This window comes from Shigella sp. FJ200513 (assembly GCF_040495915.1).
Taxonomy (GTDB): domain Bacteria; phylum Pseudomonadota; class Gammaproteobacteria; order Enterobacterales; family Enterobacteriaceae; genus ECMA0423.
Genome location: NZ_JBDYCV010000005.1, coordinates 1 through 56,585, shown reverse-complemented (window position 1 = coordinate 56,585; position 56,585 = coordinate 1). Strand labels below are relative to the sequence as shown.

The window sequence follows — 56,585 nt, the reverse complement described above, 5'->3', positions numbered from 1 at the left end:
AGTATTTATGACGTCTGTTCTCTCGGTGGCGCGGAAATTATTCGTTTCCGCCATAACGATGCTAAAGATCTGGAACGGCGCATGGTTCGCCTCGGTGAACGGGCGAAAGAGGCGATTATCATCGTTGAGGGCATCTACAGCATGCTCGGTGACGTTGCGCCGCTGGCGGAAATTGTTGATATCAAACGTCGTCTCGGTGGTTATTTGATTGTCGATGAAGCGCATTCGTTTGGCGTGTTAGGCGCAACGGGGCGCGGACTGGCTGAAGCTGTCGGCGTTGAAGATGATGTGGATATTATCGTTGGTACTTTCAGTAAAAGTCTGGCCTCGATTGGCGGTTTTGCTGTCGTTTCGGAAGCGATGGAAGTGCTGCGCTACGGCAGCCGCCCGTATATTTTTACCGCCTCTCCTTCTCCGTCCTGCATTGCGACCGTGCGCTCGTCGTTAAGAACTATTGCCACACAACCAGAGCTGCGGCAAAAGCTGATGGATAACGCCAACCATCTGTATGACGGTCTGCAAAAACTGGGTTATGAGTTAAGTTCACATATTAGCCCGGTAGTGCCAGTAATAATCGGTTCGAAAGAGGAAGGTTTACGCATCTGGCGCGAGCTTATCTCGCCGGGCGTGTATGTGAATCTTATCCTGCCGCCTGCCGCGCCTGCAGGCATCACGCTGCTGCGCTGTAGCGTAAATGCTGCCCACAGTCGTGAGCAAATCGATGCCATCATTCAGGCATTTGCTACTCTGAAGCAGTAATGTGAGCCCGCCGTGGTGTTTGCGCCACGGCGGGTTTAATGTTGTCTGTCATACCAATACACCAGGCTCAACGCCACCAACACAAACGCTACCGGTAAACCGAGCGCGGTAACAGGTGCGCTTAACGCAAATAGCAATCCCAGATTAACCATGATTTGATAGCTGATCCAGGTGAGTAAGCCCACGATGACGCCTACAGCGAGACGGCTACCCATCCCAGGCGAACGCGGGGCACTAAAGGTAAACGGCACAGCCAGCAAAATCATCGCCAGGGTCAGGATGGGTTGCCCCAGTTTTTCCCACAGTGCAAGGTGGTATTCGCTGCTGGGTTGCCCGGTTTCCTGCAAATAATGGATGTAATGATTAAGCTGACGGACAGAAAAAGTATTCCCCGGCATTGATAACTCTTCAAGATTCATACTGGTGAAGGCCGATTGCCAGGCAAGATTATCTAATGTTTCCAGCGTTTCTTTGCCATTCAGCCATTTTTTATGATTCACACCATGCAGGACCCACGTTTTGTCGTCTTCAATGGTGGCACTGCGTGCATAAATGTAGGATTCAAGCGAGAGATCGTCGCGATAATGAAATATCTCCACGCCCACCGGCTGGCCCTGCTCGTTCAGCGATTTCACCGTCACAAATTCATTACCACGCCTGGCCCACAGCATATTGCCGGTAATGTCATCGTCCTCCCCCAACGCGGTGGCGGTCGATTTGATTTGCAACGCCTGTTGCTGCAATGGCGACGCCACCCACTCATCTATCGCGCCTAACGAAACAGTCCACAATATCCCGGCAACCAGCGCCACCAGTGCAATACGGAAGATAGAAAACCCCGTGCTGCGAATGGCGGTAAGCTCACTGTTTTTCGATAACTGCCCCAGTCCAACAATACCACCCAATAACGCGATAAACGGCGAAAGTTCGACCAGTGTGCGCGGTAAGGTCATTAGCACCACCAGCACCGCCTGAGTCCAGCGATAACCGCCCGGGCTGACACCATCCAGTTCGTTAATCAGGTTGAAGGTGGTAAAAAGCGGCAGCAATAGCCCTGCAGCGGCGGCAAAACCGAGAAAGAGATGACGGATTAAATAGCGACTGAAAACATTCATCGGGAAAATTTCTGCAGCAAAGAGAAGTCACGTGCGACCAGTATCAGCAGGCCCATTAGCATGAGTCCGGGCACTAACCACAAACCAGGAATGAGGGGAATCGCGCCGTTAGCCACCAGTGTACGGCAGACGTCGCCGCCATAAAAAATGGCAATAAACAGCAACGTCAGTGGCAATAACGTTGAAAATCGCCCTTGCCGCGGTTTTACCCGACTTAATGAAATGGCCAGCAGCGCCATCAACAATGCGGTCAGGCCACGGCTTTGTCGCCATTGCAGTTCGGCATGATCGGCAGGAAAGGCGGAGCGCGCCAGCTCCGTGACCGATTTCGCTTTGCGTTTGACGTTCGGGCTTTGATCCAGCGGATTCAGATGTAATTGCAGATTACGGTAGATCTGTTCGTTGTCGTCACGCCCCTGATGATCGAGAAGATAGGCAGTGCCGTTGTGCAACATAACGGTCGGTTTCTCGGGTGATGGGTCAACCACATCAACCGAACCGGCGCGGAAAATACGGGTTCGATTGGCAGTAGAAGTATAAATCAGCGCGTCAGTCAGGCGATTATTATCCTGATCAACCGTCTGCGAAAGGATCATTCGTCCGTTATCGTTAGTGTTAAATTTCTTTGCCCGCAACTGGCGAACATCCAGCTCCGACTGCGACTGCTGCTCCAGTTGATAAATCTGCGCATAAGCCCACGGACGACCATACATCGACAGAAGGGTGACAAAAATACTTAGCGGTATCGCCAGATAAAGAACGGCTTTGTACAAGCGTCCCGGACTGCCCCCCGCCGCAGAGATAGCGGTAATTTCCGAGTCGGTATACATCTGCCCTAGCGTCACGCCAACTGACACATACAGACCAACAGGTAACAACATCTCCAGTGCAATCAGTACTTTGTAGAAAACGATATCCAGCACAACATCAAGAGCTAATGTCCCATTTGCCGCTTCGGTCAGATAACGCTGTGCGGAGTAGCTGGCGAAAATAAAGATCAGAAAACCGACGATAATCAGCACCAGACGGCGCGTACCACGCATGATGTAGTGTTCAACCAGCTTCATCTCACTAACGCCCTCAATCCTTTGAGTTTTTTATTCATTGATCAGTTTCTGCGCCAACGCAATGACATGATCTACCTCTTCCGGCGTCAGGCTGCCGTCCTTTGCCCACTGAATTTGCCCGGCTTTATTCAGCACCAGAATGGTTGAACTCTGCTCCGGCAAGCGCCAGGCAACGCGTCCCTGTCCATTGCCGTCAATAACGAATTGCGCCCACGGATAGCGGCGTTTATTTTTTTCGATTTTGCCAACAACAAAATAGCCAGTACCAAAGATGGCATCATCGGTGTTCACAATGGTGGTGGGCTGAAAACGATCCTGCGGAAAGTTTGCCGCTTCAACCGCTTTAATTAACAGTGAGTTCTTTTTCTTCGCCGACTTACGCCCGGCGATATACTGAATAATGCGGACTTTTCCCGCTAATTGTGTGCTGTTCCACTTTTGGTAGTGAATTTCGTCGTCGCTATTCAGAAGCAGCTCGCCGCCTTCCTGGATATAAACAGGGGTAACCGTTTTGCCAGTGACGAAATTGTGTGCCTGCACACCCGGGGCTAAGAGCATGATAATCAACGCAATAATCAAACGAGATGACATCATTGCTCCGGCTATAGCGGAAAACGCGAAATCAGCAGCTCTAAGCGCTGACAAATATCGCTATCCAGCGCCAACGGTGCATAATACGACTGGCGGTTTTCCATATCATCCGCCACCATGTCGTCGTGTTTATCTCCCATCAGGCCATTAATGGCGGCGAGGAAACGGGAAATCTGTAACGCCTCTTTATTTTCAGGATCAAGCGATCTTAAGGTGTCGTAATAAGAAACCTGCTGGCTGATGATTTTTCGCACATCATGAAATTCCCTGCCGGTTAGTCGCGGTTTGGCAATAATCTCTTTCAGGGTATGCATTTGCTTTTGCCGATAGGCAATAAAACTGCTTACGCTTTCTAACTGGCTATGGCGTAATGAATAGTTCACCAACGACCAGACCGGAGAGCTTAAATAAATCCGTAACAGGTTGCCGTAATACGACACAATATTTTTCTTACCGTTACGAAAGCCGTCCTGAAAACGCCCCAGAAAAACGGTCGTTTTGCCGAATAAAAATCCGGCCTGATGCTTCTTTAAATACAGCCGTTGCGCAAAACGCAGGTGCTTGTAGCGCGCTCGCATGTATTTAAATTGTTTGCGCTCATCAGCAGTCAGCTCATCGCCTTTGGCTTGTTTGCGAACTAAACGCAGTAATTCCTGACGATCAACGCCATTGAGCCAGAATTGCAGGCATAACGCGTAATTATCATGAATGATTTCGGTGGTACAACTTAGTGCAATAGTCGGCGGCAAACTAACCTGTGCATCAACGACATCATCTTCTTCAATCGCAACAAATAGACGCTCGCTCGCCTCAAGCGGGAAATATTTTCTCATCATCAGGATTTCTCTCCGGCTGCGTTATAAAGCAAGGAATGGCGCTGAAAAAATGCCTTTAAGGTTGGAATTAACGAGAGCGCCACGTCCAGACATTGCCCACCGAAGTAAGCAAACGCTGCTCCCAGCACACCAAACAGATGACAGAACATGAACAGCAATACGATGTAGCCGATTGAGGCGATGGTTTGCGCCACGAGAAAAGCGCGCTGTTTTCCCGCCATCAATAGCAATGACTCCTGCGGGAAGCCCAGCATCGAAATCACAATTGCGCCCAGCATCACCTGAATCAGGTCATACGCTTCGAGATACTTAACGCCAAACACCAGCGAAATGAGCGGCTTGCCGACGATCAACACCGCGAGCGCCACCAGAATACCGATTCCGCCCGCCAGTAAACCGGACTTCACACCTAACAACCACGGTCTGGTGGTGCGCGGATCTAAACGCATCACCTCTGGGTAAAAACTTTTACCCAGCAAACCCGCTGGCGTTCCGGCGGCGTCGAAGAATGTCATGGCGATTTTAAATAACCCGGCGGCAGCGGGTCCTAACACGATCCCCACCAACACTGTGCTGCACGAGTTACGCGCCGACCAGATGGAGTGGGCAATGTTGGTTGACCAGACAAAACTCCACGCGCCTTTAATGTGTCGGGCAGACTCAAACAGATTCAATTTGAAGGCGTTATGGATATTTCTACGGCGTAATTCGCGCGCGGCAAACCACCAGTACATGGTGCCGCCAACCAGATTCGACACGTACCAGGCAATAACAAAACCCACAAAACCAAAGTCAAAATACCAGGCTGCGACGCTCCCCGCTGCGCGCAGAAAAGGTTTCGTCGCCTGCTGTACAGCAATCAAATCAAAGCGATCTACCGCACGCAGAATGCCGGTCGGCGTGGAGGAAGCCATTGAAGGAATGAGCGTGCAATACAGCGCCGCCAGCCAAAAGCTTTGGTCATCCAGACCTAATGAATGGGAAAGGAATGGCAGTAAGGCAATGCCGCCGACAATCGCCACCGCGCCGCTGACGATATCCAGCGAGAAGGAAAATGAGACGACATTGCGAAATTGCTGCGGATTATTGTTGGTCAAGGCTGGCGTTCCGTACTGAACCACCAGCTGCCATGTCTGAAACTTAATAAAATCGCTGATCGACTTGGCGTACGATTGCACAATCACCAGTACACCAAACATGGCGGGCGTCATCCCTTTACCGGCACACGAGAGCGCCAACAGCCCCAGCAAGGCGCTCTCGACATTACTGGAGCCTAACCAGGCGCTATTGCGAATAATGGTGCGAAACGCGCCATCTGCAAACCAATGTTTGATGTTAAAACCCGCCAATTCAGCCTGACCTTATCGTTGATAGTAAAAAATATCCCGCCAGCCTTAAGTTAAACTTCGGCGGTCAGAAACGATGGCAACCAGAGAAACCGCCTTCTGTACCTGTTCCAGCACTTCGCTGTAGGGCGCTCTGGAATCAATCTCAAGAATTTTTGTGCCGTTATAGCCAATCGTCGACATGACGCCGATTTTGTCCTGCAGCTCGGCATACTCATGGTCAGGCTTGCGGGAGATGGCAGTATCAATATCAATCCCCAAACGAATGATTAATTCAGGACGGTATTGCGCCATTTTTTGGTATAAACTCCGTTCGCGCTGCGCCAGAAACATGCTGATTTTCCCGGTCGCACGTTCGACGCCGATCCCCGGTCCGTCATAATAAAAGCCCGAAATTTCAGCCTGCGGGAAGCGATCGCTGACCACCAGAACGCCACTTTGCGCCAGTCGCTGAACCTTGCGTAGATTCGCCATTCTTCGCAGCGAGAAGCAGTACATAATCACCGCCGCCCATAGCGCCGGAGATTTGGTTTTCATGCTTTGGGTTTTCGAGGATTTGGCCGCCAATCGCCGTTCCAGCCAGACGCCAACCAACGGCAATCGTTTGATTTTGTCGCCGTCTTCGCCGGAGAGCAGCCCCAGATAGCGGCGCTCGGTTTGCCAGTGTTGTTGCAGCGATTTCACCAGGTCGGTGGTCAGCGTGGATTTACCGGTGCCATCACACCCGACCACCGCAATCAGCCCCGGAATGTAGTTGGGCTGCGGCGCGGTTGTACTATTAACAGTTTGTGTTTGTAGTGCATCCATTCGTTAAATCATCCCCTATCCATTTTGGTGATCAGGAAAGCGCGGCGTGAATTGCGCGTAGTGACGCTTGCATAATTTCATCGGCTGGTTGCCGACCATCCAGTTCAAGGATCTTGGCGCCATTGAATGTCAGTTGCGGCGTAACGGCGATTTTTTCCTGTAACGCTGCCAGTTGGTGGTCAGGTTTACGCGCAAACGCGGTTTGTTCATCAATGCCAAGACGAATCAACAATACGGGTAAATAAGACGCCATCCATTGGTACAGCTTCAACTCGCGCTGCCTTAACATTTTTATCCAACCGTTACCGCCCGTGGTTTTTGCCAATTGCGGGCCATCAAAGCGAAAACCCGGCACTTCAACCTGCGGGTAGCGGTCGGTGATGAGCAGATAGCCTTGCTGGCTTTTACACAACATTTTGCGAAACTTGTACGCCCGCCAGCAGGAAAGCAGATAGATAACCAGCGCAGTAATATTGCCAGGCGGAGTTAAGGGCTTTTCGTGTACATGTGCCGCTTTACTTCGCAGATAACACCCACAAGGTGCGCCAATAACAGGGAGCTGTGAAATCCATTCGCCAATTCGCCCGGACGATTGCCCGAGATAAATGTGTTCTGTTGGCATTCTTGCTGCCAGTTCATTTACCAGGCTTGCCGTGAGGGTCGATTTACCTGAACCATCACATCCTACAATGGCAATAACACGCACTGGCGTGGAATTAATTATTGACATATTACGTTGATTCACGAAAAACCCGGCAGTAAATAATGTATTGAATATTACGTGGTCCGTGCTCAGAATATCCGTTCAACCTTATTGTGACAATGACTAATTGTGACATTGACCTGAATTACGCTTTCATAAAAACATATTAACCAAATAAATATTTTTAATGGATATTTAAATTAAAGGATATATTCATGCAGTCAATAACACCTCCATTAATTGCCGTTATTGGTAGCGATGCTTCAGGCAAGTCAACGGTGTGTGAACATCTTATTACCGTTGTCGAAAAATATGGTGCTGCCGAAAGAGTTCATTTAGGAAAACAGGCCGGAAATGTCGGTCGTGCAGTGACAAAATTACCTTTGATGGGAAAATCCTTACATAAAACAATTGAACGAAATCAGGTGAAAACAGCAAAAAAATTGCCTGGACCAGTTCCGGCGCTGGTAATTACAGCGTTTGTCGCCCGTCGCTTACTGCGCTTTCGTCATATGCTTGCCTGTCGTCGTCGCGGGTTAATTGTTCTAACCGACCGTTATCCTCAGGACCAAATTCCTGGCGCTTACGATGGTACGGTGTTCCCACCTAACGTTGAAGGTGGTCGTTTTGTCTCATGGCTGGCAAGCCAGGAACGTAAAGCGTTTCACTGGATGGCGAGCCATAAGCCTGATCTGGTCATCAAACTCAATGTTGACCTTGAAGTTGCCTGTGCACGTAAACCCGACCATAAACGGGAATCGCTGGCGAGGAAGATTGCCATAACGCCACAGTTAACCTTTGGTGGTGCACAACTGGTTGATATCGATGCCAATCAGCCACTGGAACAGGTGTTGGTTGATGCAGAAAAAGCGATTACGGATTTTATGACCGCGCGTGGTTATCACTAGTCAAAAATGGAAATGCCCGATCGCCAGGACCGGGCATTTTCAGGAAGGTTAAATCAACTGCAATGCTATCCAGTACAGCCCACCAGAAAGAAAAATTGCCGCCGGTAAAGTAAACACCCACGCCATCAGGATGCTGGTTACCGTTTTACGCTGTAACCCACCGCCGTCCACCACCATCGTCCCTGCTACCGCAGACGAGAGGACGTGTGTTGTGGAGACAGGCATCCCAATATAACTGGCAAGGCCGATAGACACTGCCGCCGTCATTTGTGCCGCCATGCCTTGCGCATACGTCATGCCGCGCTTACCAATCTTCTCACCGATGGTCATCGCTACACGACGCCAGCCAATCATGGTGCCAATGCCGAGCGCCAGTGCTACCGCCATGATGATCCACACCGGAGCGTACTCAATGGTGCTTAACATATCGCTGCGCAGTTTTTTCAGCAGGTTCTGGTCTTCTTTACTGACGCCTGGCAGTTTCGCCAGCTTCGCGGAGGTATCGGAGATGCACAGCATAATGCGGCGCAGCTGGCTGCGCTGACTCACGCTTAACGGCTCGTAACTTTCCATATTGCCTGGCAGCATCGTTTTAACGCGCGCAATCGCATCAAAGGTATTTGCCGGATGACAGTGAAACTCTGTTACTTGCGTGCCATCAGTCGATGCTGCAGGCAATGGAGGTTCCATCGCAATCAACTTCTGCGGCAGTTCAGGATGCTGTTGCAGGTAGTGTTCGAAGTTGGTAACGGCATCGCGGGTACGGGTAATTTCATAGCCGGACGCATTCATATTGACGACGAAGCCAGCAGGGGCAATCCCCACCAGTACCAGCATTACCAGGCCGATCCCTTTCTGCCCGTCGTTCGCGCCGTGCGAAAACGCCACGCCCGCAGCGGAAACAATCAGCGCAATACGCGTCCAGAATGGCGGTTTACGTTTGCCCTTTTTCTTTTTGCGATCTTCCGGAATGCGGTGAATACGGTCACGCTTTTTCGTCCCACTCCAGAAACGGCGCAGCAGGAAAATCAGACCACCCGCAATGACCAGGCCGACGATAGGGGAAACAATCAGCGAGGAGAAAATTTTGGTTACTTCACGCAGGTTTAACGCATCCATCACCGATGAGCCGGTTAACAGCGCGTTGGTTAAACCGATGCCGATAATCGCACCAATCAAGGTGTGCGAACTGGAGGCCGGTAAACCAAAGAACCACGTTCCCAGGTTCCAGATAATCGCCGCCAGCAGCATGGAAAAGACCATCGCCAAACCGTGAGTTGACCCCATATTCAGCAACAAATCGATTGGTAACATATGGACAATGGCATAGGCAACGCTAAGTCCGCCCAATAACACGCCAAAAAAGTTAAAAAATGCCGCCATCACCACAGCAAGTTGTGGCTGCATGGCACGAGTATAAATAACGGTTGCCACCGCATTCGCCGTGTCATGAAAACCATTGATTGCTTCGTAGAACAACACAAATGCCAGAGCAAGTAATAACAAAAGCCCCGTATATATATCAAGGCCAACAAATAAATTTAGCATATATTAGATTACGCCATTTTGAATTTACGAACGGACGCATTATCAGTGACTTTAACGGCATGGGCAAAGTGAAATATCATTTTTTAACGATAAAAAGAGTGTTATTTCTTGTGTATCAGACAATAAGCATTCATTCAAAACCTTTAGAAATAATCAAAACACAGGTATTCCACTGGTTAATATATTCACATATGAAATGAATAAATATTGGAATATATAAATATTGAATATTTTGATTAATCCCCGTACTAATTATTCTTCATAATCAGTACGGGGTTGCTACAACATGTATTACTTTTTCACCACAATTAACGGTTCAATATCACTCTCTTTTTTGATGACCAGTGATTCATCACCGCGCAAACACGTCCCACCGTAGTTGCCGCCAACGGTGAAGGTACATACCTGAATGTATTTACCGTCCACTTTCGGCAAACACCACAGTTGCTGATAGATGTTTTTCTGCTCGGCAAATTTACCGCTGGTTTTGTCCAGCACCTCTTCATGATGGCTGACCAGGTCGATATTGCTACCACAGCGACCGGCGATCGGTTTCACTGCGTAACCTGTTTTCACCAATTCATCATTAACAGTGAAATCGGTATCCAGCAGGTAACGATGGTGCGGGAACAGCGACCAGAGGATCGGCAGAATCGCTTTGTTGCCGGGGATCACCGTCCACAGCGGCTCAAAGACCAGCACTTCCGGGCGCAGCAATACGTCGATAAGACGCACTTCGTTTTGCGGATGACCGGTACGGATTGGCACCGCAGCAAACTCACGGTCGCTAACTTCACGAATCTGATCAAACGCGGTTTCCCACGCCCAGGTTTTCCACACGCAGTTAACCAGTCGCCCTTCCCCATCAATCAGTTGCCCGGCAGCATCCCAGCCCAGTTCATCCAGCCCGCGCAAGATACGCGTTTCAAAGCCCGCCTGGTGCAGCGCCTGCTCCATAAACTGCGCGTGATAGTTTTCCTCGATATCTTTGTCCTGCATGATATGGACAAACGGACGTGCACGACTGTGTTTCCAGGCACCAGCCAGTTCGTTAATCAGCCCTTCCGCCGGATTGAAGCCGTTGCCTTTATAGCCCTGCTCCGCCCAACGTTCGAGGATCAAGCCCGCTTCGGTATGACAGGAGGCGGAGTCGGCGTTGTATTCGTAAACCTTCAGGCCACGCTCATCCATGCAGAAATCCATACGACCAGTGATCATATGGTGACGGCGACGCTGCCAGGAGAGACGCAAACGTGGCCAGAGGATTTTCGGAATGTCGAACAGCGCCAGCAGGTTGTCATCTTTCAGCACCTTGTCGGTTGCGTGAAGATACATCAGATGCAGCTCGTTGGTGGCTTTAATTAGCTCCTGCTCGGCACTCTCGGTAATGGTGTAGTAATGATACGGATCCTGATTGATCACCTGACCGTTGGCCTGCACATAGGCGTTTTGTAGCGGATCTTTTTCATCCAGCCATTTACCGTCAAACTGGCCTTTGTTTTCCAGACGCGCTCCACTGATTTTCAGCAGCTCGCCTGCAATTTCCGGCTGCGGTAAGCTGTATTCAGTATCTTCCGTCTGGATCATCCAGCCCAGAATGGTGGTGTCATCAAAAGTGTCTTTAAGGGTATAGCAGCCGTTTTCGACCACCATCTCCAGCTCGCGCGTCCACTGTTGCCCTTGCGGCAACGGGGAATGAATCACGTTCTGTTCCGCAATACGGACTTTGTTGCCATGCAATTGGGTAATGATGGCGACATGGCCAGTGTCTTTAAATTCACCGCCTTTATCCCAGATAAGAAGCGCACCCGCGACCGGCGCACGCGGCGAGCCGTTAGGAAATGCCTGCAATGGCAGGATGTTGTCATTAACCACTTCTCGCAGGAAGCGCAGCGAGAAAATCTCCCACGCCATACCCACGTCAGTAAAGACCACACCGTAATTCAGAAAGAGAAAACGGCGAGCAAATTCAACGCATTGCCACTTGTGGCCCATATATTCGTCGTCGATATAGCTACGGAATACGGCGTCATCTTCGTATTCCTGCGGATCGAGAGAACTGTAATCTGAAGAGTAGATTGCTACCCCACCTGGGGCGTAGCCCAATAATGTCCCGAACGGGGCATCCTGGCTGGTCGTTCCTTTGCTCATCACTTTACCTTTAACAATACAACCTAAGCAGTTGGCGTAATTGTTGTGCTCTGATTACCTGCTCAGCGACATTAACCGGACAGAGGTCAGACTAATCATACACCTCATCGCAGCGGCTGGCGCAAAGGGTTAAAAAATTCACATTCTGTACAGCAAGTGACCTGCTACACTGCTTCAACACTACCACTCAGAAGGCAACTCACTATGACAGACAATACTTATCAGCCCGCGAAAGTCTGGACGTGGGATAAATCCGCTGGCGGCGCGTTCGCCAATATCAATCGCCCGTTTTCTGGTCCGACGCATGAAAAAACGCTGCCCGTTGGCAAACATCCATTGCAACTTTATTCGCTGGGAACGCCGAACGGTCAGAAAGTAACGATTATGCTTGAGGAGCTACTGGCGCTGGGCGTTACTGGTGCAGAGTACGACGCCTGGCTGATTCGTATTGGCGATGGCGATCAATTCTCCAGCGGCTTTGTCGAAGTGAACCCAAACTCGAAGATCCCGGCGCTGCGCGATCATACGCATAATCCGCCGATCCGCGTGTTTGAATCTGGTTCGATCCTGCTTTATCTGGCGGAGAAATTTGGCTACTTCCTGCCGCAGGATCTGGCAAAACGGACTGAAACGTTGAACTGGCTGTTCTGGTTACAGGGTGCCGCGCCGTTCCTCGGCGGTGGTTTTGGTCACTTTTACCATTACGCGCCGGTGAAAATTGAGTACGCCATCAACCGCTTTACCATGGAAGCCAAGCGCCTGCTCGACGTGCTGGATAAGCAACTGGCGCAGCATAAGTTTGTTGCGGGCGATGAGTACACCATTGCGGATATGGCGATTTGGCCGTGGTTTGGCAACGTGGTGCTCGGCGGCGTGTATGATGCCGCAGAGTTTCTGGATGCGGGAAGTTATAAACATGTGCAACGCTGGGCGAAAGAAGTGGGCGAACGTCCGGCAGTGAAACGTGGGCGTATTGTTAACCGCACCAACGGGCCGCTGAACGAGCAGTTGCATGAGCGCCATGACGCCAGTGATTTTGAGACAAATACAGAAGATAAGCGTCAGGGGTAAGGGTTGGTGTTCGTCGCAGCAAGCCATCCAGGCCGGATAAGGCGTTCACGCCGCATCCGGCAATCGTGCACAATGCCTGATGCGACGCTGCCGCGTCTTATCAGGCCTACAAAAGCTAATCATCACGCGCTGGTAATGTCGTAATCCATTTGGCGCAGTGCGTCTAATGTGGCTTTGGCTTCATCTTCGTCGATGATGCTCATGGCAAATCCGACGTGTACCAGCACCCACTGGCCCAGCAGATCGGCAGGGTTACCTTCGCAAATCAGGGCGATATTCACGTCGCGCTTGATACCACATACTTCAACCTGCGCAAGCTGGTGAATATCTTCACCGACAGCCAGCACCTGGCCTGGAACGCCAATACACATTGTTAACTCCGGTTATTTCGATTGCCGGACAAACGCGAAAAAGAACCTTTAGCGGGTGTTCCCTCTCACCCTAACCCTCTCCCCGGAGGGGCGAGGGGACCGTCCGTGCGCTTTTTAGGCGTTGTCCTCAGTCTTATTCAACTTCAATACTTTTGACGATCAGCGAATCGCCGGTATCGACACGCAACCGCTCGCCGTGACAGAGCGGACACTGCGCATCGTGCTGATGAATCTCCACCACCTGGCTGCAATCCCAGCACCAGGCCTGGGCGGGTTTATAGACGATATGTAAATCGCACCCTTGCGCCACCGTTCCGTGGCAGACAATTTCAAAACTAAAACGGACGGCGCTCTCCTCAACGCAGGAGAGCGCGCCAATTTCCAGCCACACGGCGGTGACGCGCTTAACATCGTGCTGCTCCGCCTGCCGTTGGATAATTTCAACGGCGCTCTGGCAAAGCGACAACTCATGCATTTTCGCCCCTCCTGCGGCCAAACAGCAGGGCGCGACGCCCTGCGTGTGGTACATCCGGATTGGTGACTGGCAACGAAAGGATCATTCGTGCGCAGTCATCCGTCAGGCGTTGGCCTTCTTCAATCGACATGCTGTGCGAAAGCGGCGACATCAGCGAACAGGAGAGGTATTGCGAAACACCGTCCAGTTCGCCAACGGTAAAGGTCATGGTGCCATACGGCAGTTGCAGACCAATTTTTTCACTCACTTTGCGCAGCGGCCAGAGTTGATCCGGGCCGGGGAAGATAACTGCACTCAGCATCCACGGGGTGATCACACACCCCGTCCACTGACCTTCGAACAGCGTAAAATCAGAAACATACACCGGCATTGAAGGATGCAGAAAAGAGAGATCGTGCATCGAACGCCGGGCAATTTCTTCAAACGCTGCCTGTACTTGCGCCTTCGGGGAGGTCTGGAAACCTGCTATCTCTTCAGTCATGAATCGCCTCCCGTGGGATGGCTTCCACGCCTGATTCGCGCAGCGCAGCCAGAACCTGCTCAAGCGCAGGTTCAATCATTGCTTCAACCGTCGGCGTTAAGCCGATGTGTGGCTCCAGCGATTCCGGGATCACGCCGACCAGGGTCAGCTTTTTCGGAAACTCACCGGTGAAGCGCAGGGCCGACAATACGTCGGCCAGGCCAAGCTGATGCGGAGAGATTTTGTTGGTAAACAACGCCGGAACTTCTTCATCCCGCAGGATCATCATCGTTCCCGGAGTGTTCTTTTTCGACACAATGGCATCCGCAATAATCAGATGATCGCGATTTGCCATGTCGCCAAGCAGCTCCATTCCCGCCGTGCCGCCATCGAGGATCTCAACATAATCCGGCAGAATGTATCGTTGCTCTAACGCTTCGACAATCCGCACGCCGATGGCTTCATCGGTCAGCAAAATATTGCCGACCCCTAAGACTAAAATACGCATTACAGAACCTTCACTGAAACCACTTCGTTGCCGTCGGCATCCACTACGTGTACCGCACAGGCCATGCACGGGTCGAAGGAGTGAATGGTACGCACCACTTCCAGCGGTTTATTCGGATCGGCAACCGGTGTACCCACCAGCGACTGCTCGTAAGGACCGACGTCATCATTGAAGTTACGCGGACCAGAGTTCCAGGTTGATGGAACAACCGCCTGGTAGTTGCTGATGATACCGTCTTTAATAACCATCCAGTGAGAGAGCATACCGCGCGGCGCTTCGAGGAAGCCAACACCTTTGAACTCACCCGTTGCCGGAATGTTCGGCTTCACAAAGGTGGTGTGATCGCCTTTGCCGATATTGGTGATCAGTGCACTGTATTGGTTTTGCAGGATATCCTGCAATTCACAGCAGTGAACGGTACGACCAATAATACGGCCCAGCGTGGAGTGCAGCTGTGCCACTTCCAGCGTGTTGCCAGTCAGTTTCTGATAAATCGCAACGATTTCATTCAGTTTGTTCTGGGTAGATTCGCGACCTGCCGCCAGTTTCACCAGCATATTAGCCAGCGGACCCACTTCTACCGTTTTGCCGTAGAAAGTCGGTGATTTCACCCAGGAATATTTCCCGTCGTCAGACCAACCATCATAAGCCGGAATGGTGGTACCTTCCCACGGCGCCTGTGGCGCTTCGTCTTTATACCAGGAGTGCTTCGCGCTTTCCTGAATGCCTTTGATCAGGTATTCATCGGAATGAGAAGTGATCGGACGATACGAGGACAGATCCGCATTCTCAATGTAGCCTCCCGGGAACAGGAAGCTGCCGTTTTTGCTGTCGGTCGGGAATTCCGGCACGCTCAGGTAGTTCACCGCACCTTTACCGCGCGTCAGCCATTCCGGGTAGAACGCGGCGATAACCGCGGTATCAACCTTATAAACCTGCTCAACAAAGTCGCTCAGTTTGTCGATGAAAGACTTGATGTACATCAGGCGCTCAAGGTTCAACACGCCCAACCCGTCGAGGTTGATTGGGTTCGCGACACCACCCACAGCCAGGTTCTGAATGTGCGGCGTTTTACCGCCCAGCAGCGCCACGACGCGGTTAGCGTCACGCTGGCACTCCAGCGCCTGCAGGTAGTGCGCTACCGCAATCAGGTTCACTTCCGGCGGCAGTTTCATCGCCGGGTGACCCCAGTAGCCATTGGCGAAAATACCCAACTGACCGCTGGCAACCAGATCTTTGATCTTGTTCTGAACTTTAGTGAACTCTTCCGGACTGTTCAGATGCCAGGTCGAAACGCCTTTCAGCATTTCGGAGGCTTTGGTTGGGTCAGCTTGCAGTGCAGAAGTGATGTCCACCCAGTCCAGCGCCGAAAGCTGATAGAAATGAACGATATGGTCATGCGTGGTGTGCGCAGCCAGAATGATGTTACGGATGTATTGCGCGTTAACCGGAACGTCGATATTCAGCGCACTTTCTGCCGCACGAACGGAAGACAGCGCGTGAGTGGTAGTACATACGCCACAGATACGTTGCACAATCATCCATGCATCGCGCGGATCGCGGTTTTTCACGATCTCTTCCATGCCGCGCCACATGGTACCGGAAGCCCATGCTTTCGAAACGACGCCATTTTCGATTTCGCAATCGATGCGTAAATGCCCCTCAATACGGGTTACCGGATCAATAGTAATTCTCTGGCTCATGCTTTGCTCGCCTCATGACGATTATGATCGTTTTGTTTTAAAGGAGGAAGTATCGGCAGTAGACGAATGAGTACGATGTAAGCGCAAATCTCAATAGCCACAAAACCAATAGAAATCAACAGTTCTTCCCAGGTCGGGAAGTAGGCGTAACCGCCGCCCGGGTTGAATGCCACCAACGAATAGGTCAGACGCCAGGTTGCACAACCTAACAGTGCGCTCAGTGCTGACAGGAACAGCATACGGGAATCATTACGCAGCTTCGCCACACGCAGAACGACCAGCGGGAAGAGCATCAGCAGGACTTCAATCCAGAACATCACGGAGTAGAAGTCACCGGCAAACGCTAACGACAGCTTGTCGCGATAGATAAGCTCGCCAAAGCGCAGCCCGATGAAAATCGCCAGCAACACACTGATGGTGTTGGTCAGCTTGACGAACAGGCTCTTTTCATCCGGACCGTTGCCACGCAGACCCGCCTGCACCAGTGAACCTTCAAAGATGACAATCGAGAAGCCCATGATGAACGCCGTCAGCAGCGAGAACAGCGGCAACATTTCATAGCTCTGCCAGAGCGGATGCACCTTGTAGCCCGCCGAGATCATCAGCGACCCCATTGAAGACTGGTGCATGGTCGGCAGCAGCGCACCGAGCGCGATGATGAAGAACATCACCTTGTTCAGACGTTGTAGCGACACCTTCCAGCCCAGACGTTCAAACAGTGCCGGAGCAAACTCCAGAGCCATCACGCCGATGTAGATGGTCATACAGACCGCCGTCTCGAACAGTACCGAGTTCACGTTGAAGTGACCCGGAATGTAGAAGTACGGCAGGTTCCAGTAGCGACCCACGTCGATAGTGATCGACAAGCCACCCAGTGAGTAACCAAACAGACTCGCCAACAGCGCCGGACGCACCAGCGGATGGTATTGCCCACGGTTAAAGACGTATACCGCCCACGCCAGCGCCCAGCCGCCACAGGCAAAGCCGGTGCCAATCAGCAGGTCAAACGCGATCCACACGCCCCACGGGAAGCCGCCGTTCAGGTCAGAGACAGAGCCCAGACCGAACACCAGACGCTTCACAATCAGGAGCATACAGATGACGATTAACGGTCCAAAAATCATGACCGGTTTACTGATGATTTTGCCGCCCAGCGGTTGTGGATCATGACTCATGATCGTCTCCTCCGTCGTGATGGTCGTTTTTGGTGTTGCGACGAACCAGCACGGTTAAGCCCGCCAGCACAGCCAGTGGTAGCATCATGCCTTTATACAGGGTGTGTTGAATATTTTCGGAACGCGCACCGGTAGAAAGATCGTCCAGTTTCGGCAGGTCGAGATTTTCATAAGGCACACCCGTCAGTACCAGAACCTGAGTACCGCCGCCCTCTTTCTCGCCGTACAGATGCGGATAATATTTCGGCACCGTATGCAGGTAAGTGTCGCCAGATTTCAGCGTCTGACGCGGATAGTGGTATTCGCTGCCAGGCTTCAGCGCCAGACGTTTTTTCGCCTCCGCCATCAGCTCTTCACGCGTACCGAAAATCACCGCGCCCGCCGGGCACACTTCTACGCAGCCAGGCAGACCGCCTTTATCGAGACGTTCCACACCTTTCTGGTTGCACAGCTCGCACTTATGCAGCGCACCAAACGGGTTGTTGTAGTCGTACTTCGGCACGTTGTACGGACAGGCGACCATGCAGTAACGGCAACCGGTGCACACGTCTTTGTCGTAATGGACAATGCCGGTTTTCGGATCTTTTTTCAGTGCAGAGACCGGGCACACAGAGACACAGTTCGGATCGACGCAGTGCATACACTGTTTCTTAATGTACGCGTAGCCGTTCTCCTCCTGGTCTTTGTTGACCCCTGTGCCGCTGGTCCACACCTGAATGATGTTATTGGTATACGGCGACAGTTTGTCGTTGTTCGACCAGGTCTGTTCCCCTTGCGGGTTACGTTCAGGGAAGTTGATATCCTGACACTTGGTGACGCAAGCCTGGCAGCCTACGCACAAGGTCGAGTCGTACAACATCCCCAGCGATCCCGGAATTGGCGGGCGGTTTTCAGCAGCCGCATGACTGACAGACGGCAGCGCGCCCGTCAGCAATGCCCCGCAGGAGGCTGCTTTAATAAAATTACGTCTGTTCACGGTTATTCTCCCCGTGAGTCAGCGTTATCTTTCTTTTGCTGACGACCCAGTTCACGCACCGCCATCACGCTGACACCGGCAACCAGCCCAACCACACCGCCGAGCAAACCAATAGCGCCTGCAGAGACGTTGCCGCCCTCTTTAGCGTTAACATCCGGTTTCTGTGAACGCGGAGTCTGATTTTCGACGTTGGCAAGCTGATGGATGCCTTTATGGAAGCCGATACCTTTTTCGTTACAGCCATAGCACGGGTGACCAATCGCCACCGGCCACACACCGCCAACATCGCAGAATTGCAGCGTTGAGCAGTTGCCGTAAGTTTCTGGCCCTTTACAGCCGAGGTGGTACAAGCACCAGCCTTCGCGGTGGCCTTCATCACCGAACTCTTTGGCAAAACGACCAGCATCGAAGTGCGGGCGACGTTCGCAGTGTTCGTGAATCAGACGGCCATAGGCGAAGGTCGGACGGTTTTTGTCATCCAGTTTCGGCGGTTTGCCGTAAGTGATGATGTGCGCAACGGTCGCGAGGAAGTTGTGCGGGTTCGGCGGGCAGCCCGGAATATTGATAACGGTTTTGCCTGGCAGAACTTCTTGCAAGCTGACTGCGCCAGTTGGGTTAACTCCAGCTGCGGCAACACCGCCCCACGCGGAGCAGGAACCAATAGCGATAATGGCTGCTGAGCCTTCCGCCGCTTTGCGGATGTGATCCACAATCGGCTCACCGGCAACCATGCAATAAATACCGTTATCTTTTAATGGGATGGAACCATCCACCACTAACACATACTGCCCTTTGTACTTCTCGAGAGCGTTATGTTTGTTCTCTTCGACCTGATGACCGAAGGCGGCGGAAAGCACTTCGTGATATTCCAGAGAGATAGTCTCCAGCACGAGGTTTTCTACCGTTGGATGCGTTGCACGAAGCAGAGATTCCGTACAACCGGTGCACTCCTGCGCGCCAATCCAGATAACTGGCGGACGCTGCGGGTTAGTAACCGATTCGGCCATCTCTGCAGCGGCTTTGCTACTTAACCCCATGGTGGCGGCTAATGCTGCACAAAGCTTCATGAAATCACGACGGTTAATGCCGTGAGAATGGATGAGGGTGTTATCTCCAGTCATTTATAGTTATTCCGTTGCGAGAACCTGGCATATATTTTGCCTCAATCGCAAAATCAATAATGCGATCGATGCGCCATTTACCACACATTTATTATGGTTATCGATATCATGATACTGCGGCGGGGCGCTAAAACGAAGGGAAGAAGCATTAGTGTAATTAATTAAAGCAAGATAATACGTATGTTTGATCAATTTTCGAGGCGATAACCGGCCATAAAAAAGCGCAACGTAGAACAGGAATTATTCTCACGAAAGAAATCCATTACCATCTCTTTATCCAGTCCATAGCGGCGCGTCAGAATACCCGCTTCCCAGGCGCTAAGCTGGCGATCTCCGGTCTTTTCGTACATCCTGTGTGAGTAGCCTAATACAAAACCGCGTTTATAATCGGCACAGAATTTTGTCACATTAACCGCACTGTCGGCATGCGTTGCTTTTAATCCCGCCATTAAGCCTTTACCAAAATGGTTATTCATCGTTCACCTCATTCATTATATATCGCCATATATAACGATATTTTAGGCAAAGAACGACTTTTGCGCACGCTATTTTTTCATACTTGTTTAAGACGTAATCCCGTAAGAGATAAACCTATCAGGAGAGATATTTATCGAACCATTTCAGTGTCCTTTGCCAGGCAAGATCGGCGGCAGATTTGTCATAACGGGGCGTGGAATCATTATGGAATCCGTGATTAACCCCCGGATAGATATAAGCCTCATAAACCTTATTATTGTCTTTCAACGCCGCCTCGTAAGGAGGCCAGCCCTCGTTGATTCGGGTGTCCAGTTCCGCGAAGTGGAGTAGTAAAGGCGCTTCAATCTTCGCCACATCGGCAGTGGGTGCCTGACGACCATAAAACGGCACCGCGCAGGCCAGTTCCGGATACGCGACAGCCGCCGCGTTCGATACGCCACCGCCATAGCAAAATCCGGTAATACCCACTTTACCTGTCGCTTGCGGATAGCGTTGCATAAACTCAATTGCGGCAAAGAAATCATTCATCAGTTTGGTTGGATCAACCTGCTGTTGCAGCTCACGACCTTTATCATCATTTCCCGGATAACCTCCAACGGAACTTAATCCGTCAGGTGCCAGGGCGATATACCCCGCCTTCGCCACTCGCCGTGCCACATCTTCGATATACGGATTCAGTCCACGATTCTCATGCACCACCCCCACGGCTGGCGTTTTGCCGCTCATTTTTGCGGGTTTCACCAGATAACCCCGTACCTCGCCGTGACCATTTGGCGAAGGATACGTGATGTACTCAGCAACAATCTCCGGGTCGGTAAACTCTACCTGAGTCGCCAGCGCATAATTTGGCTTGAGCAAATCAAACAACGCTAATGCCGTCATCCCGCCCACCGCATACTTCGCCGCAAGGTTGAGGAACTCACGTTTCGAAATTTTCCCGTGAACGTAATAGTCGTAGTAATCCAACAACTCTTGTGGGAAATCTTTGGCGGTTAAACGCGGCATCGTTGCATTCCTCAACTGGTGTTTTTTTAAGCAAAGCATAAGCGCGTGTTTTTGCCCAGTTTTTCGTCACTCTGTGAGCCAGACTACGGGATACGCGCTGGCGAATCGCTAAACTAGAAACATTGTTTCGAAATTGAACGGTGGAAAGGAGAGGTCATGGTCTGGTTAGCGAATCCCGAACGTTACGGGCAGATGCAGTACCGCTATTGCGGAAAAAGTGGTTTACGCCTGCCCGCATTATCGCTCGGTTTATGGCACAATTTCGGTCACGTTAACGCGCTGGAATCACAGCGTGCAATCCTGCGTAAAGCGTTTGATTTAGGCATTACGCACTTTGATTTAGCCAACAATTACGGGCCGCCTCCAGGAAGCGCAGAAGAGAACTTTGGTCGCCTGCTGCGCGAGGATTTTGCTGCTTATCGCGATGAACTGATTATCTCTACCAAGGCTGGCTACGATATGTGGCCCGGCCCGTACGGCTCTGGCGGTTCACGTAAATACCTGCTCGCCAGCCTCGACCAAAGCCTGAAGCGTATGGGGCTTGAGTATGTCGATATCTTTTACTCTCATCGCGTCGATGAAAATACGCCGATGGAAGAAACCGCCTCTGCGCTGGCTCATGCGGTACAAAGCGGTAAGGCGCTGTATGTCGGGATCTCCTCTTACTCGCCAGAGCGGACGCAAAAAATGGTCGAGTTGCTGCACGAGTGGAAAATTCCGCTTTTAATTCATCAACCTTCGTACAATTTACTGAACCGCTGGGTGGATAAAAGCGGCCTGCTGGATACCCTGCAAAATAACGGCGTGGGCTGTATTGCCTTTACTCCTCTGGCTCAGGGATTGCTGACCGGAAAATATCTCAACGGCATTCCGCAAGATTCACGGATGCATCGTGAAGGGAATAAAGTTCGTGGTCTGACGCCGAAAATGCTTACCGAAGCCAACCTCAACAGCCTGCGCTTATTGAATGAAATGGCACAGCAGCGTGGACAATCAATGGCGCAAATGGCGTTAAGCTGGTTGCTGAAAGATGATCGCGTGACGTCGGTATTGATTGGTGCCAGCCGCGCGGAGCAACTAGAGGAGAACGTGCAGGCGCTGAATAATCTGACATTTAGCACCGAGGAGCTGGCGCAGATTGATCAGCATATCGCCGATGGCGAGCTGAATCTGTGGCAGGCGTCGTCCGATAAATGACCTGTTAATAACGGGCGCGCGAACCGCGCCCGAATCAGATCAGTGATTATGACGAGTCAGTCGGTCAAGATAGCCCATCACAAATGCAGAAAGCACAAACGTCAGATGGATAATGACGTACCACATCAGTTTGTTATCCGGGACATTTTTCGCATCCATAAAGACGCGCAGTAAGTGAATGGAAGAAATTGCCACAATCGACGCTGCTACTTTGTTTTTCAGCGACGTTGCGTCCATTTTCCCCAGCCACTTCAGCTTCTCTTTGTTCTCGGAGATATCCAGCTGTGAGACGAAATTCTCATAACCGGAAAACATCACCATCACCAGCAAACCGCCAACCAGCGTCATATCCACCAGCGACAGCAACACGAGGATCAAATCTGATTCCGCCATCGAGAAGATATTCGGCAGTACGTGAATAATCTCCTGGAAGAACTTCAGCGCCAGGGCAACTAACGCCAGCGAAAGGCCAAAGTACACGGGGGCAAGCAGCCAGCGAGAAGCATACATTGCATTTTCAAGAAAACGTTCCATACATTCCTGTCGTGTAGTTAAAACGGGCAACAGTATATCGCAATTGAGTAAACAGCACGCAACAGCAAATCAACATATACGTTAAACCTTTGTCGCATAATTCTGAGGTTTAGGGATCTTCCTGGTTCCCTTATCAACGCATCGAGAGCGTCTACCCTTAAAGGACGTTGAACCTGAAGGGAGAAAAACGATGTCTCATTTAAAAGACCCGACCACGCAGTATTACACTGGTGAATATCCCAAACAGAAACAACCGACGCCAGGCATCCAGGCGAAGATGACACCGATACCGGATTGCGGCGAGAAAACCTATGTTGGTAGCGGTCGCCTGAAAGATCGTAAAGCACTGGTGACAGGGGGCGATTCCGGAATAGGTCGCGCTGCCGCCATCGCTTACGCGCGTGAAGGGGCTGACGTGGCGATCAGTTATCTTCCCGTGGAAGAAGAAGACGCTCAGGATGTGAAAAAGATCATTGAAGAATGCGGACGCAAAGCCGTTCTGCTGCCAGGCGATTTAAGCGATGAGAAATTCGCCCGTTCGCTGGTTCACGAAGCGCACAAGGCGTTAGGCGGGCTGGATATTATGGCGCTGGTCGCCGGGAAACAGGTTGCCATTCCGGATATTGCAGACCTCACCAGCGAACAGTTTCAAAAGACCTTTGCCATTAACGTTTTCGCGCTGTTCTGGCTAACCCAGGAAGCGATCCCCCTGCTACCGAAAGGTGCAAGTGTCATCACCACTTCGTCAATCCAGGCATACCAGCCAAGTCCGCATTTACTGGACTATGCGGCTACGAAGGCGGCGATTCTGAACTACAGCCGTGGCCTGGCAAAACAGGTCGCGGAGAAAGGTATTCGGGTGAATATTGTCGCGCCAGGCCCTATCTGGACGGCACTGCAAATTTCCGGCGGACAAACGCAGGATAAGATCCCGCAGTTTGGTCAGAAAACGCCGATGAAGCGTGCGGGGCAACCGGCGGAACTGGCCCCTGTATATGTTTATCTGGCAAGTCAGGAGTCGAGCTACGTCACCGCAGAAGTGCACGGCGTGTGCGGCGGCGAGCATTTAGGTTAAAAAAATGCCCGGTTGTGAAAAGCAACCGGGCATCATTGTGAATTCACTCTTACCTGATGTGGCGAAAACGCCTTATCCGCCTACAAACGCATGAAGATTCAACATGTTGCAATAGATTTTGTAGGCCTGATAAGCGTAGCGCATCAGGCATTGAGCACCTAATGCCGGATGCGTCGTGAACGCCTTATCCGGCCTACAAACGCACGAAGATTCAACATGTTGCAATAGATTTTGTAGGCCTGATGAGCGTAGCGCATCAGGCAATTCTACTTTACTTCGCTTTGGCGGTTTCTTCGCCGACCAGACCTATCTTCAGGTAACCCGCCTGATGCAGCGTATCCATTACCTTCATCAACGTCTCGTAATCGACGGTTTTGTCCGCTCGGAAGAAGATGGTGGTGTCTTTCTTGCCTTCGGTTAACGCATTCAACGCCGTAATCATTGTTTCATCGGTGACCGGATCGTTACCGATAAACATCGAGTTGTCTGCCTTCACCGACAGATAAACCGGTTTTTCCGGGCGCGGCTGCGGCGTGCTGGTAGAAGCAGGCAAGTTCACCTTCACATCTACCGTCGCTAACGGTGCCGCCACCATAAAGATAATCAGCAGAACCAACATCACGTCGATAAACGGCGTCACGTTGATATCATGCATTTCGCCGTTATCGTCGAGGTTTTCGTTAAGATGCATTGCCATCGGACATTATCCTGCGCGTAATTTTTGTGCGACACGAACCGGATGCGCAGCGGCGCTGGCTTCCAGATCTAGGTCACGGCTTTGCAGCAACAATACCTGCGCTGCAACATCACCCAGCATCGCTTTAAAGCCGCCAATCTGGCGTGCAAATACGTTATAGATAACGACCGCAGGAATCGCTGCCACGAGGCCGATTGCCGTTGCTAACAGAGCTTCTGCGATACCCGGCGCAACGACTGCCAGGTTAGTGGTCTGCGTTTGCGCGATACCAATAAAGCTGTTCATGATGCCCCAGACCGTACCAAACAGACCAACGAACGGAGAAATCGCGCCGATGGTTGCCAGATAGCCGTTACCGCGGCCCATTTGACGACCCACTGCGGCGACCCGACGCTCCAGACGGAAGCTGGTACGTTCTTTAATACCTTCGTTATCGTCGCTGCCTTCTGACAGTTCCAGCTCATTCTGCGCTTCATTGAGCAAATGCAGGCTTAAGCTTTTGCTACCAAAATCAGCGGCGATATCGTTGGCCTGGTTTAAGGAACGTGCTTCAGCCAGCAGTTGCTGCTCGCGCTTAAGGCGACGCTTCTGATTGAAGAACTCTACGCTCTTACTGAAGAAGATTGCCCAGGTGACTACAGAGGCCAAAATAAGCCCAATCATCACGCACTTAACGACAATATCGGCGTACTGATACATACCCCAGACGGAAAGGTCCGTCTGCATTAAATTATTACCCACTGTGTATCTCCAGGACGCAAGTCACAAAATCTGCGCATAATAATATCAAAACGACGTCGAATTGATAGTCGTTCTCATTACTATTTGCATACTGCCGTACCTTTGCTTTCTTTTCCTTGCGTTTACGCAGTAAAAAAGTCACCAGCACGCCATTTGCGAAAATTTTCTGCTTTATGCCAATTCTTCAGGATGCGCCCGCGAATATTCATGCTAGTTTAGACATCCAGACGTATAAAAACAGGAATCCCGACATGGCGGACAAAAAGCTTGATACTCAACTGGTGAATGCAGGACGCAGCAAAAAATACACTCTTGGCGCGGTAAATAGCGTGATTCAGCGCGCTTCTTCGCTGGTATTTGAGAGTATGGAAGCCAAAAAGCACGCGACGCGCAATCGCGCCAATGGCGAGTTGTTCTATGGACGGCGCGGAACGTTAACCCATTTTTCCTTACAACAAGCGATGTGTGAACTGGAAGGTGGCGCAGGCTGCGCGCTATTTCCCTGCGGGACGGCAGCGGTTGCTAATTCGATTCTTGCTTTTGTCGAACAGGGCGATCATGTGTTGATGACCAACACCGCCTATGAACCGAGTCAGGATTTCTGTAGCAAAATCCTCAGCAAACTGGGCGTAACGACATCGTGGTTTGATCCGCTGATTGGTGCCGATATCGTTAAGCATCTGCAGCCAAACACTAAAATCGTGTTTCTGGAATCGCCGGGTTCCATCACTATGGAAGTCCACGACGTTCCGGCGATTGTTGCCGCCGTGCGCAGTGTGGTGCCGGATGCCATCATTATGATCGACAACACCTGGGCAGCCGGTGTGCTGTTTAAGGCGCTGGATTTTGGCATCGATGTTTCTATTCAGGCCGCCACCAAATATCTGGTTGGGCATTCAGATGCGATGATTGGCACTGCCGTGTGCAATGCCCGTTGCTGGGAGCAGCTACGGGAAAATGCCTATCTGATGGGCCAGATGGTCGATGCCGATACCGCCTATATAACCAGCCGTGGCCTGCGCACATTAGGTGTGCGTTTGCGTCAACATCATGAAAGCAGTCTGAAAGTGGCCGAATGGCTGGCAGAACATCCGCAAGTTGCGCGAGTTAACCACCCTGCCCTGCCTGGCAGTAAAGGACACGAATTCTGGAAACGAGACTTTACAGGCAGCAGCGGGCTATTTTCCTTTGTGCTTAAGAAAAAACTCAATGATGAAGAGCTGGCGAACTATCTGGATAACTTCAGTTTATTCAGCATGGCCTACTCGTGGGGCGGGTATGAATCGTTGATCCTGGCAAATCAACCAGAACATATCGCCGCCATTCGCCCACAAGGCGAGATCGATTTTAGCGGGACCTTGATTCGCCTGCATATTGGTCTGGAAGATGTCGACGATCTGATTGCCGATCTGGACGCCGGTTTTGCACGGATTGTATAACATTGCCACTTTTGGACAATTTTGCAGACATTTTATTGTGAAAAGTCTTAAATTGTTGCGTCCGGGATCAAGGCGTCCCGGACGATTCAGGAGTACAATAGGCAGATAAAGGCTTAAACGCTGTTCCACAGGAAAGTCCATGGCTGTTATTCAAGATATCATCGCTGCGCTCTGGCAACACGACTTTGCCGCGCTGGCGGATCCTCATATTGTTAGCGTTGTTTACTTTGTCATGTTTGCCACGCTGTTTTTAGAAAACGGCCTGCTGCCCGCCTCATTTTTGCCAGGCGACAGCTTGTTGATACTGGCAGGCGCATTGATTGCCCAAGGGGTTATGGATTTTCTGCCTACGATTGCGATTCTGACCGCCGCAGCAAGTCTGGGCTGCTGGCTAAGTTATATTCAGGGGAGCTGGTTAGGGAATACCAAAACGGTGAAAGGCTGGCTGGCACAGCTTCCTGCTAAATATCACCAGCGCGCCACCTGCATGTTTGACCGCCACGGTCTGCTGGCGCTGCTGGCTGGACGTTTTCTTGCATTTGTCCGTACGCTGCTGCCAACCATGGCGGGAATTTCCGGTCTGCCAAACCGCCGCTTCCAGTTTTTCAACTGGTTAAGTGGATTGCTGTGGGTCAGCGTGGTAACCAGTTTTGGCTATGCCTTAAGTATGATTCCGTTCGTTAAACGCCATGAAGATCAGGTAATGACGTTCCTGATGATCCTGCCAATTGCCTTGTTAACCGCTGGCTTGTTAGGCACGCTGTTTGTGGTGATTAAAAAAAAATACTGTAACGCCTGACGATTTTCCCCGTTCCCGGCTGCTGTACCGGGAACGTATTTAATTCCCCTGCATCGCCCGCATTCTTGCCGCATCTTCCCCCGGCGTCACACCGAAGTAACGTTTAAACTCACGGCTAAATTGCGATGCGCTTTCATAGCCGACGCGCATCGCTGCTGCGCTGGCCTTCATGCCGTCATGGATGATCATCATCCGCGCCTTATGCAGACGGTAATTCTTCAAATACTGCAACGGCGAGGTGCTGGTGACAGACTTAAAATTATGGTGGAACGCCGATACGCTCATGTTGGCTTCTGCCGCCAGTTGCTCGACGCTCAGGTTTTCGGTGTATTTATTCTCAATTCGTTTCAGCACGCGGCTAATCAGACTGAAGTGAGTCTGGCGACTGACCAGCGCCAGTAACGCGCCGCCGCAAGGTCCGGTCAGCACGTAGTACAGAATTTCGCGGATGATCTGTTTGCCGAGAATACGCGCATCCAGTGGTCGCTCCATCACGTCGAGTAACCGCTCCGCCGCGCATAAAATCTCTTCTGATAACGTGGCGGAGTTAATCCCGCTGGCTGCCATCGACGGCTGGAAATGCTCATCTTCGCCAATGTCCATCAACAGTTCCTGTAACTGCAAAATATCGACATTGAGACGCAACCCTGCCAGCGGCACCTCTGACGTGGCATAGGTTTCGCACTCAAACGGCAACGGCACCGTCAGCAGCAGGTATTCATTGGCATCATAACGAAACACGCGTTCATTGATATAACCGATTTTATGCCCGGAAAAGAGAATTATGATGCCAGGCTCGTACATCACCGGTGTACGTGCGAAAGGCGTCTCGCCATACAACAAACGCACATCGGGCAACAGTTCTGACAAACTATTTTCTTTATTTTTCAGTTTATTAACTTTATCCGCCAGCAAGCGACAAATCTCTTCACGTTTCATATCGCGTAATTTCTTAGGAATAATGCGGCAATTTGATTGTGCGCAATTTTGTAGCATTTCTCCAGCACTCTGGAGAAATAGGCAAGACATTGGCAGAAATGAGCATTGAGAGCCAGGGCGCTGGCGATCACAATGAAAAACATCAGGCAGATCGTTCTCTGCCCTCATATTGGCCCAGCAAAGGGAGCAAGTAATGAACAACTTTAATCTGCACACCCCAACCCGCATTCTGTTTGGTAAAGGCGCAATCGCTAGTTTACGCGAACAAATTCCTCACGATGCTCGCGTATTGATTACCTACGGTGGCGGCAGCGTGAAAAAAACCGGCGTTCTCGATCAAGTTCTGGATGCCCTGAAAGGCATGGACGTGCTGGAATTTGGCGGTATTGAGCCAAACCCGGCTTATGAAACGCTGATGAACGCCGTGAAACTGGTTCGCGAACAGAAAGTGACTTTCCTGCTGGCGGTTGGCGGCGGTTCTGTACTGGACGGCACCAAATTTATCGCCGCAGCGGCTAACTATCCGGAAAATATCGATCCGTGGCACATTCTGCAAACGGGCGGTAAAGAGATTAAAAGCGCCATCCCGATGGGCTGTGTGCTGACGCTGCCAGCAACCGGTTCAGAATCCAACGCAGGCGCGGTGATCTCCCGTAAAACCACAGGCGACAAGCAGGCGTTCCATTCTGCACATGTTCAGCCGGTATTTGCCGTGCTCGATCCGGTTTATACCTACACCCTGCCGCCGCGTCAGGTGGCTAACGGCGTAGTGGACGCCTTTGTACACACCGTGGAACAGTATGTTACCAAACCGGTTGATGCCAAAATTCAGGACCGTTTCGCAGAAGGCATTTTGCTGACGCTAATCGAAGATGGTCCGAAAGCCCTGAAAGAGCCAGAAAACTACGATGTGCGCGCCAACGTCATGTGGGCGGCGACTCAGGCGCTGAACGGTTTGATTGGCACTGGCGTACCGCAGGACTGGGCAACGCATATGCTGGGCCACGAACTGACTGCGATGCACGGTCTGGATCACGCGCAAACACTGGCTATCGTCCTGCCTGCACTGTGGAATGAAAAACGCGAGACCAAGCGCGCTAAGCTGCTGCAATATGCTGAACGCGTCTGGAACATCACTGAAGGTTCCGACGATGAGCGTATTGACGCCGCGATTGCCGCAACCCGCAATTTCTTTGAGCAATTAGGCGTGCCGACCCACCTCTCCGACTACGGTCTGGACGGCAGCTCCATCCCGGCTTTGCTGAAAAAACTGGAAGAGCACGGCATGACCCAACTGGGCGAAAATCATGACATTACGTTGGATGTCAGCCGCCGTATATACGAAGCCGCCCGCTAAGCTTTTTACGCCTCAAACTTTCGTTTTCGGGCATTTCGTCCAGACTTAAGTTCACAACACCTCACCGGAGCCTGCTCCGGTGAGTTCATATAAAGGAGGAACGTATGGCTAATCCAACCGTTATTAAGCTACAGGATGGCAATGTCATGCCCCAGCTGGGACTGGGCGTCTGGCAAGCAAGTAATGAGGAAGTAATCACCGCCATTCAAAAAGCGTTAGAAGTGGGTTATCGCTCGATTGATACCGCCGCGGCCTACAAGAACGAAGAAGGTGTCGGCAAAGCCCTGAAAAATGCCTCAGTCAACAGAGAAGAACTGTTCATCACCACTAAGCTGTGGAACGACGACCACAAGCGCCCCCGCGAAGCCCTGCTCGACAGCCTGAAAAAACTCCAGCTTGATTATATCGACCTCTACTTAATGCACTGGCCCGTTCCCGCTATCGACCATTATGTCGAAGCATGGAAAGGCATGATCGAATTGCAAAAAGAGGGATTAATCAAAAGCATCGGCGTGTGCAACTTCCAGATCCATCACCTGCAACGCCTGATTGATGAAACTGGCGTGACGCCTGTGATAAACCAGATCGAACTTCATCCGCTGATGCAACAACGCCAGCTACACGCTTGGAACGCGACACACAAAATCCAGACCGAATCCTGGAGCCCATTAGCGCAAGGAGGGAAAGGCGTTTTCGATCAGAAAGTCATTCGCGATCTGGCAGATAAATACGGCAAAACCCCGGCGCAGATTGTTATCCGCTGGCATCTGGATAGCGGCCTGGTGGTGATCCCGAAATCGGTCACACCTTCACGTATTGCCGAAAACTTTGATGTCTGGGATTTCCGTCTCGACAAAGACGAACTCGGCAAAATTGCAAAACTCGATCAGGGCAAGCGTCTCGGTCCCGATCCTGACCAGTTCGGCGGCTAACGTGCAAATTCTCCCGGTGGCGGTAATGTTCCGCTACCGGACTTTTCAGAAATCATTTATTCCCCTCGCGTCCCGCCCGTTGTTACTCTTCCTTGTTCAGGAATGCCAAATATAAGGACATCATCATGCAGAGCCGGAAGCTCTTAAAAGAACAACTCATCTATATCCGGGATAAACGCAACGGAGAGGTGAAAAACAGATGAAAATAATACTTCTGTTTTTAGCAGCCCTGGCAAGTTTTACCGTACACGCGCAGCCTCCTTCACAGACCGTAGAACAAACAGTCCGGCAGATTTATCAGAACTATAAATCAGATGCCAGTACGCCTTATTTCGGTGAAACCGGAGAGCGGGCGATAACTTCAGCGCGTATTCAACAGGCGCTTACCCTGAACGACAATCTTACACTACCGGGCAATATTGGCTGGCTGGATTATGATCCGGTTTGTGATTGTCAGGATTTTGGCGATCTGGTGTTAGAAAGCGTAGCGATAACCCAAACTGACGTCGATCATGCCGATGCCGTTGTGCGCTTTCGTATCTTTAAAGATGATAAAGAAAAGACCACACAGACACTGAAAATGGTGGCGGAAAATGGTCGTTGGGTCATTGATGATATTGTCAGCAATCATGGCAGCGTCTTACAAGCAGTTAATAGCGAGAATGAAAAAACGCTGGCCGCTTTAGCTTCGTTGCAGAAAGAACAGCCAGAATCCTTTGTTGCTGAACTCTTTGAACATATTGCTGATTATAGCTGGCCGTGGACGTGGGTGGTTTCCGACTCTTACCGCCAGGCGGTTAATGCCTTCTATAAAACCACCTTCAAGACGGCCAATAATCCCGATGAAGATATGCAAATAGAACGGCAATTTATTTACGACAATCCGATCTGTTTTGGCGAAGAGTCGCTATTTTCACGCGTTGATGAAATTCGAGTCCTGGAGAAAACCGCCGATTCCGCCCGCATTCATGTTCGTTTTACGCTGACCAATGGCAACAATGAAGAGCAAGAGCTGGTTTTACAGCGGCGCGAAGGTAAGTGGGAAATCGCTGATTTTATCCGCCCGAACAGCGGCAGCCTACTTAAGCAGATTGAGGCAAAAACCGCCGCCAGATTAAAGCAATGAGCTGAATTAAATAACAATTAGCCGGAACAATAAATAAAAGGGAACACTATATGAAAACGATTTTCACCGTGGGAGCTGTTGTTCTGGCAACCTGCTTGCTCAGTGGCTGCGTCAATGAGCAAAAGGTCAATCAACTGGCGAGCAATGTACAAACATTAAATGCCAAAATCGCCCGGCTTGAGCAGGATATGAAAGCACTACGCCCACAAATCTATGCTGCCAAATCCGAAGCTAACAGAGCCAATACGCGTCTTGATGCACAGGACTATTTTGATTGCCTGCGCTGCTTGCGTATGTACGCAGAATGATAAAAAAATCCCCGGCAGCATGTCAGTTGCCGGGGATTTTTTTTAACGTCCAACCGCCGCTTTAGGGCGTTTCTTCGCACCAGCATTCACCGGACGAGATTGCGTAGACGACGCTTTTTTTGCCGTAGCAGGCGTCTGACGCTGAGTCGCCATCGGCGTATGTTTAGTCAACGCCGGACGGGTATTGCGGTTCTGGCGACGAGCTTCACGCATCTCTTCAATGGTTGGCGCAGGCACTAAGCAATCGCGACGGCTGCCAATCAGATGCTTTTTGCCCATCGCTTCCAGCGCCTGGCGGATTAACGGCCAGTTTGCCGGATCGTGGTAACGCAACAACGCTTTATGCAAACGACGCTGTTTGTCGCCCTTCGGTACGAAGACGCCTTCGCTCTTATAACCAATCTTCGCCAGCGGTTTTTTCCCGGTGTAATACATGGTGGTTGAGTTCGCCAGCGGCGATGGGTAGAAGTTCTGTACCTGGTCGAGACGGAAACGATGCTTTTTCAGCCACAGCGCCAAATTCACCATATCTTCATCACGCGTACCGGGGTGCGCAGAGATGAAATACGGGATCAGATACTGCTCTTTACCTGCCTGTTTCGAGTAGGTATCGAACAGCTCTTTAAAGCGGTCATAGCTGCCCATGCCCGGCTTCATCATCTTCGACAACGGCCCTTCTTCGGTATGTTCCGGAGCAATCTTCAGATAACCGCCGACGTGATGGGTCGCCAACTCTTTGATATAGCGCGGATCTTCCACGGCGATGTCATAACGTACGCCTGAGGCGATAAGGATTTTTTTAATGCCTTTCAGATCACGCGCACGGCGATAGAGGTTGATCGTCGGTTCGTGGTTAGTGTCCATGTGCGGACAAATATCCGGATAAACGCACGACAAACGGCGACAAGTTTGTTCAGCGCGTGGCGATTTGCAGCGCAACATATACATGTTGGCAGTTGGCCCACCGAGATCGGAAATCACGCCCGTAAAACCTGGAACGGTGTCGCGGATCGCTTCGATCTCATTAATGATCGAATCTTCCGAACGGCTCTGAATAATGCGCCCTTCGTGCTCGGTAATAGAACAGAAAGAACAGCCGCCAAAGCAGCCGCGCATAATGTTGACCGAAAAACGGATCATTTCGTAAGCCGGAATACGGGCATTGCCATAGGCCGGATGTGGCACGCGCTTGTACGGCAGCGCAAAAACGCTGTCCATCTCTTCGGTAGAAAGCGGGATAGCAGGCGGGTTGATCCACACATAGCGGTCACCGTGTTTTTGCATCAATGCGCGGGCGCAGCCTGGGTTGGTTTCGTGGTGCAGAATGCGCGAAGCATGGGCGTACAGCACTTTATCGCCCTTCACTTTCTCGAAAGAAGGCAGCAATACGTAGGTTTTTTCCCACGGTTTCTGGCGCGGTGGCTGCACGATTACAGCTTTCGCTTCCTGCTTTTTCGGCGCAACAGGTTTGTTATCCGCACACGGCAAATCTTCGCCATACGGATGCGGGATTGGGTCGATTTTCCCTAGGGTATCAAGACGGGTGGAATCCACACCGCTCCAGCCAGGCAGCGCCTCTTTTACGATAATTGCGGTATTACGCACATCGCGGATTTCACTAATCGGCTCGCCCATCGCCAGACGATGCGCTACTTCCACCAGCGGACGTTCACCGTTACCAAACATCAGCATGTCGGCTTTCGAATCTACCAGAACGGAACGGCGCACGGTATCGGACCAGTAATCATAATGCGCGGTACGGCGCAGGCTAGCCTCAATACCGCCGAGGATCACCGGCACATCTTTCCACGCCTCTTTACAACGCTGGGTATAAACCAGCGTGGCGCGATCCGGTCGCTTACCCGCGACATTATCTGGCGTGTAGGCATCATCATGACGTAAACGGCGATCGGCGGTATAGCGGTTGATCATCGAATCCATGTTGCCAGCAGTAACACCAAAAAACAGATTCGGTTTACCCAGACGCATAAAGTCGTCTTTGCTGCTCCAGTCCGGCTGGGCGATGATCCCGACGCGAAAGCCCTGCGCTTCCAGCATACGACCGCAAATCGCCATCCCGAAGCTTGGGTGATCGACATACGCGTCGCCAGTAACCAAAATGATGTCGCAGCTATCCCAGCCAAGTTGATCCATCTCTTCACGAGACATCGGCAAAAACGGTGCCGGTCCAAAACAGGCGGCCCAGTACTGCGGCCAGGAGAACAGGTCGCGATCCGGTTGGATCAGGGAGATAGAGCTCATTTTGCTTCCAGAAATGATAAAAAAATAATCAAAGGCCGGGGATTATAAGCCGGAACGAAAGAGAAATCGAAAGGTATTCCATACTCGCCCTCCTCGGGCGAGTATGAAGATTACGGTACCGGATTGACCAACAGTTGCCCAATCGAGCCACGGTCCGCCATTTCCAGCGTCTGACTGTTGAAGTAGAACGGGAAGTGCGCCCAGGAAGGCTGACCGAAATAAACAAGCAGCTCCACTTGTCCGTCAACCCAAACGGTATCTTTCCAGCCTCTGTCTTCCGGGAACGGCATCGCGCCATTCACGTTACGGATCTGGAACATTACGCCTTCAATATGGAACGCTTGCGGCTCGTCCGCGCGTACCGTCCAGCGTTCCCACGTTCCTTGCTGCGCGGTGACATCAATACGGTTGACGTCCCACAGCTGTCCATTAATACCCGGGTCATCACCCAGACTGATATCGCGACTGCGAATTGGCGAACCAGCCATGATTTCAGTTGGCAGCAAGCGCATCGGAAGACTGTCTGTGACCAGCGGCAGAAGGCCGGTTGGGCGCAGCGTTAGCACCAAGGTAGAAACCAGAATACTGGATGGCTCAAAGAAGCCGCGAATACGATCAACAATGCTCGCCGCTTCACCACAGGTGATCGACACTTCATCGCCGTTGCTCATATCCACCAGAATCTCGCGGCGCTCGCCCGGTGCCAGCGAAAGTTGCTTCACCGATACAGGAGCAGGCAGGAATCCCTGATCGCCAGAAATCACATGTAACGGGCGACCATCGCTCATCTGTAGTTGATAGCGACGAGAGTTCGACGCGTTCAGCAGTCGCAAGCGCACCCAGCCACGCGAGACTTCAACGTACGGGCTTTGTACACCGTTAACCAGCAGCGTATCACCAACAAAGCCGCCGCTTCCCGGTTCGTTGTATTCTGGCGTACCAAAGTTATCCAGCCGTTTATCCTGGATAATGACCGGAAAATCATCCACACCATAATGGTTGGGGATAGGCAGCGACTTGCTGACTTCATCTTCCACCAGCCACATTCCGGCAAGGCCGTTATAGACCTGCTGAGCCGTGCGGTTGGGAGTATTGGCGTGATACCACAGAGTAGCTGCGTTCTGGCGAATAGGCAGTACGGGTGCCCAGTCAGCGTTTGGCGACATCATCCGTGCCGGACCGCCCATCAGCGGGCCTGGTACCTGTAGCCCGGCCACCGTCATTGAGACATTTTCTGTCAGGCGGTTGCTGTAAATAAGCTTAACATCGTCGCCCTTCCAGACGCGGATAGTCGGCCCCAGGTAACGACCATTGATTCCCCAGACCGACGCGCGTGTCCCTGGCGTAAATGACCAGTGCGCACGTTGTACAGTCATAAACAGCGGTTGCCCACGGCGAGATTCAAGTAGCGGCGGAACGGGTAGCGGTTGCTGTTGCCCGGCTGCGCTGGCCTTCAGGGGAACAGCGCCTGCACAAAGTGCAATCCCCGATGCCTGAATGAACTGACGCCGACTGAGTGACATATTTGCTCCATGTAAAACTGGCTAAAGTAATACCGTGCAGGAAAGTGTTCCCCGCAAAAATACAGATTGCCGACTTAAACTTTTCCGGCGGCTTCGCGTTCTGCGACTTCTTTATCGAGCTCGGCGATTTTTTGTTCCATTATCGAACGACAATGGGCAGCCAGCTCACGAACCTGATCTTTGCCATACTGACTGACGTCAATTGGCGGCAGCATTTCGACAATCACCAGACCGTTGTGCAGTCGATTAAGATTAATCTTATTCGAAGTTGTAGAGACGCACACGGGAATAATCGGGACGCCCGCCGCAATTGCCGCGTGAAATGCTCCAGTCTTGAACGGTAGCAGGCCGCGACCACGGCTGCGGGTTCCTTCCGGGAACATCCAGATGGAAATACGGCGTTTTTTGAAATGATTCACGACTTCCGCAATGGTGCCGTGAGCTTTAGTGCGATTGTTTCTGTCGATCAATAAGTTGCCGGTTAACCAGTACAACTGCCCGAAGAAGGGGATCCACAGCAAGCTCTTTTTACCTACCGTCACCGTCGGCGGTTGCACAATGTTCGATGCTGTCACCATGTCATAGTTGTTCTGGTGGTTAGCGATATAGATAGCATTGCCGTAGCTTTCAGCATCTGCAGGTTTGCGGCACTCAACTTTCAGGCCGAACAGTGGCGCAAGACGGCCAAACATATGCCCAAAGGTGGCCACATGTTTCGGGTTACGCGGGCTGAAAAGGCAGTAAATGGAGCCGAATACACAGACTAAGATGCTGTAAATCACGGTAATAATAAGACGAAAGATATATAGCATAACACCCTCTGAAGGTCTGAGAGACTGGCATTGTACGTCACCTGAAATCAGGTTAGGGCATTGTTAAAAGCCGCTCTCTGGAAAAGCGTATTGTTAATCGCAACGCATGAATAAACAACGGTTTCAAGGGAATTTTTATCGTTTCCGGGGGTTGAATACGCTGCCGGATGACGACTTAACGTTTCATCCGGCGTTCCTTGCTAGCGGGAGGAAACAGCGCCCTCCCCGGCATATTACTCTTCGCTATCACCGCTGCTGGCACGGCGAGGAGAGTCGATCTCAACACGATCGATACGCTGCAAACCGCGCATCAACGTACCGCGGCGTCCACGTTCGCCAGTGACTTTCTGTAGCTCTTCCGGACGCAGTTTAATTTTGCGTTTCCCAACATGAATGGTCAGCGTGCTTTGCGGCGGCAGAACGTACAGTTGCGCCAGACCATCCTCGCCACGCGCGGCTTCTGCCGATGGAATGTTGATAATCTTGTTGCCTTTGCCCTTCGACAGCTGCGGCAGATCGCTTACCGGGAACATCAACATACGGCCTGCCTGAGTGATTGCCAGCAGCATATCGGAAGCATCTTCAATCACCACCGGCGGCATAACATGGGCATTTTCCGGTAAGGTGATCAAAGCCTTACCCGCACGGTTACGCGCTACCAGATCGTTAAAGGTGCAGACGAAACCGTAACCCGCATCGGAAGCCATCAGCAGTTTCTGATCGTCGCTTTCCATCAGCATATGGTCAACGGTCGCCCCAGGCGGCAACGTTAATTTGCCGGTGAGTGGTTCGCCCTGACCACGCGCCGACGGCAGCGTAATCGGGTCGATGGCATAGCTACGACCGGTGGAATCAACAAACACTACCGGTTGGTTACTCTTACCTTTCACCGCCGCTTTGAAGCTATCACCCGCTTTATAATTCAGGCCCGGCGCGTCGATATCATGGCCTTTAGCGCTGCGTACCCAGCCCATCTGCGACAGCACAATGGTGACAGGTTCAGACGGCAGCATGTCGTGCTCGCTCATCGCTTTCGCTTCTTCGCGTTCCTGCAACGGCGAACGACGATCGTCACCGTAGGCTTGCGCGTCTGCCTGCAGTTCTTTCTTCAGCAGGTTATTCATTTTACGCTCGGAAGCCAAAATGCCCTGCAACTGGTCGCGCTCTTTTTCCAGCTCACTCTGCTCACCGCGAATCTTCATCTCTTCCAGTTTGGCAAGATGACGCAGTTTCAGTTCGAGGATCGCTTCCGCCTGGGTTTCCGTAAGGCCAAACCGCGACATCAGCGCCGGTTTCGGTTCATCTTCGTTACGAATGATCTCAATCACTTCGTCGATGTTGAGAAACGCCACCAGCAAACCTTCCAGGATATGCAGGCGCTTGAGGACTTTCTCCAGACGATAGTTCAGTCGGCGGCGCACGGTATCGCGACGGAACACCAGCCATTCGGAGAGGATTTCCAGCAGGTTTTTCACCGCCGGACGACCATCCAGACCGATCATATTGAGGTTAATGCGATAGCTCTTTTCCAGATCGGTGGTAGCGAAGAGGTGGTTCATCACCTGATCCATATCCACGCGGTTGGAACGCGGCACAATCACCAGACGGGTCGGGTTCTCGTGGTCAGATTCATCGCGCAGATCGTCAACCATCGGCAGCTTTTTGTTGCGCATTTGCGCAGCAATTTGCTCCAGTACGCGCGCACCTGAAACCTGATGCGGTAATGCGCTGATAACCACCGCGCCATCTTCTTTCTTCCACACCGCGCGCATACGCACTGAACCACGTCCGTTCTCGTAGATTTTACGAATCTCGGCGCGCGAAGTGATAATTTCCGCTTCAGTCGGATAATCCGGCCCCTGCACGATATCCAGCAGCTGATCGAGCGTAGTTTTCGGCTGGTCGATTAATGCGATTGCCGCCTGAGCTACTTCACGCAGGTTATGCGGTGGAATATCGGTCGCCATGCCGACGGCAATACCGGTGGTGCCGTTAAGCAAAATGTTTGGCAGACGGGCAGGTAGCATTTTCGGCTCCTGCAAAGTGCCGTCGAAGTTTGGCACCCAGTCAGCCGTCCCCTGCCCCAGCTCGCTCAATAGCAGCTCGGAATATTTCGACAACCGGGATTCGGTGTAACGCATTGCCGCGAACGATTTCGGATCGTCCGGCGCGCCCCAGTTCCCCTGACCATCAACCAGCGGATAACGGTAAGAGAACGGCTGCGCCATCAGGACCATCGCTTCATAACAGGCGATATCGCCGTGCGGATGGTATTTACCCAGTACGTCACCGACGGTACGGGCCGATTTTTTAAATTTGGCGCTGGCATTCAGGCCCAGTTCAGACATCGCATACACAATGCGGCGCTGAACAGGTTTCAGACCATCACCAATAAACGGCAACGCACGGTCCATGATCACGTACATGGAGTAGTTTAAGTAGGCGTTTTCCGTAAATTCATGTAGCGCAAGGCGCTCTGCCATATCGCTCATTAATTCTGATTCCTCAACTTATTCGCCAGCCTTCAAAGGGGCAATATTGCCGGAGATACTACATTATCTGCCGCGTCGAGTCACAGGAGATCAGCGTGAATAGCGCCGCCGGACGTGCTCCGACGGCGATAAAGGCATCAATGTGCCTTGATATACAACTCTTTGCTGTAGACTTGATCGGCATAGAGGGCAGCACAAGGTTGCGCCCATGCCACACCACTCGGCATGGGGGTCCGCTCCGGGCGATTCGAGAAGTTGAGGTTATGCGAGTCCAGGGAAGCCTAAAGCATCAAAGTAGTCGACTGTAAGTATACGGTTCAGCCCAGTTTAGCTGTGTCTCCACCAGTGCCCCGCGCCTCCTGCCATAAGTGCGGCTTGCTCATGGATATCCCCGAGACGGCTTACGGCGCACCGGATAATAAATTTCGCGTATACATGGTATTCCTTACCGGAGAAATTATAAGCCCAACAACAATACGCCTGTGACATTGTTCGCTCAAACTTATCGCGAGTGATTTGGCTCACACTCCGGTAAAGATTCCCCATCACGCCAACGGCACATAAACATCCGTTTCCAGTCGCTGCTCTGTCACCCCTTCGGCAAGATTGGTGTAGTGAAACAGAATCGGTGCTTTACGCATTTTCTCGCCGCTTGCAGGCAGCCAGTGGCGAATAATGCCCCATATCGTGTGTGAAATATCGTCCAGCTCGCCAACGTGGCGGGCCACGGCATAACGTCCACCGGTAAGTTCACCATTGCTCACACCATAACGATTATCGGGAATCGGTTCGCTAACGCTGCCGCAGATATCAAAGCGAAACGCTTCCGGTGCGGTGGTGGCAGGGGCGTCCCAGGCGACGCCAAAAGTCTGGCTTTGGTTAACAGGAGAAAGCCCCGTCTCTTTACGCCACATGATAAATTTCGCCACACTGTAGTTGAGCAACTCAGGGCTACAGCGGTGCGGCAACATCGCCACAGGGATTGATGGGAAATCGATAATGTTTACATCCAGTGTCAGGTTTGTCATTTTGCCTCCCTGCGAAATTATTCCCGGGAACGCGTCCCGGGAGCGGTAACAATTACGGATTTACTTTGCGGATCTGTTTGACGTCAATTTCAACAGAATTCCAGTCTTTATCGACTTCACCCTGAATCTCAACCGTATCTTTCGGCGTCACCGTCACACCGTTCCAGCGTTTGTGATCGATATCAACATTGATAGTACCGCTGGCATCTTTAAACACGTAGAGATCGTCAGAGATGCGTTCAACGATATTGCCGCGCAGGGTTACCCAGGTGTCGTCACGCAGGGATTTTGCGCTTTCTACAGTCGTTACGCTGCCGTTCGGCCCCTGAAATCCTCCGGCCTGACTTTGCGTTACCGATGGGCCAGAAAAACCGCCCTGCTCTGCTGCCATCACCGGTGCACTGCACAGGGCCATTACTGCGATTACTGCTGCGAATTTTTTCATGTTTATTACTCCCTTTAATGTCTGTTTCCGAGCATTTAACAAGATAGTCCTTAACAACTTCTTAAGGGAAAAAAATAAAATTTAATGCTGTACAGAGCGCGTTACAACACGGTTTACTGGCAGCAAATACGGTTATCGCAGGGATGAAAAAATGCGAATTTTACTGATAGAAGATGACATGCTGATTGGTGACGGCATCAAAACTGGCCTTAGTAAAATGGGTTTTAGTGTCGACTGGTTTACACAAGGTCGTCAGGGAAAAGAGGCGCTTTATAGCGCACCTTATGATGCGGTGATCCTGGATTTAACCTTACCAGGCATGGATGGTCGCGATATTTTGCGCGAATGGCGAGAGAAAGGTCAGCGTGAGCCGGTACTGAACCTGACCGCGCGTGATGCGTTAGCGGAACGTGTAGAAGGGCTGCGTCTGGGAGCTGACGATTATCTGTGTAAACCTTTTGCGTTGATAGAAGTCGCCGCCAGGCTGGAGGCTCTGATGCGCCGAACCAACGGCCAGGCCAGCAACGAGCTGCGCCACGGTAACGTCATGCTCGACCCCGGCAAACGTATCGCCACGCTGGCTGGCGAACCCTTAACACTGAAACCAAAAGAATTTGCCCTGCTGGAATTACTGATGCGTAACGCTGGTCGGGTACTGCCGCGCAAACTGATTGAAGAGAAACTGTATACCTGGGACGAAGAGGTCACCAGTAATGCCGTTGAAGTGCATGTGCATCATCTGCGACGCAAACTCGGTAGTGATTTTATTCGTACCGTGCATGGTATTGGCTACACATTAGGTGAGAAATGAAATTTACCCAACGTCTTAGTCTGCGCGTCAGGCTGACGCTAATCTTTTTAATTCTGGCCTCGGTGACCTGGCTGCTTTCCAGCTTTGTCGCCTGGAAACAAACAACGGATAACGTCGATGAATTGTTCGACACCCAACTGATGCTGTTTGCCAAACGGTTAAGTACGCTCGATCTCAACGAAATCAACGCGGCGGATCGCATGGCACAGACGCCAAATAAATTAAAACACGGTCATGTTGATGACGATGCGCTGACCTTTGCCATCTTTACCCACGACGGCAGAATGGTCCTTAATGATGGCGATAACGGAGAAGATATTCCCTATAGCTATCAACGGGAAGGTTTTGCTGACGGGCAACTGGTCGGTGAAGACGATCCTTGGCGTTTTGTCTGGATGACCTCACCTGATGGCAAATATCGCATCGTTGTTGGCCAGGAATGGGAATACCGTGAAGACATGGCGCTGGCGATTGTTGCCGGGCAATTGATCCCGTGGCTGGTCGCACTGCCGATTATGTTAATCATCATGATGGTACTACTGGGTCGTGAACTCGCGCCGCTGAACAAACTGGCGCTGGCACTACGTATGCGTGACCCTGACTCGGAAAAACCACTAAACGCGACTGGCGTACCCAGCGAAGTGCGGCCACTGGTTGAGTCGCTAAATCAACTGTTCGCCCGCACACATGCGATGATGGTTCGAGAACGACGCTTTACCTCCGATGCAGCTCACGAACTACGTAGCCCGTTAACAGCGCTGAAAGTGCAAACCGAAGTTGCGCAGCTCTCTGACGATGATCCGCAGGCGCGGAAAAAAGCACTGCTCCAATTACATTCCGGGATCGATCGCGCTACTCGTCTGGTTGATCAACTGCTCACGCTATCGCGGCTGGACTCACTGGATAACCTTCAGGACGTCGCGGAGATCCCGCTTGAAGATCTCCTACAATCGTCGGTGATGGATATTTACCACACGGCGCAGCAGGCGAAAATTGACGTGCGACTGACACTCAATGCCCACGGCATCAAACGCACCGGACAACCGCTATTGCTAAGTTTGTTGGTGCGAAATTTGCTGGATAACGGCCCCGGTGTGACACCAGAGGCACTGGCGCGAATTGGCGAACGCTTCTATCGCCCACCCGGACAAACCGCTACCGGCAGTGGACTTGGGCTATCGATTGTCCAGCGAATCGCCAAGCTGCATGACATGAATGTTGAGTTTGGGAATGCGGAACAAGGTGGATTTGAGGCGAAGGTAAGCTGGTAACTTCTCTGTCTATGAGAGCCGTTAAAACGACTCTCATAGATTTTACTAATAGCAAAATATAAACCGTCCCCAAAAAAGCCACCAACCACAAACCAGACAAATAACGAGCGAGAATACATATAGCCAAAACTCGAACATTTCCCGCATAAAGAGTTTTCTTAAGATAAGAATAATAAGTGGCGTAAGAAGAAAAAATGCTGCAATCATTGCTTGCAATATACGATCTTCGCCTGAAACGGAAGGTATACTGCAAATATTGCCTCCCGACTCAAGCATCCAGTCATACTTATTGAAAGCAAAAAAAGAATCTATTAACCAATAAGTAAGCATTATATATGGCAATGCTTCAAATATTGTTTTAATTTTCTGCTTTAACATATATCAGTACGCTCATAAAAATCCATTTATAATTATCAACATGACACGTTGATATTTTCATCTTTTACTTATTCAAAGCCATATTTTCAATCCCCAAAAAAACCGAACCAAACGTGTAAATTATTCCGGTGCGAGTAAGAATTATGAGGAATGGCTATCAGTATTGTCATTTTCAGAAAATATTTATCCTGCATCGGTGAGTCAGAGCTAGATCAGACTTTTGCTAAATTCGCAAAAGACTTTGCACATTTTGCTAATTTCACAGTACCGCTCTGTGACGTACTATAGTCGACAAACGTCTCACCTTGAGATTAAAAAATGAGCAACATCCTGATTATCAACGGCGCGAAAAAATTCGCCCACTCCAATGGTCAACTGAACGACACCCTGACCGAAGTCGCGGATGGCACACTGCGCGACCTCGGGCATGATGTCCGCATCGTTCGCGCCGACAGCGACTACAATGTCAAAGCGGAAGTACAAAACTTTCTCTGGGCTGATGTGGTGATCTGGCAGATGCCAGGCTGGTGGATGGGCGCGCCGTGGACAGTGAAAAAATATATTGATGATGTATTCACCGAAGGTCACGGGACTCTGTATGCCAGCGATGGTCGTACCCGCAAAGATCCGTCGAAAAAATACGGTTCCGGCAGCCTGGTACAGGACAAAAAATATATGCTTTCTCTAACCTGGAACGCACCAATGGAAGCCTTCACCGAAAAAGATCAGTTCTTCCACGGCGTTGGCGTTGACGGTGTGTATCTGCCGTTCCATAAAGCAAACCAATTCCTCGGTATGGAACCGCTGCCGACATTTATCGCTAATGACGTGATAAAAATGCCTGATGTTCCCCGCTATACTGAAGAATATCGCAAGCATCTTGTGGAAATTTTTGGTTAACTAGAGCTCAGGCTTTAGAAGGAGTTAACCATGCTTACCGTAATCGCAGAAATCCGTACTCGTCCTGGTCAACATCACCGTCAGGCGGTATTGGATCAGTTTGCTAAAATCGTTCCAACCGTACTGAAAGAAGAAGGTTGCCACGGCTATGCGCCAATGGTGGATTGCGCTGCTGGCGTGAGTTTCCAGTCTATGGCACCGGATTCTATCGTGATGATTGAGCAGTGGGAAAGCATCGCGCACCTTGAAGCGCATCTGCAAACCCCGCACATGAAGGCGTACAGCGAAGCCGTAAAAGGCGACGTGCTGGAGATGAATATCCGTATTCTGCAGCCAGGGATTTAATCCTGCCTTGTTTGCCCGGCCATCCTGACCGGGCAATGTTCTTTCCTTTAAACCTCAATCTCCGCCATGTCGCCTTTCTCTTGCAACCAGTTGCGGCGATCTTCCGAGCGTTTCTTCGCCAGCAGCATATCCATCATCGCGTCAGTACGCTGATCGTCTTCATCATCGATAGTCAACTGCACCAGACGGCGAGTGTTCGGATCAAGCGTGGTTTCACGCAATTGCATCGGGTTCATTTCCCCCAGACCTTTAAAACGCTGGACGTTCGGCTTGCCTTTCTTGCGTTTTAATTGCTCAAGTACGCCCTCTTTCTCTTCTTCCGTCAGCGCGTAATAAACCTCTTTCCCGAGATCAATACGGTAGAGCGGTGGCAGTGCGACGTAAACGTGACCGTGTTTCACCAACGCGCGGAAGTGTTTTACGAACAAAGCGCAGAGCAGCGTGGCAATGTGCAGACCATCAGAGTCCGCATCCGCGAGGATACAGATTTTGCCATAACGAAGCTGGCTCAGATCGTCGCTGTCAGGATCGATACCGATCGCTACCGAAATATCATGCACTTCCTGCGAGGCCAGCACTTCGTCGGAAGAAACTTCCCAGGTGTTAAGGATCTTACCTTTCAGCGGCATGATCGCCTGATATTCACGATCGCGCGCCTGCTTGGCAGATCCGCCTGCGGAGTCACCTTCCACGAGGAACAGTTCGGTACGGTTAAGGCCCTGCGCGGTACAATCAGCCAGTTTGCCAGGCAGCGCCGGGCCGCTGGTCAGCTTTTTACGCACCACTTTTTTAGCCGCACGCATACGACGCTGGGCGCTGGAAATCGCCATCTCTGCCAGCAACTCCGCCGCCTGAACGTTCTGGTTCAGCCACAGGATGAAGGCATCTTTCACCACGCCCGAAACGAATGCCGCACACTGACGCGAAGAGAGACGCTCTTTGGTCTGCCCGGCAAACTGCGGATCCTGCATTTTAACCGACAGAACATAGGCGCAGCGATCCCAGATATCTTCCGCCGACAGCTTCACGCCGCGCGGCAGAATGTTGCGGTATTCACAGAACTCACGCATCGCGTCCAACAGGCCCTGACGCAGACCATTAACATGGGTACCGCCCTGCATCGTTGGGATAAGGTTGACGTAGCTTTCGGTCAGCAGTTCACCGCCTTCCGGCAGCCACAGTAGCGCCCAGTCCACAGCTTCAGTATCGCCAGCGAAATTACCGATAAACGGTTTTTCTGGCAGCGTCGGTAAACCGTTTACCGCTTCCGCCAGGTAATCATTCAGACCGTCCTGATAGCACCAGCGCTGTTCGGTGTTGTTGATCTCATCTTTAAAGGTAATCTCAACGCCGGGGCACAGTACTGCTTTGGCCTTCAGCACATGCGTCAGGCGTGAAACAGAAAAACGCGGGCTGTCAAAGAAGGTTTCATCCGGCCAGAAGTGCACGCTGGTACCGGTATTGCGTTTACCGCAAGTGCCGACAACCTGTAAATCCTGCACCTTTTCGCCATTTTCAAAGGCGATGTTATAAACCTGACCATCGCGGCGCACGTTAACTTCTACGCGCTTCGACAAGGCGTTAACTACCGAAATCCCCACGCCATGCAGGCCGCCAGAGAACTGGTAATTTTTGTTAGAGAATTTACCGCCTGCATGCAGACGGCAAAGAATCAGTTCAACCGCCGGTACTCCTTCTTCCGGGTGAATATCCACCGGCATCCCGCGCCCATCGTCAATCACTTCTAACGACTGGTCAGCATGTAAGATTACATCCACGCGTTTTGCGTGACCCGCCAGTGCTTCATCGACACTGTTATCAATAACTTCTTGCCCCAAATGGTTAGGGCGAGTGGTATCGGTATACATCCCCGGACGGCGGCGAACCGGCTCAAGCCCGGTGAGTACCTCAATGGCATCAGCGTTATAAGTTTGCGTCATGGTTTAAGTTAGCAATTCGAGTTGATCGTCAGAGATGGTGCAGACCAAGAAAATCGACGATCGGGTTGAAATAATCTTCGAAGCCCGTGAATGCGTGGTTGCCGCCTTCTATGACAGTCTGGCGGCAGGAAGCATAGTACGCCACCGCCTGGCGGTAATCCAGCACTTCATCTCCCGTCTGTTGCAGCAGCCAGATCAAATCCGGCGCTTCCAGCGGGTCAATCTGCATGACTTTGAGATCGTAAATATGGCGTGACTCTAGCACATATTGCTGCCCGGTGTAGGGGTTCTCGTTCTGACCGAGATAGTCCGTCAGCAATTCAAACGGGCGTACCGCCGGGTTTACCACCACTGCGGGCAGCATAAAACATTGCGACAACCAGGTGGCGTAATATCCCCCCAGTGACGAACCGACAATACCCAGCGAATCGCCGCCATGTTCCAGGACAATGGATTCCAGCAGTTCTGCCGCGTCGGAAGGATACGGCGGCAACTGCGGAATGATCATCTCAACGTCAGGGTGATGTTCCGCCAGCCAGTTTTTTAACAAGCTCGCTTTTGCAGAGCGCGGCGAGCTGTTGAAACCGTGTAAATAAAGAAGCGTAGACATCAGTAGCCTTCTGAAGCGGTATCAGGTTGGAAACGTGTGTCCGCCAGGCGATGCACCTCGGTGGTCAGCGTGCCATCAGCATGTAACTCGAGAGTACGCCAGCCGGGCGCGATAGTATCCAGCGTAAAGTTGGAACAGTGCGGCTTAAACTGCACACAGGTCGACGGCGTTGCCAGCAGGCGGCGACCGTTCCAGTCGAGATCCAGCTCCTGATGAATATGACCGCACAGCAAGTATTTGACGTGCGGAAACTTCGCCAGCACGGTATCCAGTTCGCCCGCGTTACGCAGACTGTGTTGATCGAGCCAACTACAACCCGCAGGTAGCGGATGATGATGCAGCAGCAGCAACGTATGGCGTTCTGGCGCATCGGCCAGTTTACGTTCCAGCCACTCAAGCTGAAACTCGCTCAGCTCACCGTGCGGCACGCCAAACACCTGGCTATCCAGCAACAGGATTTGCCATTGCTCACCAATAAACACCCGCTTCGCCGGGGAGATACCCGCATCCTGTAACGCGCTGTACATCGCGGGCTGGAAATCGTGGTTGCCCGGCAGCCAGACGCAGGGCGCACGAAAACTTGCGATGCCTTCAGCGAAATGCTGATAGGCCGCAGAGGATTGATCCTGCGCTAAATCACCTGTCGCGACAATCAGGTCGAATTCGTGCTGGTGTGGACGAATCGCCTCCAGCACCGCCTGGTAGCTTTCCCAGGTGTTTACCCCTAACAGGGCTTCGTGCTTTTGTGCAAACAGGTGAGTATCGGTAATTTGTAAAATCCTTCCTCTGGCCTCACCAGCCAGAGGAAGGGTTAACAGGCTTTCCAAATGGTGTCCTTAGGTTTCACGACGCTAGTAAACCGGAATCGCCATCGCTCCATGTGCTAAACAGTATCGCAACCAGTCCGCTAAAAACTGGTTAATTTGATGCTTTTCGTCGCGTTGATGCAACTTTTTATTAGGATAATCATACCGCGCTTTGAAGCGAAAAATCTGCTGGCTTGAACACACTTCAGCCACCATCGCGTCATGATACAGACGCACCGTCATTGACGGAAGGCTCCAGTAACTGATCGCGGGCGCAGTCTGTTCTATTGTCACCAGGGTAGTGTATCGGGTCGATTCCACAATCGTCAGCCGATATTGTGCGTTTGCCACCTGATAGCTTACAGTTTCGCCGGGTGCGTCATTGCGCGGTAACAAACGGCGCAATTGTGAAAAGTTCATCTCGCACAGGCGCATCATTTCAGGAAAGTCAGGTGTGTAACGCTTCATTTATGCCCACTCATTTTTTAACGCTTGATGATGCAGCTGCAGCCATTGCAAAGCGATAACCGACGCTGCGTTGTCGATTTTCCCCTCTTCTACCCACTGGTATGCCTGTTCCCGGCTTACCACATGAACGCGAATATCTTCGTTTTCATCAGCCAGACCATGAATACCGCTTGCGGTCGTGGCGTCCACTTCGCCCACCATAATTGACGAACGCTCACTGGTGCCCCCCGGGCTTGCCAGGAAACTTAACACCGGTTTGGTCCGTTTGACTATCAGTCCCGCCTCTTCAATCGCTTCGCGACGGGCAACATCTTCCACACTTTCACCCTCTTCAATCATCCCGGCAACCATCTCCAGTAGCCAGGGGGTTTCGCTGGTGTCGTACGCGGCAATCCGAATCTGCTCAATCAGCACAACTTCATCACGCACTGGGTCAAAGGGTAGCAAGACTGCGGCGTGACCGCGCTCAAAAATTTCCCGCCGTACCTCATGACTCATTTGCCCGTTGAATAGACGATGACGAAATCTATAAAGATCTAATGAAAAAAAGCCGCGATAAAGTGTTTCTCGTGCAATAATTTCTACATCGTTTTTGCCAAATGTAACGGGCAGGTTGTCTGGCTTAAGCATTGTTAATGTCCTAGCACTAATAGTGAATTAAATGTGAATTTCAGCGACGTTTGACTGCCGTTTGAGCAGTCATATGTTAAATTGAGGCACATTAACGCCCTATGGCACGTAACGCCAACCTTTTGCGGTAGCGGCTTCTGCTAGAATCCGCAATAATTTTACAGTTTGATCGCGCTAAATACTGCTTCACCACAAGGAATGCAAATGAAGAAATTGCTCCCCATTCTTATCGGCCTGAGCCTTTCTGGGTTCAGTTCGTTGAGCCAGGCCGAGAACCTGATGCAAGTTTATCAGCAAGCACGCCTTAGTAACCCGGAATTGCGTAAGTCTGCCGCCGATCGTGATGCTGCCTTTGAAAAAATTAATGAAGCGCGCAGTCCATTACTGCCACAGCTAGGTTTAGGTGCAGATTACACCTATAGCAACGGCTACCGCGACGCGAACGGCATCAACTCGAACGCGACCAGTGCGTCCCTGCAGTTAACTCAATCCATTTTTGATATGTCGAAATGGCGTGCGTTAACGCTGCAGGAAAAAGCAGCAGGGATTCAGGACGTCACATATCAGACCGATCAGCAAACCTTGATCCTCAACACCGCGACCGCTTATTTCAACGTGTTGAATGCTATTGACGTTCTTTCCTATACACAGGCACAAAAAGAAGCGATCTACCGTCAATTAGATCAAACCACCCAACGTTTTAACGTGGGCCTGGTAGCGATCACCGACGTGCAGAACGCCCGCGCGCAGTACGATACCGTGCTGGCGAACGAAGTGACCGCACGTAATAACCTTGATAACGCGGTAGAGCAGCTGCGCCAGATCACCGGTAACTACTATCCGGAACTGGCGGCGCTGAATGTCGAAAACTTTAAAACCGACAAACCACAGCCGGTTAACGCGCTGCTGAAAGAAGCCGAAAAACGCAACCTGTCGCTGTTACAGGCACGCTTGAGCCAGGACCTGGAGCGCGAGCAAATTCGCCAGGCGCAGGATGGTCACTTACCGACTCTGGATTTAACGGCTTCTACCGGGATTTCTGACACCTCTTATAGCGGTTCGAAAACCCGTGGTGCCGCTGGTACCCAGTATGACGATAGCAATATGGGCCAGAACAAAGTTGGCCTGAGCTTCTCGCTGCCGATTTATCAGGGCGGAATGGTTAACTCGCAGGTGAAACAGGCACAGTACAACTTTGTTGGTGCCAGTGAGCAACTGGAAAGCGCACATCGTAGCGTCGTGCAAACCGTACGTTCCTCCTTCAACAACATTAATGCTTCTATCAGTAGTATTAACGCCTACAAACAAGCCGTAGTTTCCGCGCAAAGCTCATTAGACGCGATGGAAGCGGGCTACTCGGTCGGTACGCGTACCATTGTTGATGTGTTGGATGCGACCACCACGCTGTACAACGCCAAGCAAGAGCTGGCGAATGCGCGTTATAACTACCTGATTAATCAGCTGAATATTAAGTCAGCCCTGGGTACGTTGAACGAGCAGGATTTGCTGGCACTGAACAATGCGCTGAGCAAACCGGTTTCCACTAATCCGGAAAACGTTGCCCCGCAAACGCCGGAACAGAATGCTATTGCTGATGGTTATGCGCCTGATAGCCCGGCACCCGTCGTTCAGCAAACATCCGCACGCACTACCACCAGTAACGGTCATAACCCTTTCCGTAACTGATGACGACGACGGGGCTTCGGCCCCGTCTGAACGTAAGGCAACGTAAAGATACGGGTTATCTGCCGCATTCTTCCCCCTTCTCGCTTCAATTTCGACCAGCCATCCTCTATTCTGATGGGTATTTACCACTGGTCCCGGAAGACAAAAATGAAACGGACAAAATCCATACGCCACGCATCGTTCCGCAAAAACTGGAGCGCACGCCATCTGACACCAGTCGCTCTCGCGGTTGCCACTGTTTTTATGCTGGCTGGCTGTGAAAAGAGTGATGAAACAGTGTCTCTCTATCAAAATGCTGACGACTGTTCAGCTGCAAACCCAGGCAAAAGCGCCGAATGTACCACCGCGTACAACAATGCGCTGAAAGAAGCCGAACGTACTGCGCCGAAATACGCCACCCGTGAAGACTGTGTTGCTGAATTTGGTGAAGGTCAGTGTCAGCAAGCACCAGCCCAGGCTGGCATGGCACCAGAAAACCAGGCGCAGGCTCAGCAATCCAGCGGGAGTTTCTGGATGCCGCTGATGGCCGGTTACATGATGGGGCGTCTGATGGGCGGCGGCGCGGGATTTGCACAGCAGCCGCTGTTCTCCTCGAAAAACCCGGCCAGTCCGGCTTACGGTAAATATACCGACGCGACGGGTAAAAACTATGGCGCAGCCCAGCCAGGCCGCACCATGACCGTACCGAAGACGGCAATGGCACCAAAACCGGCGACCACCACTACCGTTACCCGTGGCGGTTTTGGTGAATCTGTTGCCAAACAAAGCACTATGCAGCGTAGCGCAACCGGCACCTCTTCTCGTTCAATGGGTGGCTGATACCGATGGAAAGAGTCAGTATTACCGAGCGCCCGGACTGGCGTGAGAAAGCCCACGAATACGGTTTCAATTTTCACACCATGTACGGCGAGCCGTACTGGTGTGAAGATGCTTACTACAAGTTGACCCTCGCCCAGGTTGAAAAGCTGGAAGAAGTCACCGCCGAACTGCACCAGATGTGCCTGAAAGTGGTGGAAAAAGTGATCGCCAGCGATGAGCTGATGACCAAATTCCGCATACCAAAACACACCTGGAGTTTTGTGCGTCAATCATGGCTGACTCACCAGCCATCGCTTTATTCGCGTCTTGATCTGGCGTGGGATGGCACTGGCGAACCTAAACTTCTGGAAAATAACGCCGATACGCCAACGTCACTATACGAGGCGGCGTTCTTTCAGTGGATCTGGCTGGAAGATCAGCTTAACGCCGGTAACTTGCCGGAGGGCAGCGACCAGTTTAACAGTCTGCAAGAAAAACTGATCGATCGCTTCGTTGAGCTGCGTGAACAGTATGGCTTCCAGTTGCTGCATCTCACCTGCTGTCGCGACACGGTGGAAGATCGCGGAACCATTCAGTATTTGCAGGACTGCGCAACCGAAGCTGAAATCGCCACCGAGTTCCTCTACATCGACGAGATAGGTTTAGGCGAAAAAGGCCAGTTCACGGATTTACAGGATCAGGTGATTTCTAACCTGTTCAAGCTTTATCCGTGGGAATTTATGCTGCGCGAAATGTTCTCCACCAAGCTGGAAGATGCTGGCGTACGCTGGCTGGAACCGGCGTGGAAGAGCATTATCTCCAACAAGGCACTTCTACCGCTACTGTGGGAGATGTTCCCGAATCACCCGAACCTGCTGCCCGCTTATTTTGCGGAAGATGATCATCCGCAAATGGAAAAATATGTGGTTAAACCGATCTTCTCCCGTGAAGGCGCAAACGTGTCGATCATTGAGAACGGCAAAACCATTGAAGCAGCGGAAGGTCCGTATGGCGAAGAAGGGATGATTGTTCAGCAATTCCACCCGTTACCGAAATTCGGCGACAGCTATATGCTGATTGGTAGCTGGCTGGTGAACGATCAACCTGCCGGAATTGGCATTCGTGAAGACCGTGCGTTGATCACCCAGGATATGTCTCGGTTTTATCCACATATTTTTGTTGAATAAGCCACGATACCGGATGGCACTCGCCATCCGGTAATTGTTAGCCTATCTGCACCGACAGCATACTTAAACTGCCCATTTCTATACCATCGACCGGAATGGTAATTGGCTCCTGCCCATCCCACACACCTAACACATACAACAACGGCAGATAGTGCTCTGGCGTTGGGTTCGATAACGCGCCACCTTCATGGTCGAGATAATTCACCAGAGGATGCTGCTCTACCGGCCCTTGCCACGTCAGATTCGCTTTCACATACTCATTAAACGACGTCGCCCACGGATACGGTGAACTATCACCGTGCCACTTCACTGTGCGCAGGTTATGCACCACATTACCGCTGGCGACCAACATTATTCCTTCATCACGCAGCGCCGCGAGTTTGCGCCCCATTTCGAAATGCCAGGCGGCAGGTTTGCTACTGTCGATACTCAACTGCACCATAGGGATATCGGCGTCAGGATACATCTTAATCAGCACGCCCCACGAGCCGTGGTCAAAGCCCCAGGCTTCTTTATCCAGCGTCACCGGGATCGGCGCTAACAGCTCAACCAGACGCTGTGCCAGCGCAGGCGAACCCGGAGCAGGATAATGCGTATCGTACAGCGCCTGCGGGAAGCCACCAAAGTCATGAATCGTGGGCGGCGTCTCCATCGCGGTCACTCCTGTTCCACGGGTAAACCAGTGAGCCGAAACCACCACAATCGCTTGCGGGCGTGGCAATGTCATCCCCAACTTCTGCCAGCTGCGGGTATACAAATTATCTTCCAGCACGTTCATCGGACTACCGTGACCTAAAAACAATGCTGGCATACGTGTTGAAGACATGATGATATCCTTAACTAAAGGTGTCATTTTGATATCCTCACAATACGCTTGTTCGGCGGAGTAAGAACCCGGATAACAATGATGATGATCATCAGTTATTTTGACGATCTGCCTGAAGGTGAAGATTTATAAGGAGTTGTCGATGTCAGTACCTCTCATTCTGACCATACTGGCGGGGGCAGCCACGTTTATTGGCGCGTTTCTCGGCGTTCTCGGACAAAAACCCTCGAACCGCTTACTGGCGTTTTCGCTAGGTTTTGCGGCGGGGATCATGTTGCTCATCTCATTAATGGAAATGCTTCCTGCCGCACTAGCAGCTGAAGGAATGTCGCCGGTGTTGGGTTATGGAATGTTTATCTTCGGTCTGCTTGGCTACTTTGGCCTGGACCGCATGTTGCCGCATGCGCATCCGCAGGATTTAATGCAAAAATCGGTGCAGCTGTTGCCAAAATCGATCAAGCGCACAGCCATTCTGCTCACTCTCGGCATCAGTCTGCATAACTTCCCGGAAGGGATTGCCACCTTTGTCACGGCGAGCAGCAACCTGGAGCTGGGATTTGGCATCGCACTGGCCGTCGCGTTGCACAATATCCCTGAAGGTCTGGCAGTGGCAGGCCCGGTTTATGCGGCAACGGGGTCTAAACGCACCGCGATTCTGTGGGCGGGGATTTCTGGACTAGCAGAAATTCTTGGTGGTGTGCTGGCGTGGTTAATCCTCGGTAGCATGATTTCCCCGGTGGTCATGGCGGCAATCATGGCGGCGGTTGCAGGAATTATGGTGGCGCTCTCGGTTGATGAATTAATGCCGCTCGCCAAAGAGATTGACCCTAATAATAACCCCAGCTATGGCGTACTATGTGGAATGTCAGTGATGGGATTCAGTTTAGTGCTGCTACAAACGGCGGGAATTGGTTAAAAACAACATCAGAAGTTGTCCAGCACATGGACAACTTCTGCCAGCTTCACGAAAGCCTTATTCTACCTTTTCGGCTGTCTCTTCTCTCGTACTGTTTAAGTATTTGTTCCGCGCTTCAAGCAGTGCGTCTCTGTCCTGGCGAAACGCCCGACAATAACGTTTCAAATGCAGGAAATAACCCACCACAACCAGAGCAATCAATACAATCCAGTACCAGGCGATAAACATCCTTTTACCCTTAATATTTAACAATACTAAACATTTAGCGCATAAATTTCACATATCCTTTTTCGGATATATTCATATGGTCGCATAATAACGGAACAATTATATGATTTTGATCATAATGAAAAAGAATGCCTGATATTAATGAAATTTTCTCATAGAAAGAGAAGCGGAATTAACATCTTGCATAGCAGGGCAAAATAAAAACCGAAGCCAGCTACAACTTCGGTTTCTTGATTAAGGCAGTAATTAAGCAGCGGTTTTCAGCTGGCTTTACGCTCATGTGCCTGACGGTATGCCACCAGGTCTTCAATAGTCACGAGCGCCATATTGTGTTTATTGGCAAACTCAATGCACTCTGGTGCACGCGCCATCGTGCCATCGTCATTAGTCAGCTCACACAGCACACCAGCCGGTTTAAAGCCTGCCAGCGTCATCAAATCAATAGTCGCTTCAGTATGACCGCCACGCGTCAGTACACCACCTGCCTGCGCGCGAAGTGGGAAAACGTGGCCCGGGCGATTCAGATCAGAAGGTTTTGCGCCATCGGCAATCGCTGCGCGAACGGTCGTAATACGATCAGCGGCAGAAACACCGGTAGTCACACCTTCAGCCGCTTCAATGGTCACGGTAAAACCGGTGCCATAGGCGCTGGTGTTATTTTCTACCATCATTGGCAGATCAAGTTGTTTACGGCGATCTTCAGTGATGCACAGGCAAACAATACCGCTACCGTGGCGAATGGTCAGCGCCATCTGCTCAACGGTCATGGTTTCTGCCGGGAAGATCATATCGCCTTCGTTTTCACGGTCTTCATCATCAAGCACCATTACACCGCGTCCTTCACGCAGCGCAGCCAGTGCATTTTCAACACGTTCGAAAGGCGTACCAAAAGAGGAAAGTAGCGTCTGATTCATGGTAAAAAAACCTCACTAAAATTATGGTTACCAGAATCAGGGCAGTCTTAGGAGTGGCGGCATATAGCCAAAATAACGTGAGCGGGTCCATGCCCGACAGAATCGTTACTCTCTCCCATCCGGACTCTAACCGTCGGCCCCGGAATTACACCGGATCTGCTGTCCTTTGAGTTCGCACCCAAAGCGCTCGCGGGCTTTCAACTGAGTTGATTTACCGCCGGTGGGGAATTTCGCCCCGCCCTGAGAATAAGCGGATTCACTATAACGCTAATGATTAGCGGCAGCAACGCATAGCTTCACATAATTCTGGTTTATGACTTACCCTTATCGCACTACAATGGTACTCAACACCTATCAGTACAGGGAAACTACAATGATTGACCCGAAAAAAATTGAGCAAATCGCTCGCCAGGTTCACGAATCAATGCCTAAAGGAATCAGGGAGTTCGGGGAAGATGTGGAGAAAAAAATCCGCCAAACCCTACAAGCTCAGCTGACGCGCCTCGACCTTGTAAGCCGTGAAGAGTTCGACGTCCAAACGCAAGTCCTGTTACGGACTCGTGAGAAACTGGCGCTGCTTGAACAAAGAATCAGCGAACTGGAAAATCGCAGTACTGAGATCAAAAAGCAGCCAGATCCAGAGACTCTCCCCCCAACGCTGTAAACATTTGTCTTTAATGCACTGTAAATTATGAATTAATCCTCTAATTTACAGTGTTTTCTATTACATTATCGCTTAATCCCATTCAGAGTATCATCACAAAAATGAATGATTGCAATTGAAAATATAATTGTTATGTATTCTTTAAGTTTTACTTAATCGATATTTAGACTGGCCCCCTGAATCTCCAGACAACCAGTATCACTTATTTAAGTGATAGTCTTAATACTAGTTTTTAGACTAGTCATTGGAGAACAGATGATTGATGTCTTAGGGCCGGAGAAACGCAGACGGCGTACCACACAGGAAAAGATCGCAATTGTTCAGCAGA

57 protein-coding genes, 1 pseudogene and 1 riboswitch (1 of these 59 running past the window's edge) are annotated in these 56,585 nt (G+C 51.3%); of the genes and pseudogenes, 20 read left to right on the top strand and 38 right to left on the bottom strand.

Annotation, left to right across the window (positions count from 1 at the left end; all coding sequences use genetic code 11):
- A pseudogene (gene spt, locus ABZJ92_RS02390) lies at positions 1-759 on the top strand (serine palmitoyltransferase); it begins 413 nt to the left of the window's first position.
- A 35-nt stretch (positions 760-794) separates the two neighbouring features.
- On the opposite strand, the gene lptG reads toward spt, so the two are convergent.
- Genes lptG through ABZJ92_RS02355 form a run of 7 tightly spaced genes read right to left on the bottom strand, consistent with a single transcriptional unit; the run spans position 795 to position 7,266 of the window.
- The gene (gene lptG / locus ABZJ92_RS02385; protein ID WP_001100481.1) at positions 795-1,874 is read right to left on the bottom strand and encodes an LPS export ABC transporter permease LptG; all 1,080 of its coding nucleotides are present in this window, start codon (positions 1,872-1,874) and stop codon (positions 795-797) included.
- Positions 1,871-2,941, bottom strand: a complete 1,071-nt coding sequence (gene lptF / locus ABZJ92_RS02380; RefSeq protein WP_000779635.1) for an LPS export ABC transporter permease LptF — start codon at positions 2,939-2,941, stop codon at positions 1,871-1,873. The genes lptG and lptF overlap by 4 nt, the downstream gene beginning before the upstream one ends.
- Before the next feature lie 30 nt (positions 2,942-2,971).
- Positions 2,972-3,532, bottom strand: a complete 561-nt coding sequence (locus ABZJ92_RS02375) for a YtfJ family protein (RefSeq protein ID WP_001298770.1) — start codon at positions 3,530-3,532, stop codon at positions 2,972-2,974.
- Between the two features lie 11 nt (positions 3,533-3,543).
- A complete protein-coding gene (locus ABZJ92_RS02370; protein WP_000984979.1) occupies positions 3,544-4,368 on the bottom strand; it encodes a hypothetical protein in 825 nt (274 codons plus the stop codon).
- Positions 4,368-5,717 carry a lipopolysaccharide biosynthesis protein gene (locus ABZJ92_RS02365; RefSeq protein ID WP_000896846.1) on the bottom strand — a complete coding sequence of 450 codons (1,350 nt, stop codon included), beginning with the start codon at positions 5,715-5,717 and terminating at the stop codon, positions 4,368-4,370. Before ABZJ92_RS02365 ends, ABZJ92_RS02370 begins: the two co-directional genes overlap by 1 nt.
- Positions 5,718-5,762: 45 nt before the next feature.
- The gene (locus ABZJ92_RS02360) at positions 5,763-6,521 is read right to left on the bottom strand and encodes a nucleoside/nucleotide kinase family protein (RefSeq protein WP_000339534.1); all 759 of its coding nucleotides are present in this window, start codon (positions 6,519-6,521) and stop codon (positions 5,763-5,765) included.
- A gap of 31 nt (positions 6,522-6,552) precedes the next feature.
- Positions 6,553-7,266: a dTMP kinase gene (locus tag ABZJ92_RS02355; RefSeq protein ID WP_001076235.1), complete on the bottom strand. Its 714-nt coding sequence runs from the start codon at positions 7,264-7,266 to the stop codon at positions 6,553-6,555.
- A gap of 173 nt (positions 7,267-7,439) precedes the next feature.
- On the opposite strand from ABZJ92_RS02355, the gene ABZJ92_RS02350 reads away from it, so the two are divergent.
- Positions 7,440-8,132, top strand: coding sequence for a dTMP kinase (locus tag ABZJ92_RS02350; RefSeq protein ID WP_001190753.1), 693 nt, complete (start codon positions 7,440-7,442; stop codon positions 8,130-8,132).
- Positions 8,133-8,180: 48 nt separating this feature from the next.
- On the opposite strand, the gene pitB is transcribed toward ABZJ92_RS02350, so the two are convergent.
- Both pitB and gss read right to left on the bottom strand, forming a co-directional pair.
- The gene (gene pitB / locus ABZJ92_RS02345) at positions 8,181-9,680 is read right to left on the bottom strand and encodes an inorganic phosphate transporter PitB (protein WP_000933263.1); all 1,500 of its coding nucleotides are present in this window, start codon (positions 9,678-9,680) and stop codon (positions 8,181-8,183) included.
- Between the two features lie 291 nt (positions 9,681-9,971).
- Positions 9,972-11,831 carry a bifunctional glutathionylspermidine amidase/synthase gene (gene gss, locus ABZJ92_RS02340; protein ID WP_001297309.1) on the bottom strand — a complete coding sequence of 620 codons (1,860 nt, stop codon included), beginning with the start codon at positions 11,829-11,831 and terminating at the stop codon, positions 9,972-9,974.
- Positions 11,832-12,035: 204 nt separating this feature from the next.
- On the opposite strand from gss, the gene yghU reads away from it, so the two are divergent.
- Positions 12,036-12,902, top strand: coding sequence for a glutathione-dependent disulfide-bond oxidoreductase (gene yghU / locus ABZJ92_RS02335; RefSeq protein WP_005051894.1), 867 nt, complete (start codon positions 12,036-12,038; stop codon positions 12,900-12,902).
- Between the two features lie 122 nt (positions 12,903-13,024).
- On the opposite strand, the gene hybG is transcribed toward yghU, so the two are convergent.
- From hybG to yghX, 10 genes are all read right to left on the bottom strand, one after another.
- Positions 13,025-13,273: a hydrogenase maturation factor HybG gene (gene hybG, locus ABZJ92_RS02325; protein WP_000334896.1), complete on the bottom strand. Its 249-nt coding sequence runs from the start codon at positions 13,271-13,273 to the stop codon at positions 13,025-13,027.
- A gap of 133 nt (positions 13,274-13,406) precedes the next feature.
- Positions 13,407-13,748: a hydrogenase maturation nickel metallochaperone HypA gene (gene hypA, locus ABZJ92_RS02320; RefSeq protein WP_000544953.1), complete on the bottom strand. Its 342-nt coding sequence runs from the start codon at positions 13,746-13,748 to the stop codon at positions 13,407-13,409.
- Positions 13,741-14,229 carry a hydrogenase-2 assembly chaperone gene (hybE, locus tag ABZJ92_RS02315; RefSeq protein ID WP_000134012.1) on the bottom strand — a complete coding sequence of 163 codons (489 nt, stop codon included), beginning with the start codon at positions 14,227-14,229 and terminating at the stop codon, positions 13,741-13,743. The genes hypA and hybE overlap by 8 nt, the downstream gene beginning before the upstream one ends.
- Positions 14,222-14,716: a HyaD/HybD family hydrogenase maturation endopeptidase gene (locus ABZJ92_RS02310; protein ID WP_001221946.1), complete on the bottom strand. Its 495-nt coding sequence runs from the start codon at positions 14,714-14,716 to the stop codon at positions 14,222-14,224. The genes hybE and ABZJ92_RS02310 overlap by 8 nt, the downstream gene beginning before the upstream one ends.
- Complete coding sequence (gene hybC, locus ABZJ92_RS02305) at positions 14,716-16,419, bottom strand: hydrogenase 2 large subunit (RefSeq protein ID WP_000083065.1); 1,704 nt, start codon at positions 16,417-16,419, stop codon at positions 14,716-14,718. Before hybC ends, ABZJ92_RS02310 begins: the two co-directional genes overlap by 1 nt.
- Entirely contained in the window at positions 16,416-17,594 is a 1,179-nt protein-coding gene (hybB, locus tag ABZJ92_RS02300; RefSeq protein WP_000017699.1) for a Ni/Fe-hydrogenase cytochrome b subunit, read from the bottom strand. Before hybB ends, hybC begins: the two co-directional genes overlap by 4 nt.
- The gene (gene hybA, locus ABZJ92_RS02295) at positions 17,584-18,570 is read right to left on the bottom strand and encodes a hydrogenase 2 operon protein HybA (protein WP_001081870.1); all 987 of its coding nucleotides are present in this window, start codon (positions 18,568-18,570) and stop codon (positions 17,584-17,586) included. The genes hybB and hybA overlap by 11 nt, the downstream gene beginning before the upstream one ends.
- A 2-nt stretch (positions 18,571-18,572) precedes the next feature.
- Positions 18,573-19,691, bottom strand: a complete 1,119-nt coding sequence (gene hybO, locus ABZJ92_RS02290) for a hydrogenase 2 small subunit (RefSeq protein ID WP_000145421.1) — start codon at positions 19,689-19,691, stop codon at positions 18,573-18,575.
- Between the two features lie 188 nt (positions 19,692-19,879).
- Positions 19,880-20,167 carry a DUF2623 family protein YghW gene (gene yghW / locus ABZJ92_RS02285; RefSeq protein WP_001059136.1) on the bottom strand — a complete coding sequence of 96 codons (288 nt, stop codon included), beginning with the start codon at positions 20,165-20,167 and terminating at the stop codon, positions 19,880-19,882.
- A gap of 118 nt (positions 20,168-20,285) precedes the next feature.
- Positions 20,286-21,173, bottom strand: a complete 888-nt coding sequence (gene yghX / locus ABZJ92_RS02280) for a YghX family hydrolase (RefSeq protein ID WP_005051897.1) — start codon at positions 21,171-21,173, stop codon at positions 20,286-20,288.
- 156 nt (positions 21,174-21,329) lie between these two features.
- Here yghX and gpr point away from each other — a divergent pair, with 156 nt between their 5' ends.
- The gene (gene gpr, locus ABZJ92_RS02275; RefSeq protein WP_000262150.1) at positions 21,330-22,370 is read left to right on the top strand and encodes an L-glyceraldehyde 3-phosphate reductase; all 1,041 of its coding nucleotides are present in this window, start codon (positions 21,330-21,332) and stop codon (positions 22,368-22,370) included.
- Positions 22,371-22,409: 39 nt separating this feature from the next.
- Here gpr and ABZJ92_RS02270 read toward each other — a convergent pair whose 3' ends face one another.
- On the bottom strand, positions 22,410-22,904 hold the full coding sequence (locus tag ABZJ92_RS02270; RefSeq protein ID WP_005051898.1) for a TIGR00645 family protein: 495 nt from the start codon (positions 22,902-22,904) through the stop codon (positions 22,410-22,412).
- Positions 22,905-23,094: 190 nt separating this feature from the next.
- Here ABZJ92_RS02270 and yghA point away from each other — a divergent pair, with 190 nt between their 5' ends.
- Positions 23,095-23,979, top strand: coding sequence for an NADP(+)-dependent aldehyde reductase (gene yghA / locus ABZJ92_RS02265; RefSeq protein ID WP_000018747.1), 885 nt, complete (start codon positions 23,095-23,097; stop codon positions 23,977-23,979).
- A 271-nt stretch (positions 23,980-24,250) separates the two neighbouring features.
- On the opposite strand, the gene exbD is transcribed toward yghA, so the two are convergent.
- Complete coding sequence (gene exbD, locus ABZJ92_RS02260; protein WP_001240712.1) at positions 24,251-24,676, bottom strand: TonB system transport protein ExbD; 426 nt, start codon at positions 24,674-24,676, stop codon at positions 24,251-24,253.
- A gap of 6 nt (positions 24,677-24,682) precedes the next feature.
- Positions 24,683-25,417: a tol-pal system-associated acyl-CoA thioesterase gene (exbB, locus tag ABZJ92_RS02255; RefSeq protein WP_000527866.1), complete on the bottom strand. Its 735-nt coding sequence runs from the start codon at positions 25,415-25,417 to the stop codon at positions 24,683-24,685.
- A gap of 251 nt (positions 25,418-25,668) precedes the next feature.
- Between exbB and metC the strand changes: the two genes are divergently transcribed.
- Both metC and yghB read left to right on the top strand, forming a co-directional pair.
- Positions 25,669-26,856, top strand: coding sequence for a cystathionine beta-lyase (gene metC / locus ABZJ92_RS02250; RefSeq protein ID WP_353765424.1), 1,188 nt, complete (start codon positions 25,669-25,671; stop codon positions 26,854-26,856).
- A 139-nt stretch (positions 26,857-26,995) separates the two neighbouring features.
- Positions 26,996-27,655, top strand: coding sequence for a DedA family general envelope maintenance protein YghB (yghB, locus tag ABZJ92_RS02245; RefSeq protein WP_000268429.1), 660 nt, complete (start codon positions 26,996-26,998; stop codon positions 27,653-27,655).
- Between the two features lie 39 nt (positions 27,656-27,694).
- On the opposite strand, the gene yqhC is transcribed toward yghB, so the two are convergent.
- A complete protein-coding gene (gene yqhC, locus ABZJ92_RS02240; protein WP_001298382.1) occupies positions 27,695-28,594 on the bottom strand; it encodes a DNA-binding transcriptional regulator YqhC in 900 nt (299 codons plus the stop codon).
- A gap of 193 nt (positions 28,595-28,787) precedes the next feature.
- On the opposite strand from yqhC, the gene yqhD reads away from it, so the two are divergent.
- The 4 genes from yqhD (at position 28,788) to yqhH (ending at position 32,317) form a co-directional block, all read left to right on the top strand.
- Positions 28,788-29,951, top strand: a complete 1,164-nt coding sequence (yqhD, locus tag ABZJ92_RS02235; protein WP_353765423.1) for an alcohol dehydrogenase — start codon at positions 28,788-28,790, stop codon at positions 29,949-29,951.
- Positions 29,952-30,055: 104 nt separating this feature from the next.
- Positions 30,056-30,883 (top strand): 2,5-didehydrogluconate reductase DkgA, encoded by an 828-nt coding sequence (gene dkgA / locus ABZJ92_RS02230; RefSeq protein WP_000013151.1) that lies wholly within the window; start codon positions 30,056-30,058, stop codon positions 30,881-30,883.
- A 199-nt stretch (positions 30,884-31,082) separates the two neighbouring features.
- Positions 31,083-32,009, top strand: a complete 927-nt coding sequence (locus ABZJ92_RS02225; RefSeq protein WP_000691640.1) for a YqhG/Tai3 family protein — start codon at positions 31,083-31,085, stop codon at positions 32,007-32,009.
- Positions 32,010-32,059: 50 nt separating this feature from the next.
- Complete coding sequence (gene yqhH / locus ABZJ92_RS02220) at positions 32,060-32,317, top strand: lipoprotein YqhH (protein WP_000848528.1); 258 nt, start codon at positions 32,060-32,062, stop codon at positions 32,315-32,317.
- Positions 32,318-32,359: 42 nt separating this feature from the next.
- Here yqhH and ABZJ92_RS02215 read toward each other — a convergent pair whose 3' ends face one another.
- The 6 genes from ABZJ92_RS02215 to ygiW all read right to left on the bottom strand — a co-directional run bounded on the left by ABZJ92_RS02215 (position 32,360) and on the right by ygiW (position 40,879).
- A complete protein-coding gene (locus ABZJ92_RS02215; protein WP_000095159.1) occupies positions 32,360-34,579 on the bottom strand; it encodes a YgiQ family radical SAM protein in 2,220 nt (739 codons plus the stop codon).
- A 110-nt stretch (positions 34,580-34,689) separates the two neighbouring features.
- The gene (gene ftsP / locus ABZJ92_RS02210) at positions 34,690-36,102 is read right to left on the bottom strand and encodes a cell division protein FtsP (protein WP_000059395.1); all 1,413 of its coding nucleotides are present in this window, start codon (positions 36,100-36,102) and stop codon (positions 34,690-34,692) included.
- 74 nt (positions 36,103-36,176) lie between these two features.
- Positions 36,177-36,914 carry a 1-acylglycerol-3-phosphate O-acyltransferase gene (gene plsC, locus ABZJ92_RS02205; RefSeq protein ID WP_000965712.1) on the bottom strand — a complete coding sequence of 246 codons (738 nt, stop codon included), beginning with the start codon at positions 36,912-36,914 and terminating at the stop codon, positions 36,177-36,179.
- Between the two features lie 233 nt (positions 36,915-37,147).
- Positions 37,148-39,406: a DNA topoisomerase IV subunit A gene (gene parC / locus ABZJ92_RS02200; RefSeq protein WP_001281841.1), complete on the bottom strand. Its 2,259-nt coding sequence runs from the start codon at positions 39,404-39,406 to the stop codon at positions 37,148-37,150.
- 545 nt (positions 39,407-39,951) lie between these two features.
- Complete coding sequence (locus tag ABZJ92_RS02195; protein ID WP_000183483.1) at positions 39,952-40,434, bottom strand: AraC family transcriptional regulator; 483 nt, start codon at positions 40,432-40,434, stop codon at positions 39,952-39,954.
- Between the two features lie 52 nt (positions 40,435-40,486).
- A complete protein-coding gene (ygiW, locus tag ABZJ92_RS02190; protein WP_005051900.1) occupies positions 40,487-40,879 on the bottom strand; it encodes an OB fold stress tolerance protein YgiW in 393 nt (130 codons plus the stop codon).
- 151 nt (positions 40,880-41,030) lie between these two features.
- On the opposite strand from ygiW, the gene qseB reads away from it, so the two are divergent.
- Positions 41,031-41,690, top strand: coding sequence for a quorum sensing response regulator transcription factor QseB (qseB, locus tag ABZJ92_RS02185; protein ID WP_001221509.1), 660 nt, complete (start codon positions 41,031-41,033; stop codon positions 41,688-41,690).
- Complete coding sequence (qseC, locus tag ABZJ92_RS02180) at positions 41,687-42,961, top strand: quorum sensing histidine kinase QseC (protein ID WP_000673374.1); 1,275 nt, start codon at positions 41,687-41,689, stop codon at positions 42,959-42,961. The genes qseB and qseC overlap by 4 nt, the downstream gene beginning before the upstream one ends.
- A gap of 45 nt (positions 42,962-43,006) precedes the next feature.
- On the opposite strand, the gene ABZJ92_RS02175 is transcribed toward qseC, so the two are convergent.
- Complete coding sequence (locus tag ABZJ92_RS02175; protein ID WP_000917687.1) at positions 43,007-43,339, bottom strand: DUF2645 family protein; 333 nt, start codon at positions 43,337-43,339, stop codon at positions 43,007-43,009.
- Between the two features lie 318 nt (positions 43,340-43,657).
- Here ABZJ92_RS02175 and mdaB point away from each other — a divergent pair, with 318 nt between their 5' ends.
- Both mdaB and ABZJ92_RS02165 read left to right on the top strand, forming a co-directional pair.
- Positions 43,658-44,239, top strand: a complete 582-nt coding sequence (gene mdaB, locus ABZJ92_RS02170) for an NADPH:quinone oxidoreductase MdaB (protein WP_000065436.1) — start codon at positions 43,658-43,660, stop codon at positions 44,237-44,239.
- 30 nt (positions 44,240-44,269) lie between these two features.
- Positions 44,270-44,584, top strand: coding sequence for a putative quinol monooxygenase (locus ABZJ92_RS02165; RefSeq protein ID WP_000958598.1), 315 nt, complete (start codon positions 44,270-44,272; stop codon positions 44,582-44,584).
- 47 nt (positions 44,585-44,631) lie between these two features.
- Here ABZJ92_RS02165 and parE read toward each other — a convergent pair whose 3' ends face one another.
- Genes parE through nudF form a run of 5 tightly spaced genes read right to left on the bottom strand, consistent with a single transcriptional unit; the run spans position 44,632 to position 49,038 of the window.
- Complete coding sequence (gene parE, locus ABZJ92_RS02160; protein WP_000195299.1) at positions 44,632-46,524, bottom strand: DNA topoisomerase IV subunit B; 1,893 nt, start codon at positions 46,522-46,524, stop codon at positions 44,632-44,634.
- Positions 46,525-46,552: 28 nt separating this feature from the next.
- Positions 46,553-47,134 carry an esterase YqiA gene (gene yqiA / locus ABZJ92_RS02155; protein ID WP_000105733.1) on the bottom strand — a complete coding sequence of 194 codons (582 nt, stop codon included), beginning with the start codon at positions 47,132-47,134 and terminating at the stop codon, positions 46,553-46,555.
- On the bottom strand, positions 47,134-47,961 hold the full coding sequence (gene cpdA, locus ABZJ92_RS02150) for a 3',5'-cyclic-AMP phosphodiesterase (protein WP_000444728.1): 828 nt from the start codon (positions 47,959-47,961) through the stop codon (positions 47,134-47,136). The genes yqiA and cpdA overlap by 1 nt, the downstream gene beginning before the upstream one ends.
- 24 nt (positions 47,962-47,985) lie before the next feature.
- On the bottom strand, positions 47,986-48,408 hold the full coding sequence (locus ABZJ92_RS02145; RefSeq protein WP_000833393.1) for a DUF1249 family protein: 423 nt from the start codon (positions 48,406-48,408) through the stop codon (positions 47,986-47,988).
- On the bottom strand, positions 48,409-49,038 hold the full coding sequence (gene nudF / locus ABZJ92_RS02140) for an ADP-ribose diphosphatase (RefSeq protein WP_000917117.1): 630 nt from the start codon (positions 49,036-49,038) through the stop codon (positions 48,409-48,411).
- A 204-nt stretch (positions 49,039-49,242) separates the two neighbouring features.
- Here nudF and tolC point away from each other — a divergent pair, with 204 nt between their 5' ends.
- From tolC to ABZJ92_RS02125, 3 genes are all read left to right on the top strand, one after another.
- On the top strand, positions 49,243-50,724 hold the full coding sequence (gene tolC / locus ABZJ92_RS02135; protein WP_000735285.1) for an outer membrane channel protein TolC: 1,482 nt from the start codon (positions 49,243-49,245) through the stop codon (positions 50,722-50,724).
- A gap of 147 nt (positions 50,725-50,871) precedes the next feature.
- Positions 50,872-51,543 (top strand): DUF1190 family protein, encoded by a 672-nt coding sequence (locus ABZJ92_RS02130; RefSeq protein WP_000831543.1) that lies wholly within the window; start codon positions 50,872-50,874, stop codon positions 51,541-51,543.
- Positions 51,544-51,548: 5 nt separating this feature from the next.
- Positions 51,549-52,709, top strand: coding sequence for a glutathionylspermidine synthase family protein (locus tag ABZJ92_RS02125; protein WP_000442868.1), 1,161 nt, complete (start codon positions 51,549-51,551; stop codon positions 52,707-52,709).
- 37 nt (positions 52,710-52,746) lie between these two features.
- Here the strand turns inward: ABZJ92_RS02125 and ygiD are convergent, their stop codons facing one another.
- A complete protein-coding gene (ygiD, locus tag ABZJ92_RS02120) occupies positions 52,747-53,535 on the bottom strand; it encodes a 4,5-DOPA-extradiol-dioxygenase (RefSeq protein WP_005051905.1) in 789 nt (262 codons plus the stop codon).
- Positions 53,536-53,677: 142 nt separating this feature from the next.
- On the opposite strand from ygiD, the gene zupT reads away from it, so the two are divergent.
- Positions 53,678-54,451, top strand: a complete 774-nt coding sequence (zupT, locus tag ABZJ92_RS02115) for a zinc transporter ZupT (protein WP_005051906.1) — start codon at positions 53,678-53,680, stop codon at positions 54,449-54,451.
- A 57-nt stretch (positions 54,452-54,508) separates the two neighbouring features.
- Here zupT and yqiD read toward each other — a convergent pair whose 3' ends face one another.
- On the bottom strand, positions 54,509-54,679 hold the full coding sequence (gene yqiD, locus ABZJ92_RS02110) for a protein YqiD (RefSeq protein ID WP_000469266.1): 171 nt from the start codon (positions 54,677-54,679) through the stop codon (positions 54,509-54,511).
- A gap of 260 nt (positions 54,680-54,939) precedes the next feature.
- Positions 54,940-55,593, bottom strand: coding sequence for a 3,4-dihydroxy-2-butanone-4-phosphate synthase (gene ribB / locus ABZJ92_RS02105; protein WP_001076997.1), 654 nt, complete (start codon positions 55,591-55,593; stop codon positions 54,940-54,942).
- A 103-nt stretch (positions 55,594-55,696) separates the two neighbouring features.
- Positions 55,697-55,845: riboswitch (FMN riboswitch) on the bottom strand.
- Positions 55,846-55,966: 121 nt separating this feature from the next.
- On the opposite strand from ribB, the gene ubiK reads away from it, so the two are divergent.
- A complete protein-coding gene (gene ubiK, locus ABZJ92_RS02100) occupies positions 55,967-56,257 on the top strand; it encodes a ubiquinone biosynthesis accessory factor UbiK (protein WP_001295626.1) in 291 nt (96 codons plus the stop codon).
- Positions 56,258-56,585: the final 328 nt, after the last annotated feature.

Excerpts from the sequence above, each read along its gene's own strand:
- lptG (WP_001100481.1), bottom strand. The coding sequence starts at position 1,874 with ATGAATGTTTTCAGTCGCTATTTAATCCGTCATCTCTTTCTCGGTTTT.
- lptF (WP_000779635.1), bottom strand. The coding sequence starts at position 2,941 with ATGAAGCTGGTTGAACACTACATCATGCGTGGTACGCGCCGTCTGGTG.
- ABZJ92_RS02375 (WP_001298770.1), bottom strand. The coding sequence starts at position 3,532 with ATGTCATCTCGTTTGATTATTGCGTTGATTATCATGCTCTTAGCCCCG.
- ABZJ92_RS02370 (WP_000984979.1), bottom strand. The coding sequence starts at position 4,368 with ATGATGAGAAAATATTTCCCGCTTGAGGCGAGCGAGCGTCTATTTGTT.
- ABZJ92_RS02360 (WP_000339534.1), bottom strand. The coding sequence starts at position 6,521 with ATGGATGCACTACAAACACAAACTGTTAATAGTACAACCGCGCCGCAG.
- ABZJ92_RS02350 (WP_001190753.1), top strand. The coding sequence starts at position 7,440 with ATGCAGTCAATAACACCTCCATTAATTGCCGTTATTGGTAGCGATGCT.
- pitB (WP_000933263.1), bottom strand. The coding sequence starts at position 9,680 with ATGCTAAATTTATTTGTTGGCCTTGATATATATACGGGGCTTTTGTTA.
- gss (WP_001297309.1), bottom strand. The coding sequence starts at position 11,831 with ATGAGCAAAGGAACGACCAGCCAGGATGCCCCGTTCGGGACATTATTG.
- yghU (WP_005051894.1), top strand. The coding sequence starts at position 12,036 with ATGACAGACAATACTTATCAGCCCGCGAAAGTCTGGACGTGGGATAAA.
- hybG (WP_000334896.1), bottom strand. The coding sequence starts at position 13,273 with ATGTGTATTGGCGTTCCAGGCCAGGTGCTGGCTGTCGGTGAAGATATT.
- hypA (WP_000544953.1), bottom strand. The coding sequence starts at position 13,748 with ATGCATGAGTTGTCGCTTTGCCAGAGCGCCGTTGAAATTATCCAACGG.
- hybE (WP_000134012.1), bottom strand. The coding sequence starts at position 14,229 with ATGACTGAAGAGATAGCAGGTTTCCAGACCTCCCCGAAGGCGCAAGTA.
- ABZJ92_RS02310 (WP_001221946.1), bottom strand. The coding sequence starts at position 14,716 with ATGCGTATTTTAGTCTTAGGGGTCGGCAATATTTTGCTGACCGATGAA.
- hybC (WP_000083065.1), bottom strand. The coding sequence starts at position 16,419 with ATGAGCCAGAGAATTACTATTGATCCGGTAACCCGTATTGAGGGGCAT.
- hybB (WP_000017699.1), bottom strand. The coding sequence starts at position 17,594 with ATGAGTCATGATCCACAACCGCTGGGCGGCAAAATCATCAGTAAACCG.
- hybO (WP_000145421.1), bottom strand. The coding sequence starts at position 19,691 with ATGACTGGAGATAACACCCTCATCCATTCTCACGGCATTAACCGTCGT.
- yghW (WP_001059136.1), bottom strand. The coding sequence starts at position 20,167 with ATGAATAACCATTTTGGTAAAGGCTTAATGGCGGGATTAAAAGCAACG.
- yghX (WP_005051897.1), bottom strand. The coding sequence starts at position 21,173 with ATGCCGCGTTTAACCGCCAAAGATTTCCCACAAGAGTTGTTGGATTAC.
- gpr (WP_000262150.1), top strand. The coding sequence starts at position 21,330 with ATGGTCTGGTTAGCGAATCCCGAACGTTACGGGCAGATGCAGTACCGC.
- ABZJ92_RS02270 (WP_005051898.1), bottom strand. The coding sequence starts at position 22,904 with ATGGAACGTTTTCTTGAAAATGCAATGTATGCTTCTCGCTGGCTGCTT.
- yghA (WP_000018747.1), top strand. The coding sequence starts at position 23,095 with ATGTCTCATTTAAAAGACCCGACCACGCAGTATTACACTGGTGAATAT.
- exbD (WP_001240712.1), bottom strand. The coding sequence starts at position 24,676 with ATGGCAATGCATCTTAACGAAAACCTCGACGATAACGGCGAAATGCAT.
- metC (WP_353765424.1), top strand. The coding sequence starts at position 25,669 with ATGGCGGACAAAAAGCTTGATACTCAACTGGTGAATGCAGGACGCAGC.
- yghB (WP_000268429.1), top strand. The coding sequence starts at position 26,996 with ATGGCTGTTATTCAAGATATCATCGCTGCGCTCTGGCAACACGACTTT.
- yqhC (WP_001298382.1), bottom strand. The coding sequence starts at position 28,594 with ATGAAACGTGAAGAGATTTGTCGCTTGCTGGCGGATAAAGTTAATAAA.
- yqhD (WP_353765423.1), top strand. The coding sequence starts at position 28,788 with ATGAACAACTTTAATCTGCACACCCCAACCCGCATTCTGTTTGGTAAA.
- dkgA (WP_000013151.1), top strand. The coding sequence starts at position 30,056 with ATGGCTAATCCAACCGTTATTAAGCTACAGGATGGCAATGTCATGCCC.
- ABZJ92_RS02225 (WP_000691640.1), top strand. The coding sequence starts at position 31,083 with ATGAAAATAATACTTCTGTTTTTAGCAGCCCTGGCAAGTTTTACCGTA.
- yqhH (WP_000848528.1), top strand. The coding sequence starts at position 32,060 with ATGAAAACGATTTTCACCGTGGGAGCTGTTGTTCTGGCAACCTGCTTG.
- ABZJ92_RS02215 (WP_000095159.1), bottom strand. The coding sequence starts at position 34,579 with ATGAGCTCTATCTCCCTGATCCAACCGGATCGCGACCTGTTCTCCTGG.
- ftsP (WP_000059395.1), bottom strand. The coding sequence starts at position 36,102 with ATGTCACTCAGTCGGCGTCAGTTCATTCAGGCATCGGGGATTGCACTT.
- plsC (WP_000965712.1), bottom strand. The coding sequence starts at position 36,914 with ATGCTATATATCTTTCGTCTTATTATTACCGTGATTTACAGCATCTTA.
- parC (WP_001281841.1), bottom strand. The coding sequence starts at position 39,406 with ATGAGCGATATGGCAGAGCGCCTTGCGCTACATGAATTTACGGAAAAC.
- ABZJ92_RS02195 (WP_000183483.1), bottom strand. The coding sequence starts at position 40,434 with ATGACAAACCTGACACTGGATGTAAACATTATCGATTTCCCATCAATC.
- ygiW (WP_005051900.1), bottom strand. The coding sequence starts at position 40,879 with ATGAAAAAATTCGCAGCAGTAATCGCAGTAATGGCCCTGTGCAGTGCA.
- qseB (WP_001221509.1), top strand. The coding sequence starts at position 41,031 with ATGCGAATTTTACTGATAGAAGATGACATGCTGATTGGTGACGGCATC.
- qseC (WP_000673374.1), top strand. The coding sequence starts at position 41,687 with ATGAAATTTACCCAACGTCTTAGTCTGCGCGTCAGGCTGACGCTAATC.
- ABZJ92_RS02175 (WP_000917687.1), bottom strand. The coding sequence starts at position 43,339 with ATGTTAAAGCAGAAAATTAAAACAATATTTGAAGCATTGCCATATATA.
- mdaB (WP_000065436.1), top strand. The coding sequence starts at position 43,658 with ATGAGCAACATCCTGATTATCAACGGCGCGAAAAAATTCGCCCACTCC.
- ABZJ92_RS02165 (WP_000958598.1), top strand. The coding sequence starts at position 44,270 with ATGCTTACCGTAATCGCAGAAATCCGTACTCGTCCTGGTCAACATCAC.
- parE (WP_000195299.1), bottom strand. The coding sequence starts at position 46,524 with ATGACGCAAACTTATAACGCTGATGCCATTGAGGTACTCACCGGGCTT.
- yqiA (WP_000105733.1), bottom strand. The coding sequence starts at position 47,134 with ATGTCTACGCTTCTTTATTTACACGGTTTCAACAGCTCGCCGCGCTCT.
- ABZJ92_RS02145 (WP_000833393.1), bottom strand. The coding sequence starts at position 48,408 with ATGAAGCGTTACACACCTGACTTTCCTGAAATGATGCGCCTGTGCGAG.
- nudF (WP_000917117.1), bottom strand. The coding sequence starts at position 49,038 with ATGCTTAAGCCAGACAACCTGCCCGTTACATTTGGCAAAAACGATGTA.
- tolC (WP_000735285.1), top strand. The coding sequence starts at position 49,243 with ATGAAGAAATTGCTCCCCATTCTTATCGGCCTGAGCCTTTCTGGGTTC.
- ABZJ92_RS02130 (WP_000831543.1), top strand. The coding sequence starts at position 50,872 with ATGAAACGGACAAAATCCATACGCCACGCATCGTTCCGCAAAAACTGG.
- ABZJ92_RS02125 (WP_000442868.1), top strand. The coding sequence starts at position 51,549 with ATGGAAAGAGTCAGTATTACCGAGCGCCCGGACTGGCGTGAGAAAGCC.
- ygiD (WP_005051905.1), bottom strand. The coding sequence starts at position 53,535 with ATGTCTTCAACACGTATGCCAGCATTGTTTTTAGGTCACGGTAGTCCG.
- zupT (WP_005051906.1), top strand. The coding sequence starts at position 53,678 with ATGTCAGTACCTCTCATTCTGACCATACTGGCGGGGGCAGCCACGTTT.
- yqiD (WP_000469266.1), bottom strand. The coding sequence starts at position 54,679 with ATGTTTATCGCCTGGTACTGGATTGTATTGATTGCTCTGGTTGTGGTG.
- ribB (WP_001076997.1), bottom strand. The coding sequence starts at position 55,593 with ATGAATCAGACGCTACTTTCCTCTTTTGGTACGCCTTTCGAACGTGTT.
- ubiK (WP_001295626.1), top strand. The coding sequence starts at position 55,967 with ATGATTGACCCGAAAAAAATTGAGCAAATCGCTCGCCAGGTTCACGAA.